Here is a 50860-nt window from a genome sequence, read left to right as displayed (position 1 = left end):
ACCCGTCCGCCGCTAGCCCCGAAGGGCTCGCTCGACTTGCATGTATTAGGCACGCCGCCAGCGTTCATCCTGAGCCAGGATCAAACTCTCCATAAAAGTTAAGTTTGTCTAAGCTTATTTAAAAACTGACGTTTCATGTTTTGTTTAGTTTTCAAAGAACTCTTCATCGCTCAAAAGCGACTTCAATATATTATCATGCAAATCAGACGTTGTCAACAACTTTTATTTTTATAATCTCACTTGGTCAGTGACAACGGATATAAATATACCAGTTAACATTAAATAATGCAATAGTTTTTTTATCTTTTTTTGTATGACTATCATTTACATATCTTTTCTTTGCTATACAGTTTACACATAACTCTCTTATAAGGGTTCCTATCAATGACTGTTCCCCTTTATACCCCTATGATTTCTGTAATTACTTAAAAGTTAATACGCGGGATAAAAATAGCTTCTACACCCCCCAGGGTCGTAGAAGCTATATATAAGCAGCAAGCCTATCTACAAAAACAGACCGTCAGCATAAAACGGAAATACTACTAGTCCATTTTGCGACGATCTGCCTAGGTTAACCTGAGATTAATCCCAACATAATTCCTTTACTTATTTCGCATAAGCGGGAATAAAAGAACATCACGAATAGATGGTGAATTAGTTAATAGCATAACAAGACGGTCAATACCAATACCTAGTCCGCCTGTTGGAGGCATACCGTATTCTAATGCCTCAATATAGTCTTCATCCATCATATGCGCTTCATCATTACCTTGCTCACGTTCTTGTAATTGCGCCTCGAAACGTTGCTTTTGATCGATTGGGTCATTTAACTCTGTAAATGCATTTGCATGTTCACGTGCTACGATAAATAACTCAAAACGATCCGTAAAACGAGGATCTTCTGCATTTTTCTTTGCCAAAGGAGAAATTTCTACCGGATGACCAAAAACAAATGTAGGCTGAATTAATTTTTCTTCTACTTTTTGTTCAAAGAACTCATTAATGATATGTCCTACAGTCATTGTATCCTTAATTTCAACATGATGTTCATTTGCCAATGCGCGTGCCTCTTCAACACTCATTGGTTTCCAGAAATCTGCACCTGTATATTCTTTAATTGCATCCACCATATGAAGTCGTTTCCACTCTGGTTCTAAATCTACTTCGTATTCTCCATATGTAACCTTTGTAGTTCCCAGTACATCCTTAGCAATGTGTGCAATCATATTTTCTGTTAGCTTCATAACATCTTGGAAGTCAGCATATGCTTCATACAATTCTAGCATAGTGAATTCTGGATTATGTCGCGTTGAGATACCTTCATTACGGAATACACGTCCAATTTCATATACTTTCTCAAGACCACCAACAATTAGACGTTTTAAATGCAATTCAATAGCAATGCGCATATATAATTCCATATCAAGTGTATTATGATGTGTAATAAATGGACGTGCAGATGCTCCACCTGCTATCGCGTGCATCATCGGTGTTTCTACTTCTAAATATCCACTATCATCTAGGTATCTTCTCATTGCTCGAATAATTTTACTTCTAGTAACGAATGTTTCACGGCTTTCCATGCTTGTAATTAAATCTAGGTATCTTTGACGATAGCGTTGTTCAATATCCTTTAGGCCATGGAATTTATCAGGAAGAGGGCGCAAAGATTTTGCTAATAAGGTAAAGTTTTGTACCTTAACTGATAATTCTCCCGTTTTTGTGCGAAATACCGTTCCGTGTATACCGATAAGATCTCCTAGATCTGCAGTACGAAATAATTCGTATTGTTCATCCCCTACTGCATCTTTTCGAACATAAATTTGCATTTGTCCATTTAAATCTTGAATATGAGCAAAGCCTGCTTTCCCTTTTCCACGCTTTGTCATAATACGTCCTGCAATAGCAACAGGGATATCTTTATCATGTAACTCTTCTTCTGAAAATTCGCCATACAATTCTTGTAGTTGCTTAGAAGAATGTGTACGTTCAAAACGTTTTCCAAAAGGATCTATTCCACTATCAAACAGGTTTTGTAGTTTTTCTCTACGCACCTGTAACTGGTCATTCAATTCTTCACTCATTAAATCAACTCCAGCTCTATGAAATTTTGCAATACTTATAGTATAACACTATCTCCTGCATCAGAAAAACTGTCAGTTAGCAACTGACAGTTTTAGTTATAAGATGTTACAAATGTGTAACGGTTTACCCTACTTGAATAGAACGATCTTTTTCTTCTGTTTCTTCAACAAATCGAGTGAGGAGAGTTACAAGATCCTCTCTCGTATTGCATTCATTTACGCTATTACGAACTCTTGCATTGCCGCGAATTCCTTTTAAATACCAAGCGGCATGCTTTCTCATTTCCATTACTGCTACCTTTTCACCTTTCAAATGAATCAGGCGTTCTAAGTGCAGAAGACAAACATTAATTTTTTCTCTAATTCCAGGTTCGTCTATCAATTCTCCTGTTTCAAGATACTTAACCGTTCGATAAATCATCCATGGATTTCCAAGTGCTGCACGCCCAATCATAACACCGTCAACACCAATTTCATCAAGCATACGCTTTGCATCTTGTGGAGTTTCGACGTCTCCATTTCCGATAACAGGAATGTTTACAGCTTGCTTTACTTGTTTAATAATGTCCCAATTTGATTTTCCTTCATACATTTGCGCGCGAGTTCGACCGTGAACTGCTACCGCTTGTCCACCCGCACGTTCAACAGCACGGGCGTTATCAATTGCGAAGATATGTTCACTATCCCACCCAATACGCATCTTTACAGTTACAGGTATCTTTACAGCATCTACAACCGCTGCTACCATTTCATATACTTTATTCGGATCTAATAGCCATTTTGCACCTGCATCACACTTCGTAATTTTAGGTACAGGACAACCCATATTAATATCTATAATATCTGCATCCGTATGTGTCTCTACAAACTTAGCCGCTTCAACAAGAGTATCCCTTTCCCCGCCGAATATCTGCAGGCTAAGCGGTTTCTCACGTTCATCCATATAGAGCATATTCATTGTTTTTTCATTTTTGAACAAAACGGCTTTATCGCTCACCATTTCTGCACATACGAGTCCAGCTCCAAATTCTTTTACAGTAAGACGAAACGCAGAGTTGCATACTCCTGCCATCGGCGCTAATACAACCGGATTTTTCATCTCAATATTTCCAATTTTAAGCATGTGAATCCCTCCCTTTCCTTTAATCCTTTGGAGATAATTCTTCTATGGAAACATCCAAAGTATTTGCAACATGTCCAAGAAAGTCTTGCGAAGGAATTCGATTACCGCGTTCAATTTCTCCTAGAACAGATACGGACAATCCCAATTGTTTAGCGAAACTTTCTTGTGTATAACCCTTCAGCTTTCGAAAAGCGCGAATACGTCTTCCCCATTTTTCTGCTTCCATACCGTTACTCCCTCTTGCCCCTTCATTTCCTCTATTTGCTCCAGCGAAAAGTGTTTTTGCAGATCTTGATGAATTTCATATAATGGCGCTAACACAAAAGCACGTTCATACATTCGAGGATGCGGAATAATAAGGCTCTCTGCTTCAATATTTTCGTTATTAAATAACAAAATGTCAAGGTCAATTGTTCGAGGTCCCCAATGAATTTCCCTCGTTCTTCCTAATTGTTTTTCAATTTCTTGTATATGTTCCAATAATGTATACGGTGTTAAATTGGTAGTAATTCGCAGTGTAATATTAAGAAAATAGGCTTGATTTGTATATCCAACAGGTTTGGTTTCATAAATAGATGAAATGACCTGTACGGAAATTGTTTCATCACAATTTAATAAACGGACCGCTTTCTTCAAGTAACCAGCACGATCCCCAATATTGGATCCGAGGGAAAGATAGGCAATGTTGTTCATACTCTTTCCCTCGTAATTTCTACTGCCACATGCCGATAATGCCCGCGAATAGGAGGATCAGGTTTAATTACGGTTACTGTACATCGTTCAATGACAGGATACGTTTCAAGAACGGTGGATGCTATTACTTCAGCCACTGATTCTACTAACTTGTATGGTTTTCCTTCAACAATATTCTTGCATAGTTGAAAAAGATCTCCATAATTAACGGAGTGGCTTAAGTTATCAGTTTGGCCTGCCTTTCGTAAATCTAATTCCACTGTAAGATTCACACGAAACCGTTGACCTAATTTATTTTCTTCAGGAAGTACTCCGTGATATCCATAAAACTCCATGTCATGCACGAATATTTTGTCCAACACGTTGACCTCCTTTGCCTAGCATTGCATCCATCATTTTCGCCATTCTTGCCGTTTCTAACACATCATGAACGCGAACAATATCGCAGCCTTTTGAAATTCCTAAACAAACAGTAGCTCCCGTACCCTCTACACGTTCATTAACCGGAAGATCTAATACATGACCGATGAACGACTTCCTTGACGTCGCAAGTAATAGAGGATATCCAAGAACGGTAAATTGTTCTAGTTTTCTCATGACCTCTAGGTTTTGCTCAGGAGTTTTCGCAAAGCCAATCCCTGGGTCCAATATAATATTTTCATCACGTACGCCAGCCGCTTTTGCAATCTTTACGCTTTCATATAAATCAGCTATCATATCTGCTATCAAGCTTCGGTAATTTCGATTCTCTCGATTGTGCATAAGAATAATGGGTACATCATAATGAGCAGCTACTTCAGCCATTTTAGGATCGGCTTTTGCACCCCATATATCATTAATAATATGGGCACCCGCCTCAATCGCCTGCTTTGCTACCTCAGCCTTATACGTGTCAATTGAGATTGGTGCATGAACAGACTGTGAAATAGCCTTTATCATAGGTAGTACTCTGCGTAGTTCTTCCTCTTGCGTTACGACTGGTGCATTTGGCCGAGTCGATTCTCCGCCTATATCAATGATATGCGCTCCCTGCTCCACCATTTCTTGTGCATGCATAATAGCTGACTTCTCATTATTAAAATTACCACCGTCTGAAAACGAGTCTGGGGTTACATTTAAAATACCCATAATAACCGTTCCTTCGGTAATTTTTAGTTCGTATGGACCGCATTGAATGTTCTGTAAAACTTCCACTACTTAGCATCTCCTTTTGTTAGCTCATGCTTACTTCGTAATGCAAACCGATACAATCGGTAAGCATGTATCAGCTTCATGGTTAATGGATTAGCAGAAAACGAAACAGAACCAATAGCATGGATAGGTACAATTTCTTGAATTGAGTTTGTTACAAATACCTCATCGCTATCTAAAAGTTCTTCTTTTGAAAAAAATCCTTCTTCTACATCTATGTGAAGCTTTCTCGCTAACTCTATAATAAATTGTCTAGTAATACCATTCAAAATTCCTGTTTCTACAGTAGGAGTATACAAAGCCTGATTCTTAACAAAGAAAATATTAGATACAACTCCTTCTGCGATATATCCTTCTTTTGTTAAAAAGATCCCTTCCTTTAGCGGATCACTGCCTATTTCTCTTTTTCCAAGAATATTATTTAAATAATGATGAGATTTTAACCGAAAGGGACCTTCTGCTGTATTGCGTGGTAACGTTAATATGACACCTGTTTTTTTAACGATAGCATTTGATACTGGCAACGGCTTTATAAATATAACGACAGAAGGAGCCGTATAAGGCTCCGTTTGTAGACCTATTTCTCCAACACCCGCCGATACATTTAGTCGTATATAAGCATCTTGTAAATGATTTCGATTTAATAATTCCTTTAAGATCGTTAATATGGTTTCTTTATCCATATCCCATTGAATACATAACGAAAATAGTGCTGCTTGCAACCGTTCATAGTGATCATCGAAAAGAAAAAAATGACCACCATACACACGGAATGTTTCAAACACACCTACCCCATACAAGTAACCGTGATCATATGGTGAAATAACTGCCTCTGAATCTTTAACATAGTCTCCATTTACATATATCAACATGTTACCGCACTCTTCTCATAATGTGTTAGAAAATTTTGTAATAGCTCTTTTCCATGCGATGTCAAAATTGATTCTGGATGAAATTGTACTCCTTCAATCGGTAACGTTTTATGACGAAGACCCATAATTTCACCGTCTTTTGTCCAAGCCGTAACTTCAAGACAACCTGGTACCGTTTCTTTCTTTACTAGTAAGGAATGATAACGCGTGGCAGCGAAAGGGGTTGGTATATTTTGAAATATTGTTTTCGAATCATGATATACTTGAGACGTTTTACCATGCATCAACTGCTGTGCACGAATGATTTCTCCGCCATAAACCTGTGCAATAGCTTGATGCCCTAAACAAACCCCAAGAATGGGAATCTTCCCGCCAAAGTATTCAATCGCCTTTAAACTTATCCCCGCTTCATTTGGACTACATGGTCCTGGAGAAATCATTACATAATCCGGTGACATTTTCTCTATTTCTTCAATGGACACTTCATTATTTCGCTTTACAATGATTGTTTGTCCAAATTCTCCAAGGAATTGAACCAAATTAAATGTAAACGAATCGTAGTTATCAATCATTAAGATCATAACACTCACCTAACTTTCTTCGCTAATTTCCTTGGCACGCCATAACGCGGTCGCTTTCTTAAGAGATTCCTTGTATTCGTTCTTCGGATTCGAGTCAATAACAATACCAGCTCCCGCTTGTACATACGCTTGTCCATCCTTTGCTAATAGCGTACGTATGACAATGTTTAGTTCCATATCTCCTGAGAAATCAATCCATCCAATCGAGCCGGTATATAGACTTCTTCGAACAGGTTCCAGTTCTTCTATAATTTCCATCGTTCGTATTTTAGGGGCACCAGTAATCGTCCCGCCCGGGAATACCGCTTTCATGACATCAAAGGCGTCTTTCTCTTCTTCTAGCTCACCACATACATTCGATACAATATGCATAACGTGTGAGTATCTTTCAATGGTCATGAATTCATCTACACGAACCGTTCCGTACTTACAAACGCGTCCCAAATCATTTCGCTCTAAATCTACAAGCATAACGTGCTCTGCACGTTCTTTTTCATTTTCGATTAATTCTTTTTCCAAAGCCTGATCTTCTCTATCATCTTTACCTCGCGAACGTGTTCCTGCAATAGGACGTGTACTTACTTCCAATCCCCTTTTTCTAATAAGTAATTCTGGAGAACCACAGACCACTTGAAAATCAGACAGTTCTATATATCCCATATAAGGAGAGGGATTAATTTCCCGAAGCTTTGTATAGATTTCTAATGGATGAGAGCAAAGTGGCTGAGACTGACGAACAGACAAATTCACTTGGAACACGTCGCCTGCAGCAATATACTCTTTGATAGCTGCAACAGCATTACAAAAACCTTCTTCTGTAAGAGATACCGTTGCTTCTGCTAAAGACTTGGCAGCTGAAATGTGAATAGCCGGATAGTCAGCCATCCATATTTGCATCATCTCCCTGACATGTAGTTCTGCTCCTTTTTCATCTGTGGTGAAATGCGTAATACACCAAAGTACCTTTTCACAATGATCGTATACAACAACATCATCAAATAAAAGAAAGAGTATATCTGGAACATCTAGATCATCCTTTGCGGTTTGTGGAATTGTTTCAATATAACGAATACAATCATAGCTAAAATAGCCAATTGCTCCTCCTTGAAAGGGAGGAAAGTTATCACCCTGAATCGTCTCATATCGCTTCATATACCGCTTCATTTCGTCTATAGGATTCCCCTTGATGACCGTTTGCTTATCACCTTCTATAATATGCAGTTCATTATGCTTTCCGCGCAAAATAGCAATCGGATCTAAGCCGACAATACTGTAACGACCTCCATTTCCACTTTCCAGAATAGAGTGATATGGCTTATCTTGTGATAAAAATTTATATTGATGAAAAAAATCCTTTTCATATAAAGTCGATACTGCTACTGCTCTCCTCTTCATCGCTTCACCTCATGTCGTTTCATCTATTCTAACAAATCCAACTTTATTGTAGTATAAAATAATCCAGGTTCAGAACATGATATGTATTCCATTTTTTATGTAGGCTATGTTAGCTTGTTGTTTATTTTGCCATGATGTTGATTGGAGCGGAAATCAACAAGCGAATGTAATAGAATCTTTATGTAAAATAAAAAAAGTGATCTGCCTTAGGGAATTTCCCCATTACAGATCACCTTACGTACTATCTATTCAAAGTGATAGAGTGGCGTACTTAAGTAACGTTCACCATTACTTGGTATAATTGCTAACACTTTTTTACCTTTTCCAAGTTCTTTTGCTACTTTCTTTGCAGCGTAGATGGCTGCTCCTGAAGAAATACCGACTAGAATTCCTTCTTCACGACCAGCTCTTCTTGCATTTTCAAAGGCCTGATCAGTAGTTACTTGAATAATTTCATCATAAACCTCTGGATCTAGTGTATCCGGAATAAATCCAGCTCCAATTCCTTGGATTTTATGAGGACCAGGTTTTCCACCTGATAAAACAGGAGAATCTGCTGGCTCTACTGCAACGATTCTAATATTCGGATAAGCTTCCTTCAATACTTCGCCTGTTCCTGTAATCGTGCCGCCCGTTCCAATACCAGAAATAAATGCATCAAGCTGTTCTCCCATTTGCTTTACGATCTCTGGGCCAGTTGTTAAACGATGAATTTCTGGGTTTGCTTCGTTTTTAAATTGTTGTGGAACAAAATAGCCATGTTCAGCTGCCAATTCTTCCGCTTTACGAATGGCTCCAACCATGCCCTCTTTTCCTGGTGTTAATACAAGTTCTGCACCGTAAGCACGAAGTAAGTTTCGACGCTCTACGCTCATCGTATCGGGCATAACTAAAATAGCTTTGTATCCTTTTGCAGCTGCAACCATAGCTAAACCGATTCCCGTATTCCCGCTTGTCGGTTCAATGATGGTGTCACCTTCTTTAATAATTCCTTTCTTCTCTGCATCTTCGATCATAGCGAGGGCAATACGATCTTTCACACTGCTGCCAGGGTTCATAAATTCTAACTTTAAGTAAATATCTGCACTGTCTTCTTCAACGATACGATTTAACTTTACGATTGGCGTGTTTCCAATTAATTCTGACACAGATTGTGCAATTGTCATTTTCTCCACCCCTATTACCTAGTATTTTTATTGGATTTATATACATTTTTGCACTTCAAATTACAATTGTCAATTCATACACATAATTTTTCGAAAAATCATTTATTTTTAACCTTCACTCACGACAAAACGCCCTTACAATTTACTGCAAACTATCGATAAGGTTCGTTATATCTTGCTTAGAAAACGTGTATTTTTCATTACAGAAATGGCAATGTACTTCCGTTTCTTCTTCTTCGTCCCGCACTTGCTGCAATTCCTCTAAACCTAAACTAGTTAGTACTCTTTCAATTCGTTCTCTTGAGCATGTACATCGAAAAACTACATCAAGTGTGTCTAACACCTTTACATTTTCTTCGCCAAGAATATGATACAAGATTTCTTCCGGTGTTAATCCATTTTCAACAAGCTTGCTTATTGGCGGCATTTCATTTAAGCGTTTTTCAATAAAAGAAATCGTTTCTTCCTCAGCACCCGGCATCATTTGTAGAATGAATCCACCAGCTGCTAGAATGCTGTCATCTCCATTTACAAGAACACCTACACCTACTGAAGATGGAATTTGCTCAGATACAGCAAAATAATAGGTAAAGTCTTCTCCTAACTCTCCAGAAACAATTGGTACTTGCCCAACAAACGGTTCACGTAAGCCAATGTCCTTTATAACGGTAATATTGCCATCCGTTCCAACTGCTTCATATACACGCAGCTTACCTTGCTCATTCGCTTCGAAGTCAATATGCGGATGAGCGACATATCCACGTACTTCTCCCTTGGCATTCGCGTCAATCAATATATGTCCAATGGGACCATTACCTTCTACCTTTATGGTAAGTTTTTGATCTTCCTTTAACATAGCGCCCATCATCACACCAGCTGTTAACGAGCGGCCTAACGCAGCAGAAGCTGTTCTCCATGTATCATGTCGGCGTTGTGCCTCACTAACTGTATGCGTTGTAATTGTGCTATATGCACGCACTTGGCCATCAAAGGCAAGAGATCTTACTAAATAATCTTTCATTCGGATGATTCCCCCAGTTCTTGGTGTGTATTACGTTGATAAATGATGCATAACCCTTTCAAAGTTAAAAAAGGATCTACAATATCAATTACATCTGATTCCTCAGCAATAAGGCTTGCTAGTCCCCCTGTCGCAATAACAGTTGGCTCCTTCTTCGCTTGTGCCTTCATACGTTTTACAATTCCCTCTACTTGACCTACATAACCATATAAAATGCCTGCTTGCATAGCACTTACTGTATTTTTACCTACAATATCATGCGGACGTGTAATTTCAATTCTTGGCAATTTTGCAGCACGGCTATAGAGTGCTTCGGCGGAAATCATAATACCCGGTGTAATCGCACCGCCCATATAATTCTTGTCTTCGTTTACATAACAGTATGTAGTAGCAGTTCCAAAATCCACAATAATCAACGGGCTGCCATACTCTTGAATGGCCGCTACTGCATTCACAACGCGGTCAGCACCGATTTCTCGAGGATTCTCATATTTAATATTTAATCCCGTTTTAATTCCAGGTCCTACAATAAGCGGCTTAACATGAAAGTATTTCGCGCACATTCTTTCGAGTGCAAACATAATCGGCGGAACTACAGAAGAAATGATAATTCCTGATATATCACGAAACGTAAGATTTACATGGGCAAGAAGATCTTTAATAAGCATTCCGTATTCGTCTTCTGTTTTGTTTCGGTTCGTTTCAATTCTCCAGTGATGACGAAGCTGTTCCTTTTCAAATACCCCTAATACAGCATTCGTATTTCCAACATCCATTACGAAAATCATAGTCTCACTCCTCACTATTCAATACTTCCATCATAGTTGATTGCGACATCTTTATAAAGTTCAACTAGCCTCAATGGAGAAAAAATACTCCTTTGAGGCTAGTTGAATGAATTCTATATACTTCATGTTAGACGATTTCGGAAGTCTATCCGTATAGGAAGAAAAAGGAGTGACGAATTGTCACTCCTTCGGCTGTTCATCCGTTTTTTCTTCTTCCTTCGGTTGTACTTCTTCCTTCGGTTGTACTTCTTCCTTCGTGGAGATGTTTACCTTCACTTCGTCAGAACCGAATGTTTTTTTCTTACGTTCAGGCAATATGCCATTTTCGTAAAGACCTCGAATTTGTTCAGCATCTAATGTTTCTACTTTAAGCAATGTTTTAGCAATGATATCAAGCTGTTCGCGTTTTTCAGTAAGGATTTCCTTAGCACGAGAATAGCAATACTTAATAATTTCTTGCATTTCTGCATCAATATCATGAGCAATGGAATCGCTATAATTTTGTTCGTTATGGAAATCTCTTCCTAGGAATACTTGACCACCGTGGGAACCGCCAAATTGTAACGGTCCAAGCTTATCGCTCATACCATATTCTGTTACCATACTTCTGGCAATACCAGTTGCACGTTGGAAGTCATTACTAGCACCTGTACTTACTTCGCCAAAAACAACCTCTTCTGCTACGCGTCCACCAAGTAGACCTGTAATCTTATCAAGTAATTCTGGTTTCGTCATAAGGAAACGATCTTCTCTAGGAAGCATAACTGCATAGCCACCAGCTTGACCACGAGGGACGATCGTTACTTTGTGAACCATATCTGCTTCATCAAGAACCATACCAATTACAGTATGACCAGCTTCATGGAAGGCTACGATATTACGTTCTTTTTCAGAAATGACACGACTTTTCTTTGCAGGACCTGCAATAACACGGTCAGTTGCTTCGTCAATATCAGTCATATCAATTTGCTTCTTGTTAGATCTGGCAGCTACAAGAGCAGCTTCATTTAACAGATTTTCTAAGTCTGCACCAGAGAATCCAGGTGTGCGCATAGCAATGGTACGTAAATTCACCGTTTCATCAAGCGGCTTATTACGTGCATGCACCTTTAGTACAGCTTCACGTCCGTTAACATCAGGACGATCTACAGTAATTTGACGGTCAAAACGACCTGGACGTAATAAAGCAGGGTCTAAAATATCAGGTCGGTTTGTTGCAGCGATAATAATAATACCTTCATTTGCACCGAAACCATCCATTTCAACAAGCAATTGGTTTAGTGTTTGTTCCCGTTCATCATGGCCGCCGCCAAGTCCTGCACCACGTTGACGTCCAACTGCATCGATTTCATCGATAAAGATAATACATGGAGCGTTCTTCTTCGCATTTTCGAATAAATCACGAACACGAGAAGCACCAACACCGACAAACATCTCTACAAAGTCAGATCCACTGATAGAGAAGAACGGTACTCCCGCTTCACCTGCAACAGCCCTTGCAAGTAATGTTTTACCTGTTCCTGGAGGACCTACGAGTAAAACCCCTTTCGGAATGCGTGCGCCAAGTTCAGAAAACTTACGAGGATCCTTCAAGAATTCTACAACCTCAACTAATTCTTGTTTTTCTTCATCAGCACCTGCAACATCTCGGAAGCGAACCTTCTTCTTATCATCATTGTAGAGCTTCGCCTTACTTTTCCCAAAATTCATCACACGGCTACCGCCGCCTTGAGCCTGGTTCATAAGGAAGAAGAAGAGAATGAATATAATGACAAATGGGATAATGGAAGTAAAGAATGTAACCCAAGCACTCGTTTCCTCGGCTGGTTTATAATCTACCTTCGTATTTTTTGCCTTATCATTCACCTTTTTCTGTAATTCTTCAGTATTAGGTGCGTATGTTACATAGTATTCATCCTGAGGAGAATCTGTAAATTGCCCCTTTACCTCAAATACACCATTTTTAGGCTGCAAACTAACGGAGCGTACTTCCCCATTATCTAGCTTAGCGAGGAATTTATCGTAGCTAATCGGTTTTGTTTGCTGAGTTGAACCGTTAAAATAGCTAACAACCCCAATTACAACTAAAAATATTAGTAAATAAAAGATGGTATTACGGAAGATGCGATTCATCCCTAACCTCCTCTCACAGCATACAATATAGTAAATAGTAACATAGAAAAACTTTGCTATCCAATAGTTAAACCTATGTAATGTTAGTTTGAATAAACGCTTGGTTTTAATACCCCGATATAAGGAAGATTACGATAACGTTCCTTATAGTCTAAACCATACCCTACAACAAATTCGTTTGGTACGTCAAATCCTACATAGTCAGCTTTAATTTTAGCCTTTCTACCAGCTGGCTTGTCTAATAATGTGACAATTTTTACTGATTTTGCTTTACGGTATTTAAACAAATCAACTAAATAGCTTAATGTGAGACCACTATCAATAATATCCTCTACAATTAATATGTCTCGCCCTTCTACAGAAGTATCTAAATCCTTGAGTATTTTAACTTCTCCTGAAGAAACAGTTGAGCTACCATAACTAGAAACTGCCATAAAATCCATTTCAAGATATACATCCATTCGTTTCAGAAGATCCGCCATAAAAGGCATTGCTCCTTTTAGTACACCAATTGCTAAAGGAATTGTATTCTTGTATTCCTCTGCAATGATAGCACCTAATTCTTTCACCTTTTTTTGAATTTCCTCTTCTGATACGAGTACTGTTTCAATATCCTGATTCATCATTTGTTTATCCTCCTAGAAGACTCCTTGCTTTTGTAATGAATAAGTATGTACCTATCTTCATTTGGCACCGTCTCCGATATAGCCTTGTCTGAGTACTTTAATTGTGGAACCCAGAGGATGTTATCTGCTGTATCACAAACAATCGGCCATTCTACTCGGTTTGACTTTGGGATTTTCCCTTCGATAAAGATAGTTTTTATCTTTTTCGTACCATTCATACCTCTTACCGTCATTCTGTCTCCCTCGGTGCGAGATCGAACCGTTAATGGCCCGGCAATGTCTTTGCTAGTACCCACAAACAAATTTGAGTGAAGAGAAGCAGGAAAAGAGTTGCTAATTTCTGCTATAAATTCATCTCCATTTGGCAAAGTAACCGTTCCTGGAATAGGCAAAGAATAAGAATACGGAAGAGCTTGATCCTCTTGAAAGCCAAAGCTGCATTCTTCATACGATCGGATTACCTTGAGACCTGCTGGAAAATCAAGCGAACCAGATGGATGAGGACGCTTTATTAAGTGCAGCGCTTGCTCAATATGTATAGAAGAAAGGGATACCGGTAGTTGGTAATTATAAAGATAGTTTAATATTAGTTGAATCCCTCTTCTTTGTAAAGGCATTGGTAAAGATTCAAATGAAGGAATTGACAGTACAACCGTATTTTTTTCCTTATATTTTAATACTTTATTCATATTTTCAAAAGCTAATTCCTGTAAATATTTTTCATCTTCCTGGATATACGTGCTAAATGATTGAAAACGCTCATGCACATTTGGATTTTCTTTTTTTAAAAGAGGGAGTATGTTCTTACGAAATCGATTTCTCGTATAGGCTTCTTCGCTGTTACTCGAATCAATACACACAGTAATGGATTGCTCCTGACAATACTGATTGATTTCCTCTTTCGTAACGACTAATAACGGACGAATGATCATTCCGCCCGCAAACTTACGCTTGGCATGAATACCTGCATATCCTTGCATGGTGCTTCCACGTACGAGACGCATTAAAATGGTCTCTACCTGATCATCGCCGTGATGTCCAAGTGCTAAGTAATCACCCTTATGCTTCCCCATAATCTGTTCAAAAAAGGCATAACGACATTCTCTTGCAGCCAATTCTGTTCCAAGTTTATGCTCTTTTTGATAGCGTGTAACATCAATTTGCGTTGCCTCACACGGTATACCAAGCTGTTTGCAGTGATTCACAACATATTGTAAATCCTGCTTTGATTCTTCTCCTCTAAACATATGGTCTACATGTGCTACCACTATGTGTAGTTGATCCTTCTCTTTCCGTTTCATCAAATAGTCAAGTAACGCCAGGGAATCAGCTCCTCCGGAGACTCCCACAATAACGGTTGAATTCGGACGAAGCAGCTCATACTTCATTACAAAGGTATCTATTTTCGAAGTAAAATTCTCTTTCAATATTTTTATCACCTTTCATGATTGTTCCACAAACGGCCTTGCAATAATCGTACCACTTTTTATCCTTTACCTGCAAAAAAAATAGCTTCCGTATTACAAGCTTAGATATCGTTATTTCTTCTACTTTCTTTGATTCATCTATTTACGTAAAAAAGGATGGCCCTAGCATCCCCTCTAAGGCCATCACGCAATCATTTATTGAGCCTGTTTACTCATAATTGGAATGGTTGCCCATTTTGGCATGCTCTTTTCTATTTTCGCAACAATCACCGTCATATCATCTTCAATAAATCCATCACGCGAGCGAATCACTTCTTCAATGAGAATGTCAGCAATTTCTTGGGGATCATTCGTTTGCAGCTCTTTTATTTTTCGTTTCATCCAGGCTTCATGGTTCTCTACATGCTTTGGCCCTTCAAAAATTCCATCACTCATCATGATGAGAATATCTCCGCTTTTCAATTGTTCACTCACTACATCTACATCTACATCTTCAATGATTCCCATCGGCAAATTGCTTGCTTCTACTTTTATAACACGATCACCGCGCTTTACAAAGCTAGGAGTAGAACCTACCTTTAAAAATTTCGCTTTTGCATCTCGCAAGTCAATCATTGCTAAATCTAAAGTCGTAAATATCTCGTCTGTCGTTCGTAATGATAGAATAGAGTTGATAGCTTTAATTGCAATTTTTTCGTGAATACCAGATTGCAATATTTTTTGCAGGAGCTTAAGTGTTTCCCTGCTCTCCATATTTGCTCTCTCGCCATTACCCATTCCATCGCTTATTGCAAGTGCATATTTCCCAACGCTAAGCTCCATCGTAGAATAGGAATCTCCTGAAACGAGTCCACCACCTAAAGCAGCCGTTGCAATACCTGTTTCTACCGCAAACGTCTTAGCAGATCCAAAGCTTACAGTCGTATTGCCATGTGGATATAGGGATTTATCTTCATGCTTTACAAGTATAGTCTCGCCAAGAACATCCGAAAGCATAGGGGCAATGAGTTTTTCGCATTCTCCCCGTTGATTACTAACATTTGGAATTACCATCTCTATATCAACATTGCCATGATCCAGACAATAGATATCAACCTGCCCAATTTCAATTCCGAATTTCGTAAACGCATCTAAAATTTGATCTTCCTGCGCTTGATGATTTTCCTTTTCACGCTGAATTTCCTTCGCAAAATCCTCCATAACCTTAGAAACGCCAAGAAGCTGCTCTGCCACAAGCCTTCGATTCTCTTTCATTTGCTTTTTTATTTTTTGTTTTGCGTAAAAATGAGAAAGCTCTTGCTGCATCAGCTCATTGACTTTTGCACTTCGAACACAATACTTGCCCCAATCCTTTAAAAACCTTGAATTACGCTGTAATGTATCTTCTTCTGTTTCTTTCAGAACTTGCCTCATATAATCATAGGTTCGTTCAGGATTCGTAACCCAACACTGCTCTTTCTTAAAGCAGGTTTTGCACGTCTTTTCGGTAATACCACTTAAAAACATGTCAGCTTCTGTTTCCTGATCCTCATTCTCCACATAGCCATAGACAGAAAAACTATTAGACAGTGCTTCAAACACATTAGCAAATTGCGCTATTTTCCCGGACGTCACATCGCGAATACGACGTAAATATTGATGCTGATCATTAGCATTCTCTACCGTTCCTGGAACGAACTTCGCTAATCGTTCTAGTAAAAATTTCGGTGTTACAAGAAAAATAGAAATAGCGACTACGGATTCAAATAATGTTTTTGTAATATCTCCTTGCTTATCTACATATAATGCTATCAGACTTGTTCCGATCAGAAGTCCTAAGCCAACTCCAAGACGTTTTCCTTCCTTTAGAAGGCCGCCAAGCAAGCCCGAAAAGGCAAGCAAGCTAAGCTGATATAAACTAGCCACATTGGCTAAACTCAATATAAGCCCAGTTACTACTCCGACCGTTGAACCGATTGCTGCTCCTGATACATAAGCAAATAGGAGCACTAAATATCTCGTAAATATATGCTGTATAGATAAATGGTAGACAAACCAATCTGTTGTTCCTGTTAGCACCGATGCTAACAGGATAATTAAGCAAACAATTTCTTCGGTTTCGAGAGATTGCTGTTTGCTTTTTCGTTCCGTTAGGAGAGGAACACTTTGTAAGAAAATCATTGTCAGCACAAAGCTTAATCCAGCTTCAATTGTGCTCATAAACACATCATACATAATGATGGATTTTTGCCCTAAATATGCAAGTACTAAATGTGAAGTTACAACCGATAGAAAAACTTGAAAGGGAACGAGACCTACTGTCTTTTTCGTAAATCTCACAAAAAATATATGATAAACAAAGAATATAAAAATCGAAGTAAATGTAAATATCGCATTATCAATGGAAATCGTAAAGGCTCCACCCATTAGGGCTAGAAAGGCCAATGCCATTTTATCCCTTTTCATTACATACACTGCTGCAAAAAACGGCAAAGCAAATGGCAAAATATTTGTGAGTATATAGGCTCGTCCTAATAAAAATCCGACAACAGCAACTACAAATCCCCACCGAAAGAATACTTGTTCAAAAATTTTTCTTATTTTACTAGAGAAACGAAACAAAGCTCCACGGTTACTTGACAAAATACTAGTTTTTGAATGAGTCGTACCTCTTTCTATTATTGACATACAGCTCACACCACCCGAATATTTTATCCCGATCTACCTGGCGAATTGATTCCGTTCACCTATAGATCTCATTGGATCCACTATCAATTCGGCGACAGACTCCGTTCCCAATTGAAGCTTCTCTACTAGTGGTTCCAGTATACAAAACAAAAGAGGTATTTTTTGTCATAAAGCAGAATGCACCATACAAAATCGTTCGACGATATGTGTAAAGCTATGCTACATACATACAGAATTAGGTAAAATGCTATAAATGAATGGTATATTTCCAGGAAAATAAACAAGCTTTTTGTAGAAATTGAAAAACAAAAAAACCAAAGTCTACTAGGTAGACTTTGGTTTTTTAAAAGATGACCCGTACGGGAATCGAACCCGTGTTACCGCCGTGAAAGGGCGGTGTCTTAACCGCTTGACCAACGGGCCTTTTTATAATAGCGGCGAAGGGGATCGAACCCCCGACCTCACGGGTATGAACCGTACGCTCTAGCCAGCTGAGCTACACCGCCATGTCCTTAACATTCTAACGGACAATTACTATAATATCTATAAAGTGATAATGTGTCAATAACTTTTATTAGAATATCGAGTATCTTTCCTAACAATTGATAAATACATATAATAGTTAATACAAAAGGGCATTCGGCTTTCCGAATGCCCCTATTTTAAAAGAGTTATTATCCGCGTCTAGCGCCGCGACCTCCACGTTTTGACTCTGTATTACGTTTTAAAGAAGTTAAACGATCTTCACTATCCTTTAAGAAGCGAACCATTTTTTGTTCAAATGTCTCTTTCGTATTACGATCTTCACGTTCACGACCACCACGTTCACGACCACCACGTTCACGATCACGATTGTAAGGTCGATTACCTCGCGCAGGACGATTTTGATGCTGCTCATTGGCCGTACCTTCACGTTCTTTCGCTTTCTTAATGGAAAGCCCAATTTTTCCGTCTTTCTCTACATTAATGACCTTAACTTCAACTTGATCGCCAACTTTAAGATGATCATTAATGTCTTTCACATAGTTATCAGCTACTTCACTGATATGAACAAGACCCGTTACTCCATCTGGCAGCTCTACAAAAGCCCCAAAATTAGTGATCCCTGTTACTTTTCCCTGTAACTTGCTGCCTACTTCGATTGACATAAAAAAAATGTTCCTCCTTAAATTTAAAAAGTCAAATTTATACTTCATTATATATAATCACAAAATAGAGTGTCAATGAAACAAACATCACTTAGAAACTGGAAAATTAATCTCCCCATCTTTTGAAAAGAAATACTCGCTCCGTGCGATTTTCGCTATATAATCGTCATTGTTAAGCTGGCGAATTTTTTCCTGAAGCTTGCTCTCTTCATCCTTTAATGAATTCATTTCATTTTGTAACGTCGCAGTTTCTGCAACCTGTTTATTGATGGCCATATTTTGTTGATAAAACGTAATACTTAAACTAGTAATAACGGTAAGGGCAAGGGCAAAAAACAAAGTAAGGCGACGAACCAGACGCTTCTTGCTTACATTCTCTATTGGTAGTGTATGCTGCTCCCTAGCAATTGTGTTCTCTCTTGCAAACGAGTCTCTTAGTTCCCTCATTCACGAGGTCCCCCCAACCTTTTTTTAATAGACGTCCACCATTTCGTGATTATTACTTTCAACTTCTCGAATTTTATTAAAAGTCCTGCAAAACTCCTCAAAAAAATTTTAACACGGTTAGGGAGAACTTTCCATACAAGCATGCCAATTAATCGTAATGGCATAAAAAAGATTTTCATTAGGACCATTATAATTCGAGTAAGAAGAGTGAAAATTATTCGTAGTAATGATCGAATCATCCGAAATGAGAAAACTAGAATCAAAATGATGCAGTGAACGAGAAATAAAATAGGGCTCACAACGAGAAGCTTCCCTATCGATACAGCAATTTGGTACACTCGAATTATAATTTGAATGCTTCTTTCCAAAACAGCCGTGTACACGCGCTTTAGCATGCCTTGGTAGGCTGCAAATCCACAAAGCAACGCGACAAATACATAGATTCGTATCGTTGCTTCGTTAACGATAAACAACACATAAAAAATAAGAAGAGCTTGGACGAACCAGAACAGCAAATCGTAAATGAAGACGAGTATTCGTTTTCGTGTGGATCGCTTCAAAAAACGATGATACGTATCAAGTGCTGCCCCTGTCAGTGCCCCCATACCAATCATGGAAAGCATCGTATAAAGTTGAACGGATAAGCTCATTTAAAAAGCTTGCTAAAGATTCCTTTAGCTTTCTCCGAGTGATGTTCATCTATATACGCTAGCTCATACACCTTCCCCTTAATCGATACGACTCCTTTATCTACATCCAAATTTTTCATTTGTAGGTTTTGACCGCGAATCGTAAGAAAGCCCATTACAGTCTCTAATAAAAATTCCTCATTATCAAAGCTCTCTACTTGCTTTACTCCTGTAATATCCAGCAAACGTCTTCCACGCATGATCACATCATGCTCAGCTGCTGCAGTAGGTTTATTTGTAGAAGATGTTCCGTTCATCTCTATCCCCCCATAGCTAGTACTGCTACTACTGTATGCAGGGCGCATAGGATTTAGAACAAACCTGGCTCTCCCACCTTTTCCTCTCCCACAATGGTATACATGTTTGCGGCATCTTCTTTTTTCGTCGTTTCCTTTAGTTCATTAATTTTTACAGTAACAAGTTTCTGTCCAAAGCGCACCGTCAAAATGTCGTTTACTTTTACAACCGTACTTGCTTTAGCAGGCAGACCATTAATGGAAATACGCCCTTGATCTGCAACCTCCTTTGCAAGTGTTCTTCTTTTAATTAAACGAGAAACCTTCAAAAACTTATCTAATCTCATTGTATCCACACTCCTATTCATATCCTTTTTTCTTCGCTTCTTCCCACAGAGCGTCAAGCTCTTCAAGAGATAGCTCTTCCATTTTCTTATTTACCCTGTTTACACGTTCCTCCATATAAGTAAAACGATTGATAAACTTTATATTTGTCGTATGTAGCGCTTCTTCTGGATTAATTTTATAGTATCTAGCAATATTTACGATTACGAATAGAATATCGCCAAATTCCTTCAGCATTTTTTCCGAATCCATTGCCTTTACCTCTGCTCGAAACTCGTTCCATTCCTCTGTCATTTTCTCAAGCATTGGTTCTACATCTTTCCAATCAAATCCAACCTTCGCTGCCTTTTTTTGTAGCTCATAGGCTTGCAATAGCTGCGGCAAGGATTTCGGAATACCTGACAAAATGGATTCACGTTCTTTTCCTTTTTCTGTCTTCTTAATATCATTCCAATTTACCAGTACCTCATCAGAATTTGCAACCGTCACATCCCCAAATACGTGCGGATGACGCCGTATCATTTTTTCTGATATCCCTCTGATCACATCATCAATGGAATACCATCCTTCATCTTCCCCAATTTGTGCATGCAGCATGACTTGCAGCAGCACGTCACCTAGCTCTTCAATAATATGCTCGTCATCCTTCTCATCAATTGCCTCGAGCAACTCATATGTTTCTTCAATTAAATAACGTTTTAACGATTCATGTGTTTGCTCCTTATCCCAAGGACAGCCGTTTGGTCCGCGAAGCGTCGCAATAATTTGTCTTAATTCTGCAAATTCCTGATACAAAAGACTCTTATCACGAACTGGAGGAACATATACACTCGTTAGATTGTTTAATTCTGTCTCATGATCTAGCATATAGAGCGGCACTGCCCTTACGCTCTCAAACGAAGTGCCCGCCCCTGTAACAATAAATACTTCATAGTCATCCCGCAAGCTTTCCATCAATGTTAACTTCACATTCGATGCAATAAAGGAATCATATACCTGACAAAAAATAAGATGGTGGCCTAGCTGCAACTCGCTTCGTTTAAAGAAAGTAGCATCTACTAGCTGAAATCCTTCAATCGGATCAATTTGAAGACTTGAAAATAGCGGGTCAAGAAAGCTTTGTCCACCTTCTATTTTCACAGTAATTCCCTCATTTTCTCCTCTTTGCAGCAGTAGCTGTACCGTTCGTTCTGCAACAAGAGGATGCCCTGGAACCGCGTATACTACATCTTCTTCCTTTGCCTTTTCTATTAACATGGAAGCAATTGTTTCATACACCTGTTCAAATTGGTCAAAGGATTCATACACATCATCAAAAGAAGTAAAGGAAAGCCCTTCTTCCTTAAGCTCCTGCAATACAGGATGCTCCTTCGTCCGAACGTACATATACTTTGTTTGCTTTAGCTTTCGATATACACCTATGCTTAGTTGATCAAAATCACCCGCACCTAATCCAATAATCGTAATTATATGAGTCTGAGTCAACACCAACCACTCCTTTTACTTTTTGAAAATAAGGGGAATTTTCCCGCCCTTCCAAACAGCACCGATTTCCTCATCGGTAAATACATTCATTTTAAATATCAGAATTAGGTAGATGATTCCCCCTAATCCAACCGAGCTTAACGCTTCAAAGGTAGCAACAAGACGATGCTCCGTATTTATAAAATGCTGGAACATATTCATATAAAGCATAATAACAAGCACCATTCCTAGGCCAGCTATCCCAACACTTCGTATACTGCGGAATCCAGGTAACGCGCTCGGTATTTTTCGTACTAACACGAAAATATTACATGCCGAAATACAGAACAAAGCGAACACGGTAGCAATTGCGGCTCCTTTTACACCAAACCGCGGAATTAACCATAGATTCGCACTGTATTTAATCCCCGCACCAATAATCGCAAATAAAGCAGGCATAACGGTTATGCCAAGCCCCTGTAAAACAGAGGCAGACGTAATGGAAAGTGCACTAAATAGAATAGAAAGGGATAAGATGGCAAGAAAATCAGAACCATCCCCATTTTGGAACAGCATAATATTAGCAGGCCGAATGATACATACAAGTCCTGCAGTTGCAGCAAGGCCAATGGTTAGCGTTAATTTCATAGCAAGCTGTATCTTTTCTTCGATAAACCTATGATCCCCACGCATTCGAGCACCTGTAATAATAGGGATAAGCGTTAGTGAAAAAGAGGTAGCGACTACTGTACCGAGCTGAATAAACGGAATGCCGCGGTCGTATACACCCTTTATGAGCTTAGCGGTATTCTCCTCAAATCCCGTTCCTACTAACAAGTTGTATAATGACATAGAATCAACGAATTGGATGAATATGAGAACAAGATTACTAACGCATATAGTCATACCTTGCCAAATTACAATTTTAATTATAGAACGTTTCCCAGGTATATCCATCCACTTTTGCATAAACACACTTTTTATGTCGTTTCGGAGAAAATACAGTAAGATAACAATTGCTACAATGCTGCCTATAACAGAACCAAGCATAGCACCCGCCCCTACCGTATAACTATCAGCACCTATTCCCACTAGAAGTAACGACAATAACACAATAATCGAAACGCGGACCGTTTGCTCTGCTACCTGCGAGACAGCTGTTGGCGTCATATTTGCAAAGCCTTGGAAATATCCTCTTGCTACAGATAGAAAAGGCATAAGCAGAAATGAAAATGCTACCACACTAAGCAGCTTAGACAGCCTTTCATCTCCCATAGCATGGGCAATTGCATGTGATCCAAAGAAAAGAATCACAAAAAAGAGAAGTCCAATACCCATTAGAAACCAAAAGGAAACAAATACAATTTCTTTTGCACCTTGATTATCTTTGTCCTCTAATCTTGCTGAAATTAACTTCGATATAACTACAGGAAAACCATACGTTGCCAATATTATAGAAAGCCCATACAGCGGATATACTTGTTGATAAATATAAAAACCGAGATCCCCTGCAATATTTTGATACGGAATCCGGTAAAAAGCGCTTAATATTTTCATGATAAGACCAGATATTGTTAAAATAATGGCACCTTTCCAAAAAGCCCCTTGCTTCTTCATCTCCATACAGAAGTTCCTTTCCTCCTATGTTCACACCACGCGTATTATACCATAATACATGACCCTGACGTTTTGTAACTATGAACATAAAAACAGGCCATCACAGAACGAACCTAAAATACAGGATTCTGAAAGATGACCTATTTGTTGGAGGAACTCTTATTGCTTTTTAGGCTAGCTCCCCAGAAAGAAAGCCTTCCTATTGTTCCATTTGTTTCCCTAAGAATGCTGCAGCTGTTTCTACCGCTTTCTTTTCTATGTCACTAATTACTTTTTCTTTTGAGAAGATGATAACAGCGCCAATTGGGTCGCCGTTTGCGATAATAGGTCCGATTGTATAGGAACTGATTTTTTCGATCATCCCTTCAATAAGAGCCATTTCGCTTTCATCCATCATGATAACAGAGCTTCGGTCTTCCATTGCTTTTTCAATTAAATCACCAATGCTTTTATTTAAGTAATCTTTTTTAGATACACCTGCTACAGCGATAATGGCATCGCGATCGCAAATAAGTATATTATGTCCTAAGCTATCAAAAAGTGCTTCAGCATATTCTTTTGCAAAGTCACCCAATTCACTAATGGGCGAGTATTTCTTTAAAATAACTTCTCCATCTCGGTCAACGAAAATTTCTAAAGGATCTCCTTCACGAATACGAAGTGTTCTGCGAATTTCTTTTGGAATAACGACTCTGCCTAAATCATCAATTCGACGTACGATTCCGGTTGCTTTCATCTAATGCTGCCTCGCTTTCTAAAGATGGTAAAAGCGGTGAACTTTCACATCTTCTTCTCTTCATGTAAAAGCTATCCACTATTAAGCATAGTATTGTTCACATTAGATGTTCTATGCACGCCAAATCTATTTTTTCTTCTTGTATTACGCGTTAACCACTTCTTTTTTTACATTTTTCAATCCGATTAGTAAATTCTCACCTATTGTTAACCATTTCGAAGCTTCCATCCCTTTCGTATTCATGACAACTTTCAGCTTGGATCCTTCCATACCGAGACGTAAATTACGTCCTAAACTGTTAGCTAGCATGAATAACTTTCCGCCATCAATGTTTTGAGTAGCTTTTTCAGAAAATAGGAAAGTCACATCGTACTTAGATTGCTTAATCGATTCGATTTTCTCTTTAGCTGCAAGCACCTTTAAGCTAGTAATTTGAAATAAATAACCTACCTCTTGTGGATAATCTCCAAATCGATCTGTTATTTCTTCCTGTAGTTCTTCTATATCTTGCGCTGACGACACACCTCTATATTGCTTATACATCATTATTTTTTGCTTACTATCGGAAATATACTCATCTGGCAAATATGCATCAACATCTACGTCCATTTCTACTTCGAAGTGAGCTTCTTCACCAGTAACACCTTTTCTTTGCTCAATCGCTTCCTTGAGCATTTGTGAATATAAATCAAAACCTACAGAGTCTATAAAACCATGCTGCTCTGCACCAAGCAGATTTCCAGCTCCTCGGATCGATAAATCTCGCATTGCAATCTTAAAACCAGAACCCAATTCTGTGAATTCTTTTATTGCTTGCAATCTCTTTTCGGCAACCTCTGATAGCACCTTATCTTTTTTGTACGTAAAGTATGCATAGGCAACCCGATTTGAACGTCCTACCCGTCCGCGAAGCTGATACAATTGCGACAGCCCCATACGATCAGCATCGCTTACGATAAGTGTATTTACATTTGGAATATCTACTCCCGTTTCAATGATGGTTGTACTAACGAGAACATCGTACTGCCCATCTAAAAATGCCAGCATGACTGCTTCAAGTTCGCTTTCATTCATTTTTCCATGTGCATATGTAACACGAGCGTCTGGTACGAGCATTGAAATTTCTTCGACTTTTCGCTCAATGTCTTCTACACGATTATGCAAGAAATATACTTGCCCTTCCCTCGCAAGCTCCCTTTCAATCGCTTCGCGAATTAATGAACCATTGTATTCAACGACATACGTTTGAACAGGAAAACGATTTTCCGGCGGTGTTTCGATGACAGATAGGTCTCGAACCCCAAGCATCGACATATGAAGGGTACGCGGGATTGGCGTAGCAGTTAAGGTTAATACATCAATATTCGCTTTCATTTGTTTAATTTTTTCTTTATGTGTAACGCCAAATCGTTGCTCTTCATCAATGATTAACAAACCTAAATCTTTAAATACAATATCCTTCGATAACACACGATGGGTTCCAATTACAAGATCAACCACTCCATCCTTAAGCCCTTTTAATACTTCATTTTGCTGCTTGCGTGTGCGAAAACGACTTAGCAGCCCAATAGAAATAGGATAATCTTGGAAGCGCTCTTTTATTGTTTCATAATGTTGCTGCGCCAGGATGGTTGTAGGTACTAAGATAGCCACTTGTTTTTGATCCATAATTGCTTTAAAGGCAGCGCGAATGGCTACTTCTGTTTTTCCATAGCCAACATCGCCGCAAAGTAAGCGATCCATCGGACGTTCCCGTTCCATGTCTTTTTTAATTTCTATAATAGACCGGATCTGATCCTCGGTCTCTTGATAAGGGAAGAGTCCTTCAAATTCCCCTTGCTCTGTCGTATCTGGTGAATAGCTAAATCCTTTCGAAGCTTCTCGCTCAGCGTATAGCTTAATTAAATCATCCGCGATATTTTGCACGGATTTCTCTACTTTACTTTTTACTCGTTTCCAATCCGTACCGCCAAGCTTATAAATTTTCGGTTCCTTTCCTTCTGAACCGATATACTTTTGTACTTGATCAATTTGTTCAACAGGTACATATAATTTATCATTGCCCTGATATTTAATATGCAAATAATCTTTATGGACACCATTTATTTCAAGTGTTTCAATGCCAAGGAATTTACCAATACCATGATTGACATGAACGACATAATCTCCCACCTTGAGCTCGGAATAACTCTTAATACGCTCGGCATTCGATAGCTTTTGTCTACGTTGTTGTTTCTTTACCGTTTTATGGAATAATTCCTTTTCTGTAATAACAGCTAGACGCAGCATCGGCACTTCAAATCCAGCCTGTAATTCACCTACTATAATATGAATCCGCCCAGGTACCAAAACACTCTGTTTTAGAACAATATCTGCTTGTATATCATAATCATGGAGTATACCTTCTAGCTTTTTCACACGTTCTTCATTGGAGCCTAGTACCACGACCGTATAGTTTCCTTTTACCCAACGTTCACTTTCGCTTTTAAGAAGATGCATTTGCCCATGGAAATCTTGCATCGTACGACTCGTTACATTCACAATATTTTGCGGATGTGTATGAGAAATATGCCGCAAAAACAATGTCATAAATACCATGCTTCGTTTCTTCTGTTGAAGCAATTGCAAATAATCATGAGAGAACGTAAGATCCTGAATAATTGCCCCATCACTAAGTAGGGATGTATACCATTCTGCCTCTTCTTGTTCCAGATGCTCAGCCGTTTCTTGTATGCGCGACACCTCATCTAACACTACTATCCCGTTTTCAGGTAAATAGTCTACTAGACTAGAAGGGGTTTCATAGTATAAAGACAGATATTTGAACATATTTGGCGTACTATTTCCACTTTTCAACTGTTCCAGCTCATATCCAACTGTTTCCAGTAACTGTTCTTTTAAATTTGTACTGCTCACTTTTTTTACTGTAGCAGTTAAGCCTGCTTCTAGCTTCTGGATACCTTGCTTCATTTCATTAGAGCTAAAAATAAACTCTGCTGCAGGTCCGAATGATATGGACGGAATGGGACCTAATGAACGTTGGTCATCAACTTGAAAGGTTCGAATCGAATCTATTTCTGTATCAAACAATTCAATTCGAACTGGTAAATCCTCTGTTAACGGATAAATATCTAAAATTCCTCCGCGAATACTATATTCACCAGGAGCTTCAACCATTGATTTTCGCGTATAGCCGATATCAGAAAGCGTACGAGTAAATGATCCTAAATCTAGATCGTCTCCTACTCTTAGCGATATTTGTCTACTTGCCCAGTGCTCCTTCGCAGGAAGGAAGCGTCGCATCCCAGCGATCGGTGCCACTATGATAGCTGCATCATTGTGTACAAGACGGTTTAATACATCAATCCGCTGTGCTAAAAGCTCTGGACTAGCAATGCCAACTTCAGAGGCAATGAGCTCATTAACGGGATATAGAAGAACCTTCTTTTCCCCAATAAGTGAAACAAGATCATCATATACCTTTTGTGCTTGCAATAAATTATGGGTAATAATAAGCTGTGTCCGTTTTGATTTTTCATAGAGTGCAGCTAGAAAAGGCGTACGAGAAGAAGCTGTCATTCCATACACCAGCTGCTCCTTTAACCCATCCTCTATACCATTTGCTATGGAGATCAATTCTTTATTATCATTAAATTGTTCTAGTAATGCTATCATTTTTGGAACTCCTCTCAGTAAAGAGTAAGTTAGTATATTTTTATGTAATTATACAGAAAATGGAACTTCTGCGTAATCGAATGCCACCTAGTATCTTCTGCTGGTTTAACCCCCACTTACAAAAAGTGGGGGTTAAACTCAATCATTAGAATGTAAAAAACAGAAAAATGCTTTGGACCTACCAAAGCTTACTGAATAAATGTATCATATTCATGGTAATGTGGATTGCTCTCTAAAGTTTCCTGACAATCCTCACAAATTGTTTTTACATACACATTACCATACTTATCAAATTGTAGCATTTCTTTCTTTTCTTCCTCAGTCAGTTGCCCTACCACTACATTATGAGCTACTTCATTCATAATAGAACCAATTCTCCGTCCACAGTGGCGACAGTAATAAAATGTAGTCATAAGTTCCTCCATACCATTTGTTTCAGTACTAGTAGTATGGCTAAATATACGTACATTATACGTTTTTGACCTTCTGTTATGCCACTTCTTATTGCACGAAGCACCTCACTAATGGAAGTTTCACTTAATTATACAATATCTACACGTTAAATGTATTCATAACCTGTAAAAATGGCATATGAAGCCATTGTTCACACGAATCAGCACTTTTCTGAATCGTCTTTTCTAATTGAGGTAATTCTTCATTTATAAACCGCCCTAATACGTAATCAGGAACTTTCATTCCATTTTTTGGACGATCGATACCAATTCGAATGCGGTTAAATTCTTGTGTTCCTACATGGCTAATGGTTGATTTTACACCATTATGTCCGCCGGCGCTTCCTTTCATTCGAAGACGCAGCTTTCCAACTGGAAGATCCAAATCATCGTATAGGATAAGAAAATCCTCTATATCAATTTTATAATAATCCATAAGAGGACGAATGCTTTCACCAGACAAATTCATATAGGTAAGAGGCTTTAACAAGATAACCTTCTCCCCATTTACTATTCCCGCACCATACAAGCCTTTGAATTTCAACTGATCCAACGAAATACTCCAGCGTTTTGATAATTCATCGATTACCATAAATCCAACGTTATGTCTTGTACGTTCATACTCTTTGCCTGGGTTTCCAAGCCCTACAATTAGTTTCATTCTTACTCTCCTCATCATGATAGGAAAAGGAGCTGACTCAAAAGGGAGATAACCATTCCCTTTTGAGTCAGCTCGCGAAATAGACTGTCAAGTTGAAACCAGCAAAATCAGTAATTTCTGAGACAGCCTATTTCGCATATCCCACTTATTTTAGTGTTGAGATATCCCTATCCTCACCAAATTAATCAAATAACGTACTTACAGATTTATCTTCATAAATACGGATGATTGCTTCTCCAATAAGAGTTGCAACAGACAATTCTTTAATCTTCGCTGTTTTCTTCTCTTCTGGAAGTGCAATAGAATTCGTAATTACAAGTTCTTTTATTTTTGAATTATTAATACGATCGATCGCAGGACCAGATAATACCGGATGTGTACAGCATGCGTATACTTCCTTTGCGCCGTTTTCTACTAGTGCATTCGCTGCTAATGTAATTGTTCCTGCTGTATCAATAATATCATCAATTAAAATACAAGTTTTTCCTTCAATATTCCCAATGATATTCATGACTTCTGACACATTTGGTCTAGGACGGCGTTTATCAATAATAGCAATCGGAGCTTTCAAACGGTCCGCCATCTTTCTAGCACGAGTTACACCACCGTGGTCTGGTGATACAACTACAATATCATCTAGATGTTTCTCTGCAAAATAATCAGAAAGGATTTTCACAGCCATTAAATGGTCAATTGGAATATCGAAAAATCCTTGAATTTGTGGAGCATGTAAATCTAGTGTTATCACACGGGATGCCCCTGCTGTTTGTAACAAATTCGCTACAAGTTTTGACGTAATTGGTTCCCGTGAACGCGATTTACGGTCTTGACGAGCATAGCCGTAGTACGGCATTACGATATTTATTGTTTTAGCAGATGCACGCTTTAATGCATCAATCATAATTAGAAGTTCCATAATATGTTCGTTTACTGGATAGCTCGTAGATTGAATAACGAATACGTCACATCCCCGGATGCTTTCCTCAATATTAATTTGGATTTCACCATCACTAAAACTAGTTACAGAACATTTTCCTAACCCTACTCCGATATGTTTAGCAATTTCTTCTGCAACTGCTTTATTAGAGTTTAAAGAGAACACTTTTAAGTTGGAATCTAAATATTGGTTTGCCACTAGATAACCCTCCGCATTAGGAATTTTTCTTATTAAGAATTATGTTTATTGATTAATTTTTCTACATATTTTTCTTTATTCGTTTGACGTGCTCTTGCGATAGATAATGCGCTAGCAGGGACATCTTCAGTAATTGTCGATCCAGCAGCAACATAAGCCTTTTCTCCAACGGTAACCGGAGCGACTAAGTTTGAATTACAACCGATAAACGCACCATCTTCGATCACTGTTTTATACTTATGCTGTCCATCATAATTTACTGTGATGATACCACAACCTAGATTAACTCTTGATCCCACTTCTGCATCTCCGATATAACTTAAATGAGAAGCTTTACTTCCTGTACCAAATACAGATTTTTTGATTTCCACAAAGTTTCCGACACGAACTTCATCACCAATTACTGAAGCTGGACGAATGTGAGCGAACGGACCAACTGTAACATCATTTCCAATTTTACTATCATGTACAGTTGATTGTCTTATAAGAGTACGATCTCCTACTTCACTGTCCTTGAGTGATGTTTGTGGTCCAATATTACAATCTGAACCGATTACAGTCTTTCCTTCAATCATAGTTCCTGGATACAATGTTGTATCACTGCCAATTACAGCATCTGCAGAAATATACGTATTTTCAGGATCTATAATCGTAACCCCATTCATCATATGCTTACGATTAATACGCTTTTGCATTAACTTTTCTGCTTGTGACAACGCAACACGATCATTTACACCTAACGTTTCTTCAAAATTGCTTGTTTGATAGGCTGATACTACATGCCCGTCTCTTTTTAAGATTTCTATAACATCCGGAAGATAATATTCGCCTTGTGCATTTTCGTTTTTAACCTTTTTTAATGCATCAAAGAGAAATGTATTATCAAAGCAATACGTTCCCGTATTAATTTCTTGAATTTGCAGTTCCTCCGAATTAGCATCTTTTTGTTCTACAATTTTTTCCACGTTGCCTTCGCTATTGCGAACAATTCGACCGTAACCGAGCGGTTGTTCTACATGTGCAGTAAGTACAGTTGCTTTCGCATTTGTTTGTTCATGCTGCTTTAATAACGCTTCCATTGTATCAAACGTAATTAATGGGGTATCACCACAAATAACGAGTGTAGTACCTTCATAATGAGCTAACAAATCGCTTGCCTGCATTACAGCATGAGCAGTTCCAAGTTGCTCCTCTTGAAGCGCAAATACACTTTGCTCTCCTAGTTGTTCCTTCACTTGTTCTGCCCCATGACCGACAATTGTAACGACACGTTGAAGACCTAATTTCGAAACTGTATCCACAACATGCTGCACCATAGGCTTACCGCAAACGGGATGAAGTACCTTGTACAATTTAGACTTCATACGAGTACCTTTACCGGCGGCCAATATTACCGCAAATCGATTTGACATTACCTACCCCTCCATCGCAACCTATTTATCCATTAAGAATATTATATTAAAATCTTTGACATTTCAAGAAACAGCAGATAACTATTAAATTTTACCACAATTCTTGCGAATTTTTTGATAAGAAAGAGAAGTGTAGGAGAAAAAATCGAGAGAAAAATAGATAAAGTGAAACTTCCAAAAAAGTGGGGGGATTACTACCCTTGCATAGCAGAAGATATTCGATGTAGATTTATAGCTGCTCACGATTCAAGATAAACATACTTTCGACAAAAATAAAACAAACTTCTGTTATCCTAAACAGAAGTTTGTCATCCGTGTGCGAACTCATTTCAATTATATGTGATTAAGCGCCCGCTTCTTCAAGCTGAACCTCTTCTAACTCTCCAAGGCGATGATATTCTGTAAGAACAGCATCTTGAATTTTACCACGAGTGCTAGAATTGATTGGATGTGCGATATCGCGAAACTCTCCGTCCGGAGTGCGCTTACTAGGCATCGCTACAAATAAACCGTTATTGCCATCAATTACACGAATATCATGAACTACGAATTCGTGGTCTAACGTAATTGATGCAATCGCTCTCATTCGGCCTTCCGTATTTACGCGGCGTAATCTTACGTCAGTCACTTCCATCTTATGTTCACCACCCTTTTTCTAAATCAGCGATATATGTCTAATAATTCCACAAGTTCTTCTAATTTCCTTCTATTTTTAAAAATTTTTTCAAAATAAATAATTTATGCACAGTTTGTACGTTAGTTTTCGGTAACGAGAGCGATTACTTCAATTTCTAATCCTACATCTTTCGGTAGCTTTGCAACCTGAACACAAGATCTGGCTGGTTTATGATTGCCAAAATAACTTCCGTATATTTCATTAACTGCATTAAAATCATTCATATCCTTTAAAAACACCATGGTCTTCACTACACTATCAAAGGAGCAGCCTGCTTCTTCTAAAACAGCCTGTAAGTTATGAAATACTTGATGAGTTTGTTCACCAATTTCCCCTTTGGCAAGCGTACCATCTGGACGGAGCGGGATTTGCCCTGAACTATAAAACATATTATTTACAATAATCCCTTGGGAATAAGGCCCAATAGCTTGTGGTGCAGCATTACTGTGTACGATTTTCATAATCTTCACACCTTTCAGATATTTTAAATGAAAAGATAAGCTCATTTTCTTATTCTTCCCAAAACAAGAGAATGAGCTTATCTTATTTTCATACAATTGTCTACATGAATAACCTTACCAAAGGCATATTTACTCTACTCCTCTGTGATAAATTCTTTGTTTTCTAGAGTAGGTAAATCAAAATTTCCTCTTTCAATTGAAATCACTTTGTCCTTCACATCAACACCTGTTAAACGAACAAGCGATACATAATTGTCTACGAGATGTTCTTCTATATCAACCGCTTCCACAAGAACACCAATTCCTACAACCGTGGCTTGAAATTCCTCTAGCATGCTTACCATACCTTGTACAGTTCCGCCTGCTTTCATAAAGTCATCTACAATTAAAACACGTGCGCCTTGCTGTAAGCTTTTCTTCGCTAGTGTCATCGTCTGTAGCCGTTTCGTAGACCCTGAAACATAATTAATAGATACCGTTGCGCCTTCTGTCACTTTATTATCTTTACGAGCAATCACTACAGGAACGTCCAAATAATTCGCAACAGAATAAGCTAATGGGATTCCTTTCGTTGCAACAGTCATGACAACGTCTATTTCTTCCTTGGCAAATATAGAAGCAAACAAACGACCAGCTCCGTTAATATACTGCGGATTGGTCAATAAATCTGTCATGTATAGGTAGCCTCCCGGAAGAAGACGGTTCGGATCAGTAAGTTGTTCACGAAATTCAACAATTAGCTCATCTGCTTCCTCAGCACTCATATAAGGAATATATCTAACTCCTCCAGCTGCACCGGGAATCGTTTGAAGAGTGCCGACGCCATGTTGTTCGAACGTTTGTTTAATAATGACCAAATCTTCACTTATAGATGACTTGGCTGATTGGTAGCGTTCTGCAAAGAAAGTGAGAGAAATTAAACGACGAGGTTTTTGAAGCAAATAGTAAGTCATATCGACTAAGCGCGTACTACGTCTTATTTTCACACTTTCACCTCGAATCACGAATAATCTAAATAAATCATAACCTATTATACGTCTCTATTCAAGCCTTTCTCTTTCACCCAGCATTCGTACTGCATATACTTGTTCACAAAATCCCTTAAGGCCATTGTAAACACGATGCATGCGGGAATCATGATACACCAAGCCAAATACCGTAGGGCCGCTTCCGCTCATCAGTACAGCATCTGCTCCGTAACGTTTCATTCGCTCTTTAATTCGTTTCACCTCTGGGTGCATTTGGAACGTAACTTGCTCCAAAACATTCCCTAACGAACCGCATATTCCATCATAGTCATGACCTGCAATGCTTGCAATCATTTGGTCAACATCGGGATGTGAAATCTCATTTGCCTTTAAATTTCGATACACATCAGCCGTAGAAACACCAGTCTGTGGTTTCGCTAATACAACCCAGCATGGCGGAGGGGCTGGAATATGTTCAATCTTTTCTCCGCGTCCTGTTGCAATCGCTGTTCCCCCATATACACAAAAAGACACGTCCGAGCCAATTTCTGCACCAATTTCAGCAAGCTCGTCACCACTTAAGTCAAGCTTCCATAATCGATTTAAACCTCGAAGCGTCGCTGCTGCGTCGCTGCTTCCACCTGCTAAACCGGCCGCTACAGGTATAATTTTTTCTATCGCAATGGATACGCCCTTTTTAATACCAAAGCGTTCTTTTAAAATTTTCGCTGCCTGATATGCTAAATTACGCTGATCATCCGGCACGTACCGATTATGTGAGATAATTTCTATCTTATCCTCATCTAACTCCGTAAGCTCTATACGATCAGCCAAATCTATAGTTGTCATAATCATACGAACTTCGTGATATCCATCCTCTCTTTTTCGTAGTACGTCTAAAGATAAATTAATTTTTGCCGGTGCTTTCACTAGTAGCTTCAATCTTTTCACCCACTCTATGTACTAAGGTTATCGTTTATTTTCGTTTATTTTACCACATTGGGGACCAGTGGTGCTTTCGTAACCTTTATTATACGAAAAACTGTAGGAAAAAGAAAAGAATCTATAGACGCAATGATGATAGGTCCTAGAAGCTAGCTACTAACTAAGTAAAAAAAGCCGAGGATGTATCTCCTCGACTGCCATAGTTTGGATTAGTGATTTGCTATTGACGTTCACGACTATTTAGTTGCTGCTGTGCAAGTTCAATTGCACGTTTCACCATGTTACCAGCATCTCTAGCGCGTATGCCACCCCAGCCTTCTTTTTGCACTACGTCATAAAATCCAAGTTCCTTTGCCAACTCTTCTTTAAACTCCTCTGACATAATACCTCGTCTTCTACTCAAGTGCAAAGCCCTCCTTTATCCTACAACTATGGCCTTCATAGTATGTGGGATAAAGGAGCGGTTCATTTGTAGAAACATTTGTAAATGTTCATTATCCTTCAAGTACTAAATCATCTTGCTGTTCATCGTAAAACTTTAATTCAACTGTTTCCGTTAATACATCTGCATAACTATACGATACCCTTTGAAAGGCAAATTCATCTTCTAATTGGACAACAAATACAGATGGATAGGTTTCTGATAAAATTCCAGAACGCTCAATTGTCTTTTTTCTACCACTATTCGCTTTCAACATAAGTCTTTTTCCAAGCTGACTATCTAAAGAGCTCTTAATTTCCGTTAACTTCCTTGCCATCTACGCTACACCTCGCTGCCTTTATTTCAAGATTCGTAATGCCGTACTCACAGGAATAGTCTTAACGTTTTTTGGCTTTTTTATGTATAAGTACCCAAAAAGCCCTCTGTAAGGGTAAAAGTTCTCTGCTATATAGATAAACCGTTCAACGATATAATTACGCCATAAAAAAATGACTCAAAAGGACACTCGTTCTCCTTTCAAGCCAGCCATTACAATTCATTATAATATTGATACGGCAAGCCCGTTCGTAAAATACCTTTCGTTTCAATACCTCCAAGACCTTTTTCACCCGTTATCGTATTTCTTACAACTTCCCATACATTCACGCGATCCATAAAAGAGGTAAAGCTTATTTTGGCAACCACGTATACAGGATCTAATGCATGAATATTGATACGTGACGGTGAGCTAGCAAAATTTGCTCCGGCACGAATGAGTGCTTCGAAATGCGATTGACATGCACCTGCAAAAATGACAAGCTGATCAAGCGAAGGATATCTCCTTCTTGCTTCATGGACAGCCTGTACAAAATGTCCAGAATGGCGATAGGCTTGGAGATCGTCCATTTTCCCCTTTGTTTTTGCGTACGAATCATGTCCAGTAATGACAAGAATATCTGGATTATATTTCTCTAGCAAATCGACAATTCGTATATGCATCTCTGTTTCCTTACAATGTACTCCCTGTACGGGAACTCCGATTTTCCGATATAAATCCAGACATTTTTGCAAATATACCGAATCGCCATCCACATGAAGAACTTTTCCCGGCATCTGAAAATAATTTACATCAGCCGTGTACCTGTCACTTGTATAATATTCATTTCTCTGCTTTGATTCATGATAATCCTGTTGAAACAATCGATACGTTTGCTCTAACTTTACATATTCTTGTTTCGATCGTTGACTATATTCACGCTGATCAATCACAATTAAATCCGCAATGGGCGCATCTGCGACAAGACGAAATTCTTCTCCAAATAAAAGAGCAATCTGGACTTCACTCTCTTCCTTAATCTCTGTTACACGAAAAAGAAGGTCGCGTCGATGAGACTTTCTTTCCACTAAATCTCCGACCTTTACCATTATTCTTACCCCCATGCTTAGGTACATATGCATTCTCTCTTTAAGCTATGTAATGATCAGAAAAAGAGTGACAAAAAACAAACAAAGCTACAACAAAAAAGGAAGCAAAATCCTCATTTGTTGCAGCTTATTAGCTACACTTACGTTACATCTTTTCTTTGTACAGCTCATTACTTAGCATTGCAAACTCTTCGATAGATAAGGTTTCTCCTCTTCGTTTCGGATCAATACCTACTTTTACAAGCGTACGTTCGAGCATTTCTTTGTCTTTAGCAATTGAAGATAAATTATTGGAAAGATTATTTAATAATGTTTTTCTACGCTGTGCAAAGCTAGCACGTATCACTTCGAAGAAAAATGGCTCATCTAACACATCGACCGCCGGTTTTTCACGCTTCGTTAATCGCAATACTGCCGAATCTACATTCGGCTGCGGTACAAAAACAGTACGAGGTACTGTCATTACAATTTCTGCTACCATATGATATTGAATAGCGATCGAAAGAGAGCCGTAGTCTTTCGTTCCCGGCTCAGCCGTAATTCGGTCAGCTACTTCCTTTTGCATCATCACGACGATGCCTCGAATCGGCAAGTCTTCCTCTACTAATTTAAATAAAATAGGGGTTGTCACATAATAGGGGAGATTAGCCACAACCATAATGTCTTGACCTGCCTCAAATTGTGTAGCTATGACCTTTCGTACATCTTCTTTAAGAACATCACCATGTATAATCTGTACATGTGGATACGGCTCTAATGTTTCCGCTAAGATAGGAAGCAATCGTTGATCAATTTCAAAGGCTGCTACCTTTTTTGCGCGCTTGGCAAGCTGTTCCGTCAGCGCCCCAATACCTGGACCAATTTCAATTGCTCCAGAGTTAGGGGTAAGCTCTGCAAAATCGACAATTCGATTGAGTATATTCGTATCAATTAAAAAATTTTGTCCCAAACTTTTTTTAAATGTAAACCCATATTTCTCTAAAATGAGTTTCGTACGATTTGGCGTTGCAATGTCTTTCATTTATTTTCCTCCTGAAGCACCTTTATCATCGCCTCTTGAAAAGCTGCTTTCGAAATTTGGAACATTTGCAATCGTTTATACAGCTGCTTTCCATTGGCATGACCAATTTTTAATAGCTTTCCAATACGTTCACGACGTGCTTTTGCATTGTCCCCACCAATTAATCCGGCTTGCAGGACATCTTCCCACAGGATTTCAGCTTCATCCTCATGCATTTCCTGCTGTACATCCTCAAGAGCTTGCCTAATAGATTGCAGTGAGGCATGTTCAACACCTACACCCTTATTATTTTTTGCAATTGCCTCTTTCTTAGGCAAAAACGCGTGCTTGCAGCCAGGTACCTTTTCTGAGACGATTCTTCGAATTCGTTCTCCTGGATAATCCGGATCTGTGAAAATAATTACACCACGCGTACTTTGTGCTAAACGGACCCGCTCAATCACTTCGTCTCCAATTGCAGACCCGTTCGTTTCTATCGTATCAGCGTTCACTGCTCGCTTAATAGCAACCGTATCATCTTTACCTTCTACAACAATAATTTCTTTAATTTTCATAATATCCTCCAAAGTACAACCATCTCTATTTATTAAACAAAAAAACGAACAACTTTTCCAATATTATTTTTACTTCCTTATCTTTTTATCATACTGCTTTCTCTTGTTCCTATGTATTTTATACATTCTCTTGCCATTTCTTTTGATATAAAGTTTGAAAGCAGGAGTTTCTAGCGTCTCCTGCTTTCGCGACTTTGTTGTATACATAACTTATTGTAAAATACGGATCTTCACTCGTTTTCTACCCCAGTCATTGACCGCTTGTTCAGTGGGCATTAATACGTCAATTCTATTTCCTTTAATAGCTCCACCTGTGTCACCAGCTATCGCATAGCCGTATCCTTCTACCCAAACCCGCGTGCCTAACGGAATCATTCTAGGATCTACTGCAATAAGCTTCATATAAGGATTCTCTAAATAATTATATCCGCCTGCACTCACTCCTTCGCAGCCATCACAGTATGGAGAATAGGCGGTTGCTTCTACATAGTATTCCGCAACTATCACACCTGCACTTTCGTTTGATTCTGTCTTAGGCTGCTTCGTGCCAACAGCTACTATCTGATCCTTATTTTCTTTTAGCGTAACTTCCTTCGTTATATTTCGGGACACTTCTACCCCATTTTCCCTACGTACTTCATACGTTTTGGCTTCTTTCCCTACCTCCCCTTCCTGAATGACCTTCTCTTCTCCTACATCCAATGATGGATCTTTCTTTTTTACAACAGTAAAAGCAGTATTTTGCTCAATCGTTTCTTCTTCTTTTTCTACCTGAATAACCTTAACCACGGTATTTCTATTAATTTTTTGATCAAGTGATGGTTCTACTCGATCGAGTTCACCCAATGTTATATGCTGCTTTTTTAATAAATTTGCTACCGTTATCGAAGTAGACCACACTTGCATATCTTTGCCGCCGTCTTGTAATAAGATTGGGAAAGCTTTTTCTATTTTTATCACTTCATTACTTACGAGCGGAGCATCTAACGCTGGAGTAACGCTATCATCTCGCGATACATCCATTTGCTTTTCGTTTAATAATTCTCCTACTGTTATAGCGGTTGACCAAACGATATGGGTAATATCGTCGATTTTAACAGAATGAAGCTTTGCCTTCTGAATTGTTATTTTCATATTATTTTGAATTTTTTCGCTCGGTGCAGGAAACACGCGATCATGTTCTGTTAATACAATCTTCTTTTCCTGTAACAATTCACCGACCGTTTTAGCATGTGTTCGAATAACTTCCAGCTTTCCATCGCTTTCGATCGTCACACTATTATTTGTTGCCGCATAAGCTACCGTCCCAACCGAGCTCGATAATACTAACGCACTCGTAAGCACCGCAAGTTTCTTATTATCTACTTTCTGAACAATATGTTTCGAGCTTTCTATCACGAGTATACTCCTCCTTTATTGTAAAAGCTTGGTATTGCTACTACAACAGGAATGGGTATATGTCTTAAAAAAGGATTATGCTGAAAAAAGAGACTTATATGTGTAAGGACAAATAAGTCTCTCGTTATATCATCTAATTCCAAAGAAGTTCTTTGCATTTTCTGTCGTGATCGATGCTACCTCTTCGTATGTGACTCCCTTTAACATGGCGATTTCCTCTGCAACAAGTTTTACATAGGCCGGTTCATTCCGTTTTCCACGGTAAGGATGCGGAGCTAAATAGGGGCAATCTGTCTCGATTAACAGCTTTTCAATCGGAATTTCCGCCGCCACTTCCTTTGGCTTCTTTGCATTCTTAAATGTTACAGGACCGCCTAATGAAATGAGAAAATTCATTTCTACGCATATCTTTGCTGTTTCAACACTTCCGCTAAAACAGTGCATGATTCCTCCTACTTCCTCTGCATGCTCCTCCTTTAGAATCGTAATTGTATCTTCTATTGCATCACGAGTATGAATGATAATGGGTAGCTTAACTTTCCGGGCAAGTCGTATTTGCTTACGAAATACTTCCTGTTGTACTTCCTTCGGAGATTTATCCCAATGATAATCGAGCCCCATCTCCCCTAAGGCAACTACTTTCGGATGGGCAGCCAACTGTTCAATCCACTGCAGATGTTCCTCTTTCATATCAATTGCATCAACAGGATGCCATCCTACAGCTGCATAGATAAAATCATATGTCTGTGCTAGCTCGATTGCTTTCAGAATCGTTACATCATCAAACCCAACTACAACAAGATTTGAAACGCCTGCCTCACGTGCATGTTTGATTACTTGTTCCACATCTTCTGCATATTGTTCATCATTTAAATGTGCATGTGTATCAAAGAGCATTACCAGATCTCCTTTTGTTTAAATTAAACTCTACTATAAATAAGCTTTACCTTCTTAATAAAATCATAACAGCTGTATTACATATATAATACACGAATGGTTTATTTATCACGTTTTTTAACAAGAAAAAGAGATGTTTCGCTTTGTTACACGTGAAACATCCCTTTTTCTGTAAAATTTTAGCTTATTATGTTGGCATTTACTATTTAATTTTCGTACCATTTGGAAGTGTTTGATCAACGGTAGCAAGAGATAGCTTTCCGTTGTCTTCCCCAGCTAATATCATACCTTGCGATAATTCTCCGCGTAATTTTACTGGTTTTAGGTTCGCTACACAAATAACCTTTTTACCTTGAAGTTCATCTGGAGAATACCATTTCGCAATACCCGATACAACTTGGCGCTTTTCGGTACCAAGATCCAGCTGAAGCTTTAGAAGCTTATCTGCCTTTTTCACAGGCTCTGCATGGAGCACTTCAGCAACACGCAAATCAACTTTGAAAAACTCATCAATCGAAATTTCTTCAGATGTTTCCTTCTCCTGCTGCTTTTCTTCTTGTTTTGGTGTAGGACCTTTCATTTGAGACTTAATATAAGAAACTTCAGGTTCCACTTCTAACCTTGGGAAGATTGGTTCTGCCTTTGCTACTTTGGTCCCTGCAGGAATACTACCAAAATCAGTTAGGCTATCCCATGTTTGCAATTGTTCCCCTTGTATACCAAGCTGCGCAAACATTTTTACCGGACATTCTGTTAAGAATGGTTGTAACATAACAGCTACTTGTCGTAACACCTCAGCTAAGTGAGCCATAACAGCTTGTAGCTTTTCTCTGTCTTCCTCATGTTTTGCTAGTACCCAAGGTTGTGTTTCATCGATATACTTATTCGAACGGCTGATCAATTGCCAAATTTCAGTTAAGGCAACGGAAAACTCCATATGATCGAATGCACGATCTACATTTTGAACCGTGTCTTTCGCAACAGCTACTAAATTTGCATCAAACTCTGTCACTTGTCCTTTGTAAGCAGGAATTTCTCCATTGAAATATTTGTCAATCATCGCTACAGTACGATTTAATAGATTTCCTAAATCATTTGCTAAATCATAGTTGATTCGTTCTACAAATCCTTCCGGGGTAAACACGCCATCAGAACCGAACGGTACTTCACGAAGTAAATAGTAACGCAATGCATCTAGACCGTAGCGATCAATTAACGTAACCGGATCTACAACGTTCCCCTTCGATTTACTCATCTTTCCGTCTTTCATTAAAATCCAGCCATGGGCAAATACTTTCTTTGGAAGTGGTAAATCTAAAGCCATTAACATAATTGGCCAATAGATCGTATGAAAACGAACAATTTCTTTACCAACAAGATGAACATCAGCTGGCCAATATTTCTTATACATCTCATCATTCTCTGTACCGTACCCTAGTGCTGTAATATAATTAGAGAGCGCATCAATCCATACATAAATAACATGCTTCGGATTGCCAGGGACTCTGATTCCCCAGTCAAAGGAAGTACGAGAAACAGCTAAATCTTCTAGTCCAGGCTTAATAAAGTTATTAATCATCTCATTTTTACGAGACTCTGGCTGAATAAATTCTGGATTTTCCTCATAGAATTTTAATAGACGATCCGTATACTTTCCCATTCTGAAAAAGTAGGATTCTTCCCGAACAAGTTCTACCGGATGACCACTATCAGGGCTTTTTCCGCCTATTACCTTTCCGTTCTCAACAATTGGATCTACTAGCTGTAATTCCGTATAGAACGTTTCATCTTGAACAGAATACCAGCCTTCGTATTCATCCAAATAAATGTCACCTTGATCTAGGAGACGTTTAAATATTTTTTCAACAATAACCTTATGTCTCTCTTGTGTTGTCCGAATAAAGTCATCATAGGAAATGTCCATCTTTTTCCATAATTCTTGAATTCCTGCTACAATATTATCTACATATTGCTGCGGTGTTACTCCCGTCTCTTCAGCCTTCTTCTGAATCTTCTGACCGTGCTCATCCGTACCGGTTAAATAATGTACATCAAACCCTTTTAAACGCTTATACCGCGCCATTGCATCCCCTGCAACTGTCGTATAGGCATGTCCGATATGAAGTTTACCGCTTGGATAATAAATAGGTGTTGTAATATAAAAGCTTTTCTTTTCTGCTGCCATTTTGAAACCTCCCAAATGACTTTATGTATAAAAGTCCTTTTCTAACCATAGGACTTCCCTATGTTAGAAGTTTTCCTTAGTAAATAGTATACCAAACTTACTCATAAAGACGAGACTGTGTTTCATCCTCTTTCATTATATTACCATGTATTTCTCTGAAAGCTTAAAATTATACATGCTGCTTGACCCTTACACCAACAGGCAGTGTAAACGGATATTTACTAGTTTCATAAATATATCTTACATAGATAAAAATTTTTTCAAAAAAATTATCGAAATTTGCAAATTAATAATTGACGGAAATGTCAATGATTGGTATCATAGAAACATAAGGTATTTTGTCGAAAAATGACGAATTAAAGTATATAATCATTATAGTATATCTAATAGGAGGAAAAAATTATGAAATCTACAGGTATTGTTCGCAAAGTTGATGAGTTAGGTCGTGTGGTTATTCCTATCGAATTACGTCGTACTTTAGGTATTGCTGAAAAAGATGCTCTTGAAATCTATGTAGATGATGAAAAAATCATTCTTAAAAAATACAAACCTAATATGACATGCCAAGTAACTGGCGAAGTTTCTGATGAAAATCTCTCTCTTGCAGAAGGTAAAATTATTCTATCTCCAGAAGGCGCACAAATGGTGCTACAAGAATTACAACAATATCTTGCAACTGCAAAATAATCATATAAAAGCTTCTCTTATTTATAAGAGAAGCTTTTTTGATATTCATATTCTGCTATTCTTTTGCATCGATATGATAGATTTGATAGACATCTCTTTTCGACATATTTCGATCTATTGCAACATGTTTGATAGCATCCTTTGAGGTTTCCTTCTTCTCTTCTATATAATGCGTAACATGTTCGACAATTGAGAGTGCTGTCCACCATTCCTCTTGTTCCGGTATTTCTTCTGAAGAACCTTCAACAAGAATGCAAAATTCTCCGCGAACCTCTTCTGTTTCTGCCCACCCTACAACCTCTTCGATCGTGCCGCGAATAAACTCTTCAAATTTCTTTGTAAGTTCACGACATAGTGCAATCTTCCGATTTCCAAGCACGTCCTTCATCGCAATCAGTGTATCTTTCAATCGATGAGGAGCTTCATAGAAGATTAGCGTATCCTTCATATAGCGAAGCTGCTCAAGCTCCTGCTTTTTATCCTTTTTTTGTCGCTGTAAAAATCCAAAGTAATAAAAATGCTGCGTAGGTAGACTAGATGCAATAAGCGCTGTAAGAGCTGCATTCGCTCCTGGTAGAGGGACTACCGTAATGTGATTGGAAGTGGAATTTACCACAAGCTCATAGCCTGGGTCTGAAATACACGGCATACCAGCATCACTTACTAGAGCAATCATCTTACCTTCTTGCAATAGCTCTATAATCTTAGGGCCGCTGCTTTCTTTGTTATGCTCGTGATAACTTATAATAGGAGTTTCAATCTCAAAGTGATTGCACAGTTTTTTTGTTTGTCTCGTATCTTCTGCTGCAATGATATCAACTTCCTTTAACGTTCGCACGGCACGAAAGGTCATGTCCTCTAAATTACCGATAGGTGTTGGAACAAGAAATAATGTTCCACCATCCGATAGAAAGCTTTTTTGCTGCCACATAGCTATTCTCCTTTTTGTACATACTCTTCTTTCTCTTTCCGGTTTAACTGCTTAAAGCGATATTCTGCCTGCATTGCCTCTGTTTTCGTAGCAAACTCTTCATAATAAAGAAGATGAACGGGACGATGACTTCTCGTGTAGCGTGCCCCCTTACCTTCGTTATGTACCTTTACCCTTCGCTCCAGATTCACTGTATATCCTGCATAATAACTTCCATCATTGCATTCTAGAACATAGAAGAAATGGCTATTCATCTCCATACAGAATACCACGAAGCTCCTCTGTATATTCATTTTGATCATTATAAACAATAAGAGGTGGAAGAATTTTTAGGTCAGGATTTCCATCCTTTATCCCTTCTACAAGGAGCATATTTGCTTCCTTGCCAACCTTCGGATATACGAATCTTAGTCGCTTTGGCTCTATTTTATACTTACGCATTAGCATGATAATATCAAGCAGGCGCCCAGGGCGATGCACGAATGCAACTTTTCCGCCTTGCTTTACAAGCTGGCTGCTGACGCGAACAACGTCCTCAAGTGTACATAAAATTTCATGACGGGCAATCGCTAGATGTTGATTCGGATTAATTTCTGACGTTCCCGGAGTTTGAAAATAAGGTGGGTTACATGTTACAACATCAAATGCATGGTGTCCCAAAACCGATGGCATTTCTTTAATATCACCATGAATAAGGCGAATACGATCTGATAACTCATTTATATCTACACTGCGTACACCCATACGATAAATACGCTCTTGAATTTCAACACCAGTAATTTTTCCCTTCGAACGCAAACTAAGAAGCAAAGGAATGACAGCATTACCCGTACACAAATCTAGAAGAGATCCCTTTTGTATCGGAACCCAAGCGAAATTGGCAAGCAAAACAGCATCTAACGAAAAATTAAACACAGACGGACTTTGAATGATTTTTAATTTCTTCGCTAATAAATAGTCAAGGCGTTCGTCACCATACAATTCCATAAATATATTCCTTTCTTTCACTTGTAATAAGAAGCCAAAAAATTACCTTTCCAATGATATGGAAAGGTAATGTTATTTTTTATTTAAGAAAGACAAGCAAAATAAACAATCGCCTTCTTTTCGAACACTTCCATAATGCAAATTGCAAATATGAAACCCTTCTTGGTAAAGTCTAGCCAGATTATCGTATCCTTCCCCGATATCAGCTATAGGCTTTTTCTCTTTCTCCTTCTGGCGATGTTGTTTCTTTTCTAACACATCTTCATAACGACGACGTAAATGCTCATTTTCCATCTTTATATTCTGATTTTCTTCTAGGAGTTCAGCTAAATTTAGCTTTAACTCACCAAGTTGTTTATACAAATGACCGATTTGTTGTTCCATACTTATTACCGACTCAAAAATATCCTTCTTTTCCACAAGCGCCCACCTCTTAATCTGTGGTTTGACCCGATACGACTCCCTCTTCCATGAGCTCATCTAATGTATATTCAACGACACGGTCTTTCCCGATGAGTTCGATTTGAATTAAACGTTCTAATATATTCAAGCCGATTACCCGCCCGAGACCGTTCGATGTTTGTACCTTCTCATCTAAATCAGGAAGCTGCTCCTTTGCTGCCTCGTATTCGTCATTCTCATATTTCAAGCAACACATTAAGCGTCCACATAATCCAGAAATTTTAGTTGGATTTAAAGATAAGCTTTGATCCTTCGCCATTTTAATAGAAACTGGATCAAAATCTCCTAAAAATGTGGAGCAGCAAAGCATACGCCCACAAGGACCAATCCCTCCGAGCATTTTTGCTTCATCTCGTACCCCGATTTGGCGAAGCTCAATCCGCGTACGGAAAATAGCGGCCAAATCCTTCACGAGCTCCCGAAAATCAATGCGTCCATCTGCTGTAAAATAAAAAATTACTTTATTGCGATCAAATGTATACTCTACATCCACAAGCTTCATATCAAGCTCATGATCTGTTACTTTCTGTAAGCAAATCTTGTAGGCCTCTTTTGCGTCTCTTTTATTTTCATCGACAATTTGTCGATCCTGCTCTTCTGCGATGCGAATTACCTTTTTTAATGGTAATACAACATCATCTTCGCCTACTTGCTTCTTAGGCATAACAACCTTTCCATACTCAATTCCCCGTACCGTTTCTACAATTACGAAATCATTAGATGGAATTTCTAGATTGTTCGGGTCGAAGTAATAGATTTTTCCTGCCTTTTTAAAGCGTACCCCTACTACATCATACAAGCGTTTATCCCTCCTGTAAGCGAAATACAAGTTGATCAAATATAAGCTGGGCATTTGTATTCGCATTAAGCCGTTTTTTTGCTTCTAATATATTGGAAAGAGTCGATATAATCCGTTTTTGAGAATAGGAGAGCGATTGCAATAATGCAAGCTGATCTTGAAAAACAATCTCCTCATTCTTACTGAACCTCACATATAATAAATCCCTATAAATAAGGAGTAGCATATCTAATCCCATTTGTAGTTGTTCTTTCTCTGAAAAATGCTTCAACCATTTTTCTTGCACAAAAAAAAGAGACGCAGTATCTTTTCCTAGGGCTTCACATAATTTTATCACTAAAGTTCTGGCTTGTGCAAACCATTCATCATTGCAATACGCAAGCGCCTCATCCACATTGTTCGTCAATTTAGCAGCTGTAGCTGCTAAATACGCTGAGATTCCTTGCTCTTGTAATTGCTGTACTAAAGCAGGATGAGAAAGCGGACGAAATGTTATCATTTGGCAACGGGATAAAATTGTGCTTAACATTTGATGGCTATGTTCCGTTATTAAAATCGCTGTTGTTTCACTACTTGGTTCCTCTAAAAATTTAAGCAATGTGTTTGCAGCATTGGCCGTCATACGATCTGCATGCTCAATGATATACACTTTTTTATTCGTCTCTAGGCCTGTTTTCGTAAATTCTTCTTGAAGCAATTGAATTTGCTGTTTCTTAATCGATAATCCATCCGGTTTTACTTTATAGACATTCGGATGATTTCCCGATGTTATTCGCTTGCAGTTGCTACAGGTGTGACACGGCTCGGCATTGTTTCGGTTCAGACAAAAAATACTTTTTGCCAGTAATACAGCCGTCTCCATTTTCCCCGTTCCCTTCGGTCCTTCTAACAAATAGGCGTGAGAGATTCGTTGTTTTATAATACTATTCGTTAACATCTGAATTGCAATGGGCTGTATGTCTGCAAGCTGTCTCCACGTCTTTTGCATGAACAATCACTCACTTATTTTAGAATTTCATCTTTATCTAAATACTTCTCTATTATATCTTGTACATCCTTCAAAACCTGTTCTTTTGGGCGAGCAGCATCCACTCGAACAATTCGTTTCGGAAATCGTGTAAGAAGCTGTAAATAGCCTTCTCGTACGTTTTGGTGAAACGAAATGTCTTCCATATCTAAACGATTGATTTCGCGTCCTGTATCGATGTGAATTCGTTCTAAACCTACGCTCGGCTCAATATCTAAATATAGAGTAAGATCAGGCATACAATCCTCCGTAGCAAACCGATTAATTTCATACACACGATCGATTCCTAATCCTCTTGCGTATCCTTGATAAGCAAGCGAACTATCAATAAACCGATCACACAATACGATTGCCCCCTCCTTAAGAGCCGGCATAACTTTCTCTACTAAATGCTGTCTCCTTGCAGCAGCATACAATAGTGCCTCCGTACGAGCATCCATCGTCGTATGCGCAGGATCATGAATTAATGTTCTAATTTTTTCTGCTATTTCAATACCACCAGGTTCACGGGTTACAACAATAGCTCGTCCTTTATTTTGTAAATATGGACGCAGTTCTGCAAGCAACGTTGTTTTCCCAGAACCTTCTGGCCCTTCTATCGTAATAAATAAGCCCTTCATTTCATCTTCACCTTTCTTGTTCCGTATACTCGTATGGTTTTGGTATGCAAGGTTATATTGCCTTGAAAACGAGCACCTGCTTCTAGAAGCATCTGTATATGTTCGATATGTTCAGATTCAATACGTTCTCCCGGCATGACAATCGGTACTCCTGGTGGATACGGCAGAATCATTTCCGCTGCAATCTGCCCAGATGCTTCTGTAAGTGGAATGATTTGTTCACTGAGCATATCAGCATCTTCATAGGAAATAGCCAATGAGGAAAATAAAGTAGGCTGATGTACGGGTATGTTATGGTTTTCATCCATAACAGGAAAAAGCCGTAATGCATCACGTATTAATGAAGCTGCTTCTAGATGGGCTGTAGAAAGAGAAAGCGGCAAGACAAGTAATACATTATACGGGTCAGCCAATTCTGTATATAATCCCTTTTTCTCTAATAAAGCCTGTAATTCATACCCTGAGAGCGAACAGCGCGTTTGAATAATCATTTTGAGCAAATCCTGTTCTTTCTTATGAATCACTTTAATTTGAGGAATTTGCGATAATTTCTCATGAAAATGCCAAAGCGCAGATGAAAGCTCTTTAATTCCTTCCTTCTTAATCTTTGCTAATGAATAACGAGCTAAATCTAACGATGCCATAATAGGATAAGATGGGCTACTCGATTGAAGCATATGTAAATATTGCTTTATATGCTCTCGTTTTACTAAGGAACTATTTATATGAAGATATGATCCCATTGTCATAGCAGGAAGGGTTTTATGGGCAGATTGTACAACAACATCAGCTCCGTAAGCAATTGCAGATGCTGGAAACGGTGAACCTAAGCAAAAATGAGCACCATGTGCCTCATCTACAAGCACGGGTATAGAATGAGAATGTGCCAGCTGGATAATATCCGTTATATCTTGCGCCATTCCATAGTAATTCGGATGTGTCAACACGACTGCTTTCGCTTGCGGGTAGTTTAGCAGCGCACATGCTACACTCTCAGCAGAAACTCCCGTAGGGACATGTGCTTCTATATCAATATTTGGCGTTAAAAAAACAGGGTGAGCCCCTATAAGCTTTAGTCCATGCATTATCGATTTATGGCAATTCCGCTGTACGAGTACAATATCATTTCTTTTACATACCGCAAACAGCATAGCTAGATTTCCAACAGTAGAGCCATTTACAAGAAAATAGCTTGCATCTACCTCGTAAAGATCCGCTAAAAGCTCTTCAGCCTCCAGTATACAGCCAGTTGGATCATGTAGATCATCTAAACCTGTAAGCTCCGTAACATCCAACTCTAATAATCTTTGAAAGTGAATGGCTGCTTTCTCTGGGAAAAACACACCATTTTTATGACCAGGTACATGAAATGATACCGGCTTTTTAGCTGCAAATTGTACTAGCGCATCATACAATGGAGTAGTATTTTGATTCATTTATCTCTTCCTTACGTAACGTTTATATCTACTCTATTATACGCATTTTTTCAAAGAAAACATAATAGGCTCCATTTCGTTTATGATGGACTTTCATCAGCGTATTCGCACTATGAACATATGTATTCTACTATTTTTTATCAAAAATATACTTCAAATGAAATTCTAGTTATTTGATTATCGATGTGTACAAAAAAAATAGGCTTGTTTTGCCTATTTATTTTGAGAGAATCTTACTTTTCGAAGTTGTTCTAGATAAAACATATAACGAGGATTATCTGTATCCGTTTGAACAATTTCCTTTTCACATTCTTCACATAAAAAACCTTTATATATGAAAATACCTTTTTCTTTTTCTTGTTCACATACAACACAATATGTTGGCTGCGTTGATGTTAGTATTTCTTTCACATTCTCCACCTCCATATCTCTAGCTTTGACACTTTTATTATGTGTATACATTTTTTTCGGATTTTTCTTACTTTATTTGTATGGAGATTTTCAAAGATTGTGTCTGTCTAAAGAGATTAAGAAAAGATCTTGTTCTTACTGAGGGGAGATTCCAAGTAGGAATAGCCAATTGTAGTTATAAGGGCAAGAATGATATGTTTTATCCTTGATTAATCTATGTATCTTATCAATAAGATTGCTATCTCAAACTTAAGTTTTAAACCTACGTACAGGATAGATAAGAACATAAAAAAGAACCAGGCGGTATCGACTGGTTCTTTCGGTTTGCCTAGCGACGTCCTACTCTCACAGGGACAAAGTCCCAACTACCATCGGCGCTGAAGAGCTTAACTTCCGTGTTCGGTATGGGAACGGGTGTGACCTCTTCGCCATCNTTTGCCTAGCGACGTCCTACTCTCACAGGGACAAAGTCCCAACTACCATCGGCGCTGAAGAGCTTAACTTCCGTGTTCGGTATGGGAACGGGTGTGACCTCTTCGCCATCATCACTAGACCTATAAAGGAAATATTCCTTCAAAACTAGGTAACAGGGTGTAAAATATTACAGATGAATGTAATCCAGTTCCGCCGGAGCAGAACAAGCCGGCTCCACTTTTTACTTTTTGGATAAGCCCTCGATCGATTAGTATCTGTCAGCTCCACGTGTCACCACGCTTCCACCCCAGACCTATCTACCTGATCATCTTTCAGGGATCTTACTAGCTT

50 protein-coding genes, 2 tRNA genes, 4 rRNA genes and 1 pseudogene are annotated in these 50860 nt (G+C 38.6%); 1 reads left to right on the top strand and 56 read right to left on the bottom strand.

The annotated features are described in order from the left end of the window. The 44 genes from ACM5BR_RS18310 to metG form a co-directional block, all read right to left on the bottom strand. A 16S ribosomal RNA gene (locus tag ACM5BR_RS18310) occupies positions 1-96 on the bottom strand; the annotation flags it as partial. A 506-nt stretch (positions 97-602) separates the two neighbouring features. Further along, the gene (lysS, locus tag ACM5BR_RS18305; RefSeq protein ID WP_416829617.1) at positions 603-2084 is read right to left on the bottom strand and encodes a lysine--tRNA ligase; all 1482 of its coding nucleotides are present in this window, start codon (positions 2082-2084) and stop codon (positions 603-605) included. Positions 2085-2208: 124 nt separating this feature from the next. After that, positions 2209-3207, bottom strand: a complete 999-nt coding sequence (gene dusB / locus ACM5BR_RS18300; protein ID WP_416829615.1) for a tRNA dihydrouridine synthase DusB — start codon at positions 3205-3207, stop codon at positions 2209-2211. A gap of 19 nt (positions 3208-3226) precedes the next feature. Beyond that, a complete protein-coding gene (locus tag ACM5BR_RS18295; protein WP_416829613.1) occupies positions 3227-3433 on the bottom strand; it encodes a helix-turn-helix domain-containing protein in 207 nt (68 codons plus the stop codon). Next, the gene (gene folK / locus ACM5BR_RS18290; RefSeq protein ID WP_416829612.1) at positions 3385-3900 is read right to left on the bottom strand and encodes a 2-amino-4-hydroxy-6-hydroxymethyldihydropteridine diphosphokinase; all 516 of its coding nucleotides are present in this window, start codon (positions 3898-3900) and stop codon (positions 3385-3387) included. Before folK ends, ACM5BR_RS18295 begins: the two co-directional genes overlap by 49 nt. Beyond that, on the bottom strand, positions 3897-4259 hold the full coding sequence (folB, locus tag ACM5BR_RS18285) for a dihydroneopterin aldolase (RefSeq protein ID WP_416829610.1): 363 nt from the start codon (positions 4257-4259) through the stop codon (positions 3897-3899). The genes folK and folB overlap by 4 nt, the downstream gene beginning before the upstream one ends. Further along, positions 4237-5094, bottom strand: a complete 858-nt coding sequence (gene folP / locus ACM5BR_RS18280) for a dihydropteroate synthase (RefSeq protein ID WP_416829608.1) — start codon at positions 5092-5094, stop codon at positions 4237-4239. Before folP ends, folB begins: the two co-directional genes overlap by 23 nt. Next, the gene (pabC, locus tag ACM5BR_RS18275) at positions 5094-5963 is read right to left on the bottom strand and encodes an aminodeoxychorismate lyase (RefSeq protein WP_416829606.1); all 870 of its coding nucleotides are present in this window, start codon (positions 5961-5963) and stop codon (positions 5094-5096) included. Before pabC ends, folP begins: the two co-directional genes overlap by 1 nt. After that, positions 5957-6544: an aminodeoxychorismate/anthranilate synthase component II gene (gene pabA, locus ACM5BR_RS18270; RefSeq protein WP_416829604.1), complete on the bottom strand. Its 588-nt coding sequence runs from the start codon at positions 6542-6544 to the stop codon at positions 5957-5959. The genes pabC and pabA overlap by 7 nt, the downstream gene beginning before the upstream one ends. A 9-nt stretch (positions 6545-6553) precedes the next feature. Continuing rightward, the gene (locus tag ACM5BR_RS18265) at positions 6554-7939 is read right to left on the bottom strand and encodes an anthranilate synthase component I family protein (protein WP_416829602.1); all 1386 of its coding nucleotides are present in this window, start codon (positions 7937-7939) and stop codon (positions 6554-6556) included. A 245-nt stretch (positions 7940-8184) separates the two neighbouring features. After that, positions 8185-9105: a cysteine synthase A gene (gene cysK, locus ACM5BR_RS18260; RefSeq protein WP_416829600.1), complete on the bottom strand. Its 921-nt coding sequence runs from the start codon at positions 9103-9105 to the stop codon at positions 8185-8187. A 142-nt stretch (positions 9106-9247) separates the two neighbouring features. Continuing rightward, the gene (hslO, locus tag ACM5BR_RS18255; protein ID WP_416829598.1) at positions 9248-10126 is read right to left on the bottom strand and encodes an Hsp33 family molecular chaperone HslO; all 879 of its coding nucleotides are present in this window, start codon (positions 10124-10126) and stop codon (positions 9248-9250) included. Further along, a complete protein-coding gene (locus ACM5BR_RS18250) occupies positions 10123-10914 on the bottom strand; it encodes a type III pantothenate kinase (RefSeq protein WP_416829596.1) in 792 nt (263 codons plus the stop codon). Before ACM5BR_RS18250 ends, hslO begins: the two co-directional genes overlap by 4 nt. Positions 10915-11094: 180 nt before the next feature. Further along, positions 11095-13047 carry an ATP-dependent zinc metalloprotease FtsH gene (gene ftsH, locus ACM5BR_RS18245; RefSeq protein ID WP_416829594.1) on the bottom strand — a complete coding sequence of 651 codons (1953 nt, stop codon included), beginning with the start codon at positions 13045-13047 and terminating at the stop codon, positions 11095-11097. Between the two features lie 83 nt (positions 13048-13130). Beyond that, complete coding sequence (gene hpt / locus ACM5BR_RS18240) at positions 13131-13673, bottom strand: hypoxanthine phosphoribosyltransferase (protein WP_416829592.1); 543 nt, start codon at positions 13671-13673, stop codon at positions 13131-13133. Continuing rightward, entirely contained in the window at positions 13670-15100 is a 1431-nt protein-coding gene (gene tilS / locus ACM5BR_RS18235; protein WP_416829590.1) for a tRNA lysidine(34) synthetase TilS, read from the bottom strand. Before tilS ends, hpt begins: the two co-directional genes overlap by 4 nt. 195 nt (positions 15101-15295) lie before the next feature. Continuing rightward, on the bottom strand, positions 15296-17767 hold the full coding sequence (gene spoIIE / locus ACM5BR_RS18230) for a stage II sporulation protein E (protein WP_416829588.1): 2472 nt from the start codon (positions 17765-17767) through the stop codon (positions 15296-15298). Between the two features lie 351 nt (positions 17768-18118). Next, a tRNA-Glu gene (locus ACM5BR_RS18225) sits at positions 18119-18190 on the bottom strand. Between the two features lie 9 nt (positions 18191-18199). Beyond that, positions 18200-18273 (bottom strand) — tRNA-Met (locus ACM5BR_RS18220). A gap of 168 nt (positions 18274-18441) precedes the next feature. Beyond that, positions 18442-18915 (bottom strand): S1 domain-containing RNA-binding protein, encoded by a 474-nt coding sequence (locus ACM5BR_RS18215; RefSeq protein WP_416829586.1) that lies wholly within the window; start codon positions 18913-18915, stop codon positions 18442-18444. 87 nt (positions 18916-19002) lie between these two features. Continuing rightward, positions 19003-19362, bottom strand: coding sequence for an FtsB family cell division protein (locus tag ACM5BR_RS18210; protein ID WP_416829584.1), 360 nt, complete (start codon positions 19360-19362; stop codon positions 19003-19005). After that, positions 19359-20012 (bottom strand): spore cortex biosynthesis protein YabQ, encoded by a 654-nt coding sequence (gene yabQ / locus ACM5BR_RS18205; protein ID WP_416829582.1) that lies wholly within the window; start codon positions 20010-20012, stop codon positions 19359-19361. Before yabQ ends, ACM5BR_RS18210 begins: the two co-directional genes overlap by 4 nt. Then, positions 20009-20308 (bottom strand): sporulation protein YabP, encoded by a 300-nt coding sequence (gene yabP / locus ACM5BR_RS18200; RefSeq protein ID WP_416829580.1) that lies wholly within the window; start codon positions 20306-20308, stop codon positions 20009-20011. The genes yabQ and yabP overlap by 4 nt, the downstream gene beginning before the upstream one ends. 53 nt (positions 20309-20361) lie before the next feature. Next, on the bottom strand, positions 20362-20634 hold the full coding sequence (locus ACM5BR_RS18195) for an RNA-binding S4 domain-containing protein (protein WP_416829579.1): 273 nt from the start codon (positions 20632-20634) through the stop codon (positions 20362-20364). A gap of 13 nt (positions 20635-20647) precedes the next feature. Beyond that, a complete protein-coding gene (gene yabN, locus ACM5BR_RS18190; RefSeq protein WP_416829577.1) occupies positions 20648-22117 on the bottom strand; it encodes a bifunctional methyltransferase/pyrophosphohydrolase YabN in 1470 nt (489 codons plus the stop codon). A 15-nt stretch (positions 22118-22132) separates the two neighbouring features. Continuing rightward, positions 22133-23719 (bottom strand): putative polysaccharide biosynthesis protein, encoded by a 1587-nt coding sequence (locus ACM5BR_RS18185; RefSeq protein WP_416829575.1) that lies wholly within the window; start codon positions 23717-23719, stop codon positions 22133-22135. A gap of 193 nt (positions 23720-23912) precedes the next feature. Further along, a complete protein-coding gene (spoVT, locus tag ACM5BR_RS18180; RefSeq protein WP_416829573.1) occupies positions 23913-24449 on the bottom strand; it encodes a stage V sporulation protein T in 537 nt (178 codons plus the stop codon). Between the two features lie 144 nt (positions 24450-24593). Continuing rightward, on the bottom strand, positions 24594-28124 hold the full coding sequence (gene mfd, locus ACM5BR_RS18175) for a transcription-repair coupling factor (protein WP_416829571.1): 3531 nt from the start codon (positions 28122-28124) through the stop codon (positions 24594-24596). A 188-nt stretch (positions 28125-28312) separates the two neighbouring features. Next, the gene (locus ACM5BR_RS18170; protein ID WP_416829570.1) at positions 28313-28537 is read right to left on the bottom strand and encodes an anti-sigma-F factor Fin; all 225 of its coding nucleotides are present in this window, start codon (positions 28535-28537) and stop codon (positions 28313-28315) included. Positions 28538-28676: 139 nt separating this feature from the next. After that, entirely contained in the window at positions 28677-29237 is a 561-nt protein-coding gene (gene pth / locus ACM5BR_RS18165) for an aminoacyl-tRNA hydrolase (protein WP_416829568.1), read from the bottom strand. 181 nt (positions 29238-29418) lie between these two features. Next, positions 29419-30372, bottom strand: coding sequence for a ribose-phosphate diphosphokinase (locus tag ACM5BR_RS18160; RefSeq protein WP_416829566.1), 954 nt, complete (start codon positions 30370-30372; stop codon positions 29419-29421). Positions 30373-30404: 32 nt separating this feature from the next. Further along, positions 30405-31784 (bottom strand): bifunctional UDP-N-acetylglucosamine diphosphorylase/glucosamine-1-phosphate N-acetyltransferase GlmU, encoded by a 1380-nt coding sequence (gene glmU / locus ACM5BR_RS18155; protein WP_416829564.1) that lies wholly within the window; start codon positions 31782-31784, stop codon positions 30405-30407. Between the two features lie 343 nt (positions 31785-32127). Next, positions 32128-32418 carry a septation regulator SpoVG gene (gene spoVG / locus ACM5BR_RS18150; RefSeq protein WP_416829563.1) on the bottom strand — a complete coding sequence of 97 codons (291 nt, stop codon included), beginning with the start codon at positions 32416-32418 and terminating at the stop codon, positions 32128-32130. A gap of 122 nt (positions 32419-32540) precedes the next feature. Next, a complete protein-coding gene (locus ACM5BR_RS18145; RefSeq protein WP_416829561.1) occupies positions 32541-32921 on the bottom strand; it encodes a RidA family protein in 381 nt (126 codons plus the stop codon). Between the two features lie 134 nt (positions 32922-33055). After that, positions 33056-33907 (bottom strand): pur operon repressor, encoded by an 852-nt coding sequence (gene purR / locus ACM5BR_RS18140; RefSeq protein WP_416829559.1) that lies wholly within the window; start codon positions 33905-33907, stop codon positions 33056-33058. A 54-nt stretch (positions 33908-33961) separates the two neighbouring features. Continuing rightward, positions 33962-34831 carry a 4-(cytidine 5'-diphospho)-2-C-methyl-D-erythritol kinase gene (gene ispE, locus ACM5BR_RS18135; protein ID WP_416829557.1) on the bottom strand — a complete coding sequence of 290 codons (870 nt, stop codon included), beginning with the start codon at positions 34829-34831 and terminating at the stop codon, positions 33962-33964. Positions 34832-35054: 223 nt separating this feature from the next. Beyond that, complete coding sequence (locus ACM5BR_RS18130) at positions 35055-35237, bottom strand: small, acid-soluble spore protein, alpha/beta type (RefSeq protein ID WP_416829556.1); 183 nt, start codon at positions 35235-35237, stop codon at positions 35055-35057. A gap of 91 nt (positions 35238-35328) precedes the next feature. Further along, entirely contained in the window at positions 35329-35592 is a 264-nt protein-coding gene (gene veg, locus ACM5BR_RS18125; RefSeq protein WP_416829554.1) for a biofilm formation stimulator Veg, read from the bottom strand. A gap of 212 nt (positions 35593-35804) precedes the next feature. After that, on the bottom strand, positions 35805-36680 hold the full coding sequence (yabG, locus tag ACM5BR_RS18120; protein WP_416829552.1) for a sporulation peptidase YabG: 876 nt from the start codon (positions 36678-36680) through the stop codon (positions 35805-35807). A 145-nt stretch (positions 36681-36825) separates the two neighbouring features. Next, positions 36826-37701, bottom strand: coding sequence for a 16S rRNA (adenine(1518)-N(6)/adenine(1519)-N(6))-dimethyltransferase RsmA (gene rsmA / locus ACM5BR_RS18115; protein WP_416829550.1), 876 nt, complete (start codon positions 37699-37701; stop codon positions 36826-36828). Further along, a complete protein-coding gene (gene rnmV / locus ACM5BR_RS18110) occupies positions 37698-38255 on the bottom strand; it encodes a ribonuclease M5 (RefSeq protein ID WP_416829549.1) in 558 nt (185 codons plus the stop codon). Before rnmV ends, rsmA begins: the two co-directional genes overlap by 4 nt. 210 nt (positions 38256-38465) lie before the next feature. After that, positions 38466-39653, bottom strand: a complete 1188-nt coding sequence (locus ACM5BR_RS18105) for a ubiquitin-like domain-containing protein (protein WP_416829547.1) — start codon at positions 39651-39653, stop codon at positions 38466-38468. A 129-nt stretch (positions 39654-39782) separates the two neighbouring features. Further along, positions 39783-40550, bottom strand: coding sequence for a TatD family hydrolase (locus ACM5BR_RS18100; RefSeq protein ID WP_416829545.1), 768 nt, complete (start codon positions 40548-40550; stop codon positions 39783-39785). A 202-nt stretch (positions 40551-40752) separates the two neighbouring features. Further along, positions 40753-42735, bottom strand: a complete 1983-nt coding sequence (gene metG / locus ACM5BR_RS18095) for a methionine--tRNA ligase (protein ID WP_416829543.1) — start codon at positions 42733-42735, stop codon at positions 40753-40755. 402 nt (positions 42736-43137) lie between these two features. On the opposite strand from metG, the gene ACM5BR_RS18090 reads away from it, so the two are divergent. After that, a complete protein-coding gene (locus tag ACM5BR_RS18090; RefSeq protein ID WP_416829541.1) occupies positions 43138-43422 on the top strand; it encodes an AbrB/MazE/SpoVT family DNA-binding domain-containing protein in 285 nt (94 codons plus the stop codon). Between the two features lie 55 nt (positions 43423-43477). Here ACM5BR_RS18090 and rsmI read toward each other — a convergent pair whose 3' ends face one another. From rsmI to ACM5BR_RS18030, 12 genes and pseudogenes are all read right to left on the bottom strand, one after another. Continuing rightward, the gene (gene rsmI / locus ACM5BR_RS18085; protein WP_416829539.1) at positions 43478-44353 is read right to left on the bottom strand and encodes a 16S rRNA (cytidine(1402)-2'-O)-methyltransferase; all 876 of its coding nucleotides are present in this window, start codon (positions 44351-44353) and stop codon (positions 43478-43480) included. After that, positions 44286-44613 (bottom strand): annotated as a pseudogene (locus ACM5BR_RS18080) (GIY-YIG nuclease family protein). The gene rsmI and the pseudogene ACM5BR_RS18080 overlap by 68 nt, the downstream one beginning before the upstream one ends. Beyond that, entirely contained in the window at positions 44600-45340 is a 741-nt protein-coding gene (locus ACM5BR_RS18075) for a tRNA1(Val) (adenine(37)-N6)-methyltransferase (protein WP_416829536.1), read from the bottom strand. The pseudogene ACM5BR_RS18080 and the gene ACM5BR_RS18075 overlap by 14 nt, the downstream one beginning before the upstream one ends. Before the next feature lie 72 nt (positions 45341-45412). Beyond that, on the bottom strand, positions 45413-45760 hold the full coding sequence (yabA, locus tag ACM5BR_RS18070; protein WP_416829534.1) for a DNA replication initiation control protein YabA: 348 nt from the start codon (positions 45758-45760) through the stop codon (positions 45413-45415). A 13-nt stretch (positions 45761-45773) separates the two neighbouring features. Continuing rightward, complete coding sequence (locus ACM5BR_RS18065) at positions 45774-46601, bottom strand: PSP1 domain-containing protein (protein ID WP_416829533.1); 828 nt, start codon at positions 46599-46601, stop codon at positions 45774-45776. A 4-nt stretch (positions 46602-46605) separates the two neighbouring features. Further along, on the bottom strand, positions 46606-47589 hold the full coding sequence (holB, locus tag ACM5BR_RS18060) for a DNA polymerase III subunit delta' (protein WP_416829531.1): 984 nt from the start codon (positions 47587-47589) through the stop codon (positions 46606-46608). Between the two features lie 14 nt (positions 47590-47603). After that, positions 47604-48248, bottom strand: a complete 645-nt coding sequence (gene tmk, locus ACM5BR_RS18055) for a dTMP kinase (RefSeq protein ID WP_416829529.1) — start codon at positions 48246-48248, stop codon at positions 47604-47606. Next, a complete protein-coding gene (locus ACM5BR_RS18050) occupies positions 48245-49684 on the bottom strand; it encodes an aminotransferase class I/II-fold pyridoxal phosphate-dependent enzyme (protein ID WP_416829527.1) in 1440 nt (479 codons plus the stop codon). The genes tmk and ACM5BR_RS18050 overlap by 4 nt, the downstream gene beginning before the upstream one ends. A gap of 213 nt (positions 49685-49897) precedes the next feature. Further along, positions 49898-50095 carry a sigma factor G inhibitor Gin gene (locus tag ACM5BR_RS18045; RefSeq protein WP_416829525.1) on the bottom strand — a complete coding sequence of 66 codons (198 nt, stop codon included), beginning with the start codon at positions 50093-50095 and terminating at the stop codon, positions 49898-49900. Between the two features lie 329 nt (positions 50096-50424). Then, a 5S ribosomal RNA gene (gene rrf / locus ACM5BR_RS18040) occupies positions 50425-50531 on the bottom strand. Position 50532: 1 nt separating this feature from the next. After that, positions 50533-50648 (bottom strand): 5S ribosomal RNA (gene rrf, locus ACM5BR_RS18035). A gap of 109 nt (positions 50649-50757) precedes the next feature. Further along, positions 50758-50860 (bottom strand): 23S ribosomal RNA (locus ACM5BR_RS18030); the annotation flags it as partial.

It is taken from the genome of Ectobacillus polymachus (genome assembly GCF_048159605.1).
Taxonomy (GTDB): Bacteria; Bacillota; Bacilli; order Bacillales; family Bacillaceae_G; genus Ectobacillus; species Ectobacillus polymachus.
The sequence above is the reverse complement of the archived record's forward strand: the minus strand, read 5'-3'. Positions and strand labels throughout refer to the sequence as shown.

Coding starts and splice junctions, on each gene's coding strand:
- lysS (WP_416829617.1), bottom strand. CDS start 2,084: ATGAGTGAAGAATTGAATGACCAGTTACAGGTGCGTAGAGAAAAACTA.
- dusB (WP_416829615.1), bottom strand. CDS start 3,207: ATGCTTAAAATTGGAAATATTGAGATGAAAAATCCGGTTGTATTAGCG.
- ACM5BR_RS18295 (WP_416829613.1), bottom strand. CDS start 3,433: ATGGAAGCAGAAAAATGGGGAAGACGTATTCGCGCTTTTCGAAAGCTG.
- folK (WP_416829612.1), bottom strand. CDS start 3,900: ATGAACAACATTGCCTATCTTTCCCTCGGATCCAATATTGGGGATCGT.
- pabC (WP_416829606.1), bottom strand. CDS start 5,963: ATGTTGATATATGTAAATGGAGACTATGTTAAAGATTCAGAGGCAGTT.
- pabA (WP_416829604.1), bottom strand. CDS start 6,544: ATGATCTTAATGATTGATAACTACGATTCGTTTACATTTAATTTGGTT.
- ACM5BR_RS18265 (WP_416829602.1), bottom strand. CDS start 7,939: ATGAAGAGGAGAGCAGTAGCAGTATCGACTTTATATGAAAAGGATTTT.
- cysK (WP_416829600.1), bottom strand. CDS start 9,105: ATGACAATTGCACAATCTGTGTCAGAATTAATTGGAAACACGCCAATC.
- hslO (WP_416829598.1), bottom strand. CDS start 10,126: ATGAAAGATTATTTAGTAAGATCTCTTGCCTTTGATGGCCAAGTGCGT.
- ACM5BR_RS18250 (WP_416829596.1), bottom strand. CDS start 10,914: ATGATTTTCGTAATGGATGTTGGAAATACGAATGCTGTATTAGGGGTA.
- ftsH (WP_416829594.1), bottom strand. CDS start 13,047: ATGAATCGCATCTTCCGTAATACCATCTTTTATTTACTAATATTTTTA.
- hpt (WP_416829592.1), bottom strand. CDS start 13,673: ATGATGAATCAGGATATTGAAACAGTACTCGTATCAGAAGAGGAAATT.
- spoIIE (WP_416829588.1), bottom strand. CDS start 17,767: ATGTCAATAATAGAAAGAGGTACGACTCATTCAAAAACTAGTATTTTG.
- ACM5BR_RS18215 (WP_416829586.1), bottom strand. CDS start 18,915: ATGTCAATCGAAGTAGGCAGCAAGTTACAGGGAAAAGTAACAGGGATC.
- ACM5BR_RS18210 (WP_416829584.1), bottom strand. CDS start 19,362: ATGAGGGAACTAAGAGACTCGTTTGCAAGAGAGAACACAATTGCTAGG.
- yabQ (WP_416829582.1), bottom strand. CDS start 20,012: ATGAGCTTATCCGTTCAACTTTATACGATGCTTTCCATGATTGGTATG.
- yabP (WP_416829580.1), bottom strand. CDS start 20,308: ATGAACGGAACATCTTCTACAAATAAACCTACTGCAGCAGCTGAGCAT.
- ACM5BR_RS18195 (WP_416829579.1), bottom strand. CDS start 20,634: ATGAGATTAGATAAGTTTTTGAAGGTTTCTCGTTTAATTAAAAGAAGA.
- ACM5BR_RS18185 (WP_416829575.1), bottom strand. CDS start 23,719: ATGGAGATGAAGAAGCAAGGGGCTTTTTGGAAAGGTGCCATTATTTTA.
- spoVT (WP_416829573.1), bottom strand. CDS start 24,449: ATGAAAGCAACCGGAATCGTACGTCGAATTGATGATTTAGGCAGAGTC.
- mfd (WP_416829571.1), bottom strand. CDS start 28,124: ATGATAGCATTACTAGAACAATTTAATGATAATAAAGAATTGATCTCC.
- ACM5BR_RS18170 (WP_416829570.1), bottom strand. CDS start 28,537: ATGACTACATTTTATTACTGTCGCCACTGTGGACGGAGAATTGGTTCT.
- pth (WP_416829568.1), bottom strand. CDS start 29,237: ATGAAACTAATTGTAGGGCTTGGAAACCCAGGCAAAGAGTATGAACGT.
- glmU (WP_416829564.1), bottom strand. CDS start 31,784: ATGTCAAATCGATTTGCGGTAATATTGGCCGCCGGTAAAGGTACTCGT.
- spoVG (WP_416829563.1), bottom strand. CDS start 32,418: ATGGAAGTGACTGACGTAAGATTACGCCGCGTAAATACGGAAGGCCGA.
- ACM5BR_RS18145 (WP_416829561.1), bottom strand. CDS start 32,921: ATGAAAATCGTACACAGTAATGCTGCACCACAAGCTATTGGGCCTTAT.
- veg (WP_416829554.1), bottom strand. CDS start 35,592: ATGGCAAGGAAGTTAACGGAAATTAAGAGCTCTTTAGATAGTCAGCTT.
- yabG (WP_416829552.1), bottom strand. CDS start 36,680: ATGGTAAAGGTCGGAGATTTAGTGGAAAGAAAGTCTCATCGACGCGAC.
- rsmA (WP_416829550.1), bottom strand. CDS start 37,701: ATGAAAGACATTGCAACGCCAAATCGTACGAAACTCATTTTAGAGAAA.
- rnmV (WP_416829549.1), bottom strand. CDS start 38,255: ATGAAAATTAAAGAAATTATTGTTGTAGAAGGTAAAGATGATACGGTT.
- ACM5BR_RS18100 (WP_416829545.1), bottom strand. CDS start 40,550: ATGCTCTTTGATACACATGCACATTTAAATGATGAACAATATGCAGAA.
- metG (WP_416829543.1), bottom strand. CDS start 42,735: ATGGCAGCAGAAAAGAAAAGCTTTTATATTACAACACCTATTTATTAT.
- ACM5BR_RS18090 (WP_416829541.1), top strand. CDS start 43,138: ATGAAATCTACAGGTATTGTTCGCAAAGTTGATGAGTTAGGTCGTGTG.
- rsmI (WP_416829539.1), bottom strand. CDS start 44,353: ATGTGGCAGCAAAAAAGCTTTCTATCGGATGGTGGAACATTATTTCTT.
- ACM5BR_RS18075 (WP_416829536.1), bottom strand. CDS start 45,340: ATGGAATTGTATGGTGACGAACGCCTTGACTATTTATTAGCGAAGAAA.
- holB (WP_416829531.1), bottom strand. CDS start 47,589: ATGCAAAAGACGTGGAGACAGCTTGCAGACATACAGCCCATTGCAATT.
- tmk (WP_416829529.1), bottom strand. CDS start 48,248: ATGAAGGGCTTATTTATTACGATAGAAGGGCCAGAAGGTTCTGGGAAA.
- ACM5BR_RS18050 (WP_416829527.1), bottom strand. CDS start 49,684: ATGAATCAAAATACTACTCCATTGTATGATGCGCTAGTACAATTTGCA.